Source organism: Gordonia sp. NPDC003504 (genome assembly GCF_053587995.1).
This window is the reverse complement of the sequence record NZ_JBSFPC010000009.1, coordinates 173,015-218,387: the sequence shown is the minus strand read 5'-3', so window position 1 is coordinate 218,387 and position 45,373 is coordinate 173,015. Positions and strand designations below refer to the sequence as shown.

Sequence of the window (45,373 nt, the reverse complement as noted above, 5' to 3'; positions counted from 1 at the left end):
AGAGAGACAAAAGAACCTGACCAAAAAAATCCAAAAAACTGGCAAAAAACAAACTCACAAACACCACCCCACAACACGCAGGGCAGCATCAAAAACAAAAATTTGTTCACTACCATTCAAAAAAATGGCACCAAACAATCCACCAACACACTATCGAGTTCTCAAAGAACACACACCCACCAACACCACCCACACAGGGCGAACACCGATGAGCCAGTTCTATTTCCAGAATTGCCACCCGCGCTCGGGCAACTTTTCCAGGCTACCAGCCATGTTCCGCGGGCGCAAGTCGCGCCTGCCGGCTTCCGGCTACATCCCAGAGTACGACTCCCCTCACGTAGAGGGAAGACACTGAACACCCCCCGATTCCTTGTCGGCCCCGGGGGAGTTGCTCTCTGCGGTGCAACAAGAAAGTTACACAGACGCGAACAACACGTCAAATCAGCTGGTCAGAGGGAGATTGTCGCACCGGCGAAGCTCTTCTTGCCGCGCCGAATCACCAACCACCGGCCATGCAACGCATCGCCGGCACCCGGGCGCCAGTCGGCATCGGTGATCTTGGTGTTGTTCACGTAGGCGCCACCCTCGCCGATGGCACGTCGAGCTGCCTTATTGCTGTCGGACAAACCGGTATCCACCAGGAGCTCGACCATCGTCGGCGCCGAATCCGTGTACTCGGCGATCGTGGTCTCTCCGAGAGCGGCGGCCAGCGTTGCCTCGTCGAGTTCATGCAGGTCGCCGCGTCCGAACAATGCCTGACTCGCAAGCTCAACGGCGGCGGTGTTGGCCGATCCATGGATGAGCGTGGTCATCTCGGCGGCAAGCCGCTTCTGCGCGAGGCGTAGATGCGGCGTGTCGACGGTCGCCTGCTCGAGCTCGGCGATCTCGTCCCGGGTGAGGAACGTGAACCACCTCAGGTACCGCACCACATCGGCATCCGCGGTGTTCACGAAGTACTGGTACCAGGCATAAGGACTGGTCAGCTCCGGATTAAGCCACAGGCTTCCACCACCGGTGGACTTGCCGAACTTCTTGCCGTCCGATGACGTCACCAACGGCACCGTCATGGCATGCACCGAATCACCGTCGACTCGCCGGACCAGGTCGACCCCGCCGATGATGTTGCCCCACTGATCCGACCCACCGATTTGCAACGTACAACCGTGACGACGGTGCAGCTCGAGAAAGTCATTGGACTGCAACAGGATGTAGCTGAATTCGGCATAGCTGATGCCGTCGCTCTCCAACCGGCGCTTGACGGTTTCCCGAGCGAGCATCACGTTGACCGAAAAGTGCTTGCCGAGGTCGCGGAGGAAGTCGATAACGGTCATCTCGGCGGTCCAGTCGAGATTGTTGACCAGTACGGCGCTGTTGGCCGAATCGTCGATAGTGACGAAACGCCGCAGCTGGCCACCGATCCGGTCCGCCCATCCACGCACGACATCGGCGGAGTTCATCGTCCGCTCGCCGACGTCCCGCGGGTCGCCGATCATCCCGGTCGCACCGCCGGCGAGGACCAGCGGGCGGTGCCCGGCGAGCTGAAACCGCCGCAGAGTCAGCAACGGCACGAGATGCCCGGCGTGCAGGCTCGACGCGGTCGGATCAAAGCCCGCATACAGCGTCACCGGTCCGGCCGACAACACCGACCTGAGTTCCTCCAGATCGGTGGACTGCGCGATGAGCCCGCGCCACTGCAGTTCGTCGATGATGTCGGTGGTCACCGCGGGCGTCTGCGACTTCTCAGCACTCACGACGTCGATCTTGTCACCCGCACCGAGGCCGACCGCATCGGGCATCGACGATGTCACGACCCGGCGGTGAGTCGGTTGTGCTCGGCGTCGTCGACGGACCGTGCCTCGTCGGCCAGCATGACCGGGATGCCGTCCGCATCGATGTGATAGGCGACCCGTAGACGAGGGTTGTAGAGATCGTCTCCCGCGTCGAGCAACGGTCCGTGATCCTGTGGGCAGACCAGCCGTTCCCGCACGATCGGGTTGATCGCCTCCGCACGCGACATCCTGTGTGAGTCCTCTCGTCTTGCCTCGGCACCGTTGGACGGGCGCCATCGGTCACCGTCAATCATGCCCCCGCGGTCGCCGAGACCTCGGCACCGGCACCCGCACCGGCCCGGTCATCGTCCCGGCGTCCCCACGGAACCTTGGCGGCCGCCGACCTCGTGTATCTGCGGTACCGGCCATCATCGTCGCGATACCAGACCTTGGGCCCGGGCCGCGGAACCCCCGCGCGTCGAAGCTCGTTGCTCAGCGGACGATACGAATCGGACACGGGAATGTCGTCCACGACGTGGATCAGGTGCGGCCGACTCTCCGCAGGCAGAGCGCCCAATGCCACGCGCAACTGCGTCACGGTGAGCGAGTCGGCCCGGGCATCGTCTCGCAAGGTGACCGCAGCCACTGCGAGGCCGTTCTCCACTTCGCCGACCCCGTAGGCGACAACCTGGTCGACGGCCTCCATCCGAGACAGTGCCTGCTCGATGGGCGGCAGGTAGACGACACCGTCGGAGCTGCGCACCCTGGCGTCGGTCGACCCCATGAACCACATGTCGTCGTCGGCGTCGCGGTAGAACAGGTGACCCGACACCTCCCAGCGGTCCCGCGATGCGAAGACGTCCCGCAACACGGTTGCCGAGGTGTCCAGGCGGGATGGGGTGCGCGCCAACAGAAGTCCCACCTCGCCGACCTCCGCGCGCCGGACGAAGCCGTTCCCGCCAACCGCGAGGCGACGATGGTCGAGGTCGATCGCGGCGATCTGCACCGGGTTGGTCTCGGGGAGTGCGCGGCCCATCGATCCGATCTTGTCGCCGGACACATTGGCCAGGATCGCCGATCCGTCCGCCGTCGCGAAGAACTCGAGAACGCGGGCTCGCGGGAAACTCGAGAGCACGTCCTTCCAGAGTCCGGTGGGCATTCCCGAACCCATGAGCAGGCGTATCGGGTTGTGTTCGTTGATGTGGAAGTCCGGTGATCGCACGATTTCGCGCATCATCGTCCAGGTGTAGGACACCACCGTGACGCCGTACCGGCGGACCTCGGTGCTGAACGTCTCCGCATCGATGCCATTGGACAGCGCGATGCGTGAGCGGCCGACGACGGTCGCGCCGAGGGTGGTCAGCAGGCCGGACGCATGGTGCAGTGGCGGTAGGCAGTAGACGGTGTCGCGGTCGGTCAATCCGGCCGCCGACGCGGCGCCGAATGCCGACATCGCGAACCGGTGGTTGGTGATCGGCCACACCGCCAGATTGCCCTGGGCGCGGGTGAACAGAATGAATGCGAGATCGCCGGCGAGTCCAGGATCGGGGCGGTACCAGGCGGGTACCGGCACCGATTCCGGATCGATCTGCTCCATGTCGATCACCTGTCGACCGTCGGCACCGTCGATGACTCGTGAGTCGCCGCTACCGCCACCGAGCACCAGGACGCGCTCGGCATGGTCGGCGACGATGTCGACGTGGTGCGGATCGGAGATCACCACGATGCAGTCGGTCAGGCGGAGCATCTCGGGGATGTCACCGTCGGCCGACAACAGCACCGCGACCGCCCCCAGCCGCGACAGTGCCGCGACCACGACGAGTGCGCTCGGGCGTGTGGCCATCAGGACGCCGACGTGTTGGCCCGGACGGATACCGCATGAGATGAGTCCGGCGACCACGTTGTCGATGCGGGTGTTGACCTGCGCGTGTGTCAGCACGCGGTTCTCGAAGAGGAACAGTTCCTTGCCGGCACCTCGTTTGGTGTTCTCCGACATCAATTTTCCGAGCGAGATCTGGGTGCCCGGCTGGATCTGACCGAGGCGGAACAAGCGTGGCACCGTCCGTACGGACTCCTGCGCCACCGCGAGCGACGAGCGCTGGAACGTCGTCGCCAATTCGACGATGTCGCGCGACAGACCCGCCCCGGCGTCGGCGACCGCACCGAGCCCGTGCGTGAGCCGCGACGCCAGGCTCACGCCGCTGCCATGACCGGGTTCGCCGAGCACCATCGGCTCGATGCGATCGGGTTGTTCACGCAGTCCGGACTGCCACTCGATCCATTCCGCGGTGATCGGCCACGTCTGCGCTCCAGCCGTGCTACCGACGACGAGCCCGAAATGTCCTACCGGAACCCGGGATTCATAGACCCGTGAGTCCGGAGCGGCCCGCACGATGCCCCGGACCGCGGCCGGCTGCCCGATGTCATCGGCTTCCCCGACGAATGCCAAAGTGGGACAGGTGATCTCAGACAGCGTGACCACCTCTCCGTTGATCACGAAGCCACCCGAGACCATCCGGTTGTGCACCACGAATTGGCGCAGCAACTCCGCGATCGCCGGTCCGGACCACGCCACCCATCCGTCGGACTCGAGGAATCGGCGCTGGTCCTCCCGGGGCAGCAGCGCGTCCCGGTCGTGCAGTTGGCGCAGGAAGTCGATGCGGCTTCGTGCCGTCTTGACCGGATCGAGCATCTGAAATCCCAAGCGCGCCAACCACCCCGGCACCCAGAGGTTGCCGACCACGCGATCGGCGAGGATCTCCGCGCCGGGGACGACCAACCCGGCCGGCAGCCCCAACGGCAGGGCGGCCAGCACGTCGACCGGACTCCCGAACGTGATCAGACTGGCCAGGCCACGCGACCGCCGAAACGCGGCCGTCTGGTAGGCGAACATCCCGCCCTGCGAGTAGCCGGCGAGGTGGACGTCCTTACCGGTCGACTCGATGATCTGATCGATCGCTCGGCTGACGGCCACCACGTGGTCGGCGAGGTTGCGCTCCATCCCGCCCTCTTCGGAGTCTGGCGAGCCGAAGTCGATGACCCAGGGGGTAATGCCGTGTCGATGCAGGATGGATACCGCACCATTGCGCTCGGTGACGTCATAGACGTTGGCGGACACCATCATCGGTGGAATCAACACCACGTTGGGGCCGCCGGTGTCGTCGGGGAAGTATTTGCGGAGCCGGAACATCTTCTCGGTCTCCACGACCGCGAACGGTGCCGGCAGCGTGCCCGTCTCCAGGCCGCCCAGCCGCAGGACCTCGAGTCCGTTCTGCGCTGTCGCGACCACCCTTCCGACCATCGCGCCGACATCCGGCAGTCCGCCGATACCGACCATGTCTTCGGCCTCCCCTCATTCGGAGGTACCCGCACGTGCGTCAGGTGTGCCGTGTCCCCCGATCAGGCATCACCAGGGCACCATCACAGACACCGCCCACCAGTGTGGCCCTCACTCTACTCGACCGCGTGTGGACAAACGCGGATTATCACTGGAGGGTGCGCCCCGCCCAGTCGGCACGTTGCCGGGCCACCACATCGCCCAGCACACCCAGCTGTCGACGGACCTGGTCGGAGGCGGTGCCGCCGTGCGCGTCGCGGGATTCGATGGAACCCCGCACCGACAAGACTTCGCGGACGTCGGGCGTCAACGCGGGATCGATGGCGGCGAACGCCGCGTCGTCGAGACCATCGAGACCCACTCCCCGACTCTCCGCCTCACGCACACACGCCCCGGCGAGCTCATGCGCGACACGGAACGGCACACCTTGTCGCACCAGCCATTCGGCGATGTCGGTGGCCAAGGTGAACCCGGCGGGTGCAAGCTCGGCCATGCGGTCTTCGTGGAACTCGAGTGTGGCGACGAGCCCGGTGATCGCGGGCAACAGTAGTTCGAGCTGCGCGACCGCGTCGAAGACCGGTTCCTTGTCCTCCTGGAGGTCACGGTTGTAGGCCAAGGGCTGGGCCTTGAGTGTGGCCATCAGTCCGGTCAGGTCCCCGATCAGGCGCCCGGCCTTACCGCGGGCGAGTTCGGCGACGTCCGGATTCTTCTTCTGCGGCATGATCGAGCTGCCCGTCGACCACGCATCGGCCAGCGTGACGTAACCGAATTCCGGTGTGCTCCAGAGGATGACCTCTTCGGCCAGGCGGGAGAGGTCGACGGCGATCATCGCGAAGACGAAGGCCGCCTCGGCGGCAAAGTCACGCGAGGAGGTGGCGTCGATCGAGTTCTCGGCGGGGGCGTCGAACCCCAACTCGATGGCGATGGCGCCCGGGTCCAGTCCCAGCGACGATCCGGCCAGTGCGCCGGAACCGTACGGGGACACCGCAGTTCGACGATCGGCGTCGGCGAGTCGGTCGACATCGCGGATCAGCGGTTGGGCATGGGCCAGCAGATGGTGGGCCAGCAGCACCGGCTGGGCGGCCTGCAGGTGCGTCTTGCCGGGCATCACCGCATCCGGGTGCGCGATCGCCTGCCCCATCAGGGCTTCGACCACATCGAGCACGCCGGTTGCCACCCGCGTCATGGCGTCACGGACCCACATCCGAAACAGCGTCGCCACCTGGTCATTTCGCGACCGCCCGGCCCGCAACCGACCGCCGAGTTCCGGGCCGACACGCTCGATCAGTCCTCGTTCGAGGGCTCCGTGCACGTCCTCGTCGGTGGGTGCCGGACCGAAGGAACCGTCGGCGACGTCGGCGGCCAACCGATCGAGGCCGTCGAGCATCGCGGCCAGATCGTCGTCACCGAGCAGTCCGGCGGTGTTCAGCACCCGGGCGTGTGCCTTGGACGCCCGGATGTCGAAAGGCGCCAGCACCCAGTCGAATTGGGTGGACTTGCTCAGCGCCGCCATCGCCGCGGCCGGGCCGTCGGCGAAGCGACCGCCCCAGAGCGACCCTTCGTTGGTGCCGCCGGCTCCGGTGTCACTCACCGATCAGGTCCCGTCGCGCCGCGATCTTGGACGACAGTCCGTGCAGTTCGACGAACCCGCGGGCGTTGGACTGGTCGAAGCTGTCGCCCTCGTCGTAGGTGGCGAGGTTGAAGTCATAGAGCGATTCGGGGCTGCGACGTCCGTTGACGGCGATGTGCCCGCCGTGCAGAGTGAGCCGGATGTCGCCGGTGACGTGCTCCTGGGTGGAGTCGACAAAGGCGTCCAGGGAGCGCTTCAGCGGCGAGAACCACAGTCCGTCGTAGACGAGCTCGGCCCACTTCTGGTCGGTACGCCGCTTGTAGCGACCCAGTTCACGTTCAAGGGTGACGTGCTCGAGTTCCTCGTGCGCGGTGATGAGCACCATCGCGCCGGGCGCCTCGTACACCTCACGGCTCTTGATGCCGACGAGCCGGTCCTCGACGACGTCGAGACGACCCACGCCCTGGGCGCCGGCGCGTCGATTGAGTTCCTCGATGGCATCGAGCACGCTCACCGGGCGGCCGTCGATCGCGATCGGGCGTCCCTTGTCGAAGGAGATGATCACTTCGTCGGGCGACTGCCAGTTGATGGTCGGGTCGTCGGTGTAGGAGTAGACGTCCTTGGTCGGCGCATTCCAGAGGTCCTCGAGGAATCCAGTCTCGACCGCGCGGCCCCACACGTTCTGGTCGATCGAGAACGGGGACTTCTTGGTCACGTTGATCGGGATGGCGTTCTCCTCGGCGAAGGCGATCGCCTTCTCACGGGTCCACGCGTAGTCGCGGACCGGCGCGATGACCTCGAGTTCTGGTGCCAGCGAGGCGAATCCGACCTCGAAGCGCACCTGATCGTTGCCCTTGCCGGTGCAGCCGTGGGCCACGACCGTGCCGCCGTGGTCACGCGCGGCGGTCACCAGATGCTTGGCGATCAGCGGCCGCGACAGGGCCGAGACCAGCGGGTACCGGTCCATGTAGAGGGCGTTGGAGGTGATGGCGGGCAGGCAGTAGTCGTCGGCGAACTCATTGCGGGCATCGACGAGCACCGCCTCGACGGCGCCACAGTCGATGGCACGCTGGCGCACGACCTCCATGTCCTCGCCGCCCTGCCCGAGATCGAGCGCGACGGCGACGACCTCCTTGCCGGTCTCCTTGGCGATCCAGCTGATGGCGACCGAGGTATCCAGTCCGCCTGAGTATGCGAGTACGACGCGATCGGCCATGGTGATGTGAGCTCCTGTTTCGTGGGTGCGCGTCCGTCGTCGGACGCGATGTATGTGGTCTTCGGGTGCGGAGGTGGGGTCTGGTGGTTTCGGGAGTTGGGTCAGCCGATCACACGAGACCCTCGATTCGTCGGGCGAGTTCGGCGCCGTCGATGGGGTCGCGGGCGCAGACGAAGATCGTGTCGTCGCCGGCGATCGTGCCGACGACGTCGGGCAGGCTGGCGCGGTCGATCGCGCTGGCGAGGTAGTGCGCAGCGCCCGGTGGGGTCCGCAGCACCGCCAGGTTGCCGCTGCTGTCGGTCGAGACGAGCAACTCCGACAGGAGCCGCGCGAGACGGTCGGTGCCGCCGAACACCCCGCGCAAGGGCGATCCGTCCTCGGGCACCACGTACACGCCGACGCCGCCGTCGGCCGCGCGGAGTTTGACCGCTCCGAGCTCGTCGAGGTCGCGGGAGATCGTCGCCTGGGTGGCGTCGATGCCCTGCGCGGAGAGCAGCTGCTGCAGTTCGGACTGACTGCGCACCTGATTCTTCGCGAGGATCTCGACGATCAGCGCGTGCCGGCCCGCCCGGGTGGACGCCAGCCGGGTCACCGGGTGGTGTTCGCTGGAGGCCGTCACGATCGCTCCAACAGCCAGATGAGCAGCGCCTTCTGGGCGTGCAACCGATTCTCCGCCTCGTCGAACACGACGCTGGCCGGGCCGTCGATGACCTCGTCGGTGATCTCGTCGCCGCGGTGCGCGGGCAGGCAGTGCAGCACGATCGCCTCGGGGTCGGCGACGGCGAGGAGTTCGGAGTTGATCTGATACGGCAGGAAGGGCGCCTTGCGGTCCTTACCGTCGTCCTCCTGCCCCATCGAGACCCAGGTGTCGGTGACGAGCACGTCGGCGCCGGTGGACGCCCGCTGCGGATCACCGATCACGCTGATGGAGCCGCCGGTGACGTTGGCACGCTTCTCGGTGTCGGCGATCACCTGCGGGTCGGGTTCGAAGCCGAGCGGCGAACTGATCGTGACGTGCATTCCGGCGGTGACGCCGCCCAGAGCCAGCGAGTGCGCCATGTTGTTGGCGCCGTCACCGAGGTAGGTCATCTTCAGCCCGGCGGTGCGGCCCTTGCGCTCGATGATGGTCTGCAGGTCGGCCAGCACCTGGCAGGGGTGGAAGGTGTCCGACAGTGCGTTGATCACCGGGACGGTCGCGGTGGCGGCCATCTCCTCGAGACGTTCGTGTCCGAAGGTCCGCCACACGACGGCCTCGACAAATCGAGACAACACCCGACCGGTATCCGCGAGGGACTCGTCGCGGCCCAGTTGGGTGGTCCGGCCGTCGACGACGACGGCGTGTCCACCGAGCTGCGCGACGCCCATCTCGAAGGAGAACCGGGTGCGGGTGGAGTTCTTGTCGAAAATGACGCCGACCCCGCGCGGTCCTTCCAGCGGCCGGAAGGCGTACGGGTTGGCCTTCACCTCGGCGGCGATCGCCAGGATCTGCGCCTGCTCGTCGGGTGTCACGTCGTCATCGCGCAGGAAGTGCCGGGTCACGACTGCTCCTTCCGGTCGGCGGCGGCCGCCGCGGTGTCCAGGAAACCGGGCAGGGCGGCGACGAAATCGGCGCCCTGCTGTTCGGTGAGAATCAGCGGTGGAGCCAGTCGCAGCACGTCGGGTGCCGGCGCGTTGATGAGGTATCCACCGTCCCGGGCCGCCGCCTCGGTGCCGGCGGCCAGCGGCGCGTTGAGCACGATTCCGAGCAGCAGTCCCGCACCCCGCACGTGCGAGATCTGCGGATGGCCCAGATCCTCGATGCCGGTGGCAATCGATTTCCCGACGGCCGCAACGTGATCGACGAGACCCTGCTTCTCGATCTCACCCAGGACCGCGAGCGCGGCGGCGGCCGAGACGGGATTGCCTCCGAACGTGGTGCCGTGCTGGCCGGGAGTGAACAACTCGGCTGCCGGACCGGTGGCCACGCACGCACCGATCGGCAACCCGCCGCCGAGCCCTTTCGCCAAGGTCATCACGTCCGGCACCACACCCACCTGCTGATGTGCAAAGAAGGTTCCGGTGCGGGCGATCCCGGTCTGCACCTCGTCGAGGATCAGCAAGGCCCCGTGTTCCGCGGTGATCCGGCGGGCGTGCGCGAGGTAATCGGCGGGGGGAACCACCACGCCCGCCTCCCCCAGGATCGGCTCGAGAATGACCGCCGCGGTCTGTTCGCCGACGGCCGCCTTGAGTGCCGCGACGTCGCCGTAGGGCACGAAGTCGACCCCCGGGGGCATCGGCTCGAACGGTTCGCGTTTGGCGGGTTGCCCGGTCATCGCCAGGGCGCCCATGGTCCGGCCGTGAAATGCCTTCTCGGCGGCGATGATCTGCCGACGGCCGGTGCGGCGCGCGAGCTTGAACGCGGCCTCGTTGGCCTCGGTGCCCGAGTTGCAGAAGAACACCCGGCCCGGATGCCCGAACCTGTCGAGCAGGGCTTCGGCGAGTTCGACCACCCGCTCGTTCACATAGAGGTTGGAGACATGCCCGAGCGTCTGCAACTGCGTCGACACCGCGTCGATGATGGCCGGGTGGGCGTGGCCGAGTGCGTTGACCGCGATACCACCCAGCAAGTCGAGGTAGCGCCGGCCGTCGGCGTCCCACACGTAGGCGCCCTCACCCCGTTCGAGTGTGATCGGCGGGGTGCCGTAGTTGTTCATCAACGCCGAGGTCCAGCGCTGCTGCCATGGGGTGGTCATGAGTGCTCGGCCTTCGTTCCGGTTTGGGTGAGAGTTGCTGTGGGAGAATCGGAGTCGACGTCACCGGGCACAACGGTGGTGCCCGCGGAGCTCGATGTGAGCAGTTCCGCGAGGACCGCGTGGGGTACCCGCCCGTCGATGACGTGGGCGCGGCTCACCCCACCGGCGACGGCCCGCAGGCAGGCCTCCATCTTGGGAACCATGCCCGAATCCAGGCTTGGCAGGAGTCGCGTCAGGGCGTCGGTGCCGATCTGCGAGACCAGCGACGAACGGTCCGGCCAGTCGGTGTAGAGCCCCTCGACGTCGGTGAGCATCACCAGTCGCGACGCGCCGAGAGCCTCGGCGAGGGCGCCGGCGGCGGTGTCGGCGTTGATGTTGTGGACCACGCCGTCGCGATCGGGTGCGATCGTGGAGACCACGGGAATCCGGCCGGCCGCAACGAGATCGAGTACAGCCGAGGTGTTCACCGAGGTGATGTCACCGACCAGACCGATGTCGGTGGCCACACCCTCGACGAGGACGCTGCGGCGGGTCGCGGTGAACAGGTGCGCGTCCTCACCGGTCAACCCCACCGCATACGGACCGTGTGCGTTGATCAGTCCGACCAGTTCACGCCCGACCTGACCGAAGAGCACCATCCGGGCGACATCCATCACCTCGGGTGTGGTGACGCGGAAGCCGCCCCGGAATTCGCCGGACAGACCCAATCGGGAGAGCATCGCCGAGATCTGCGGCCCCCCACCGTGAACGACCACCGGATGCATACCGCACGCGCGGAGGAACACCATGTCGGCGGCGAAGGCGCGTTTGAGATCCTCGTCGACCATCGCGTTGCCGCCGTACTTGACGACGACGGTCGCGCCGGCCAGCGCCTGCAGGGCCGGAAGAGCCTCTGCCAACACGGTCGCCTTGTCGATGGCCGGCAGGTCGGAGTGATCGATCCCGTTGTCGCTCATGAGGAGTACGCCGAGTTCTCTTCGACGTAGGCGTGCGAGAGGTCGGTGGTGCGGATGGTGGCACTCGCCTCACCGAGCCCCAGTTCGATCCGGACGTTGACATCGACAGCCGACAGATCGACGTCGCGTGCACCCTCGGCACCGGTTCCGTCGACACACACCGCATGTCCGTTGAACGACACCGAGATACGGTCCGGCTCGATCGGGACCGGCGCGATGCCGACGGCCGCCAGTACCCGGCCCCAGTTGGGATCGGAACCGAACAGTGCGGTCTTCACCAGCGAATCCCGGGCGACGACCCGGGCAATGGTGATCGCGTCGTCCTCAGTGCGCGCCCCGGCGACCGTGATCAGGATCCGCTTGGTGACGCCCTCGGCGTCGGCCATGAGTTGTGCCGCAAGATCATCGCAGACGGCCAGGACGGCGGCATCGAGGTCGTCCTGCTCGACCGGGATCTGGCTGGCACCCGAACTGAGCAGTAGCACAGTGTCATTCGTCGAGGTCGAACCATCGATGTCGAGTCGGTCGAACGTTGCTGCGGTGGCGCGCCGCAGTGCGGTGTCGAGTTGTTCGGCGCTGGCGCGGGCATCGGTGGTGAGCACGCACAGCATCGTCGCCAGCGACGGCGCCATCATGCCGGCGCCCTTGGCCATCCCACCGACGTTCCACCCCTGCGGATGATGCAGCGCAGCCTGTTTGGGCACCGTGTCGGTGGTCATGATGGCGTAAGCGGCGTCGGTTCCGCCGGAGAGCCCACCACCCATCTCGTGGACGATCTCGGTGACCCCGGCGAGGACCTTGTCCATGGGCAGGCGATCACCGATGAGGCCGGTCGAGCAGACCGCAACCTCGACCGCACCGGTATCGGTACCCCAGTTGCTCAAGGCGTCGGCCACGGCCTCGGCGGTGGCATGGGTGTCCTGGAAACCGCCCGGACCCGTACATGCGTTCGCTCCACCGGAATTGAGGATCACCGCGCGCAGACGTCCGGTGGTCAGTACCTGCTGCGACCACAACACCGGTGCGGCCTTCACCTGATTGCGGGTGAAAACTCCCGCGGCGGAGTAGTCGGGGCCCTCGTTGAACACGAGCGCGAGATCGGCCTTGCCCGACGCCTTGATCCCGGCCGCGATACCGGCGGCCCGGAAGCCGAGCGGCGCGGTGACCCCCTGTTCACGCAGCAACCGCGGGCCTTCGATCGGTGCTCCCCCGACGATCCGGTCGTCCGATGTGGTCACGGTGCCACCCCCACGGTGCTCAGCCCTTCTGCCTCATCCCAGCCCAACGCCAGGTTCATCGATTGCACGGCGGCGCCGCCGGTGCCCTTGGTCAGGTTGTCCACCGCACCCACGGCGACGAGCGTGCCCGCCCGTTCGTCGACCGTCACGGCCAGCTGAACCGCATTGGAGCCGATCACCGAACCGGTCGTCGGCAACGATCCGGCGGGCAGGACGTGGATGAAATGTTCGTCGGTGTAAGCCTTGTCGTACGCGGCACGGACCTCGTCGGCGCTCGCGCCCGTGCGGGCGGTGCAGGTGGCGAGGATGCCGCGGGACATCGGTACGAGGACGGGGGTGAAGGACACGCTGACCGGGATGTCCGCGGCCGCCGACAAGGCCTGAGCGATCTCCGGGGTGTGCCGATGGACTCCGCCGACGCCGTAGGCCCGGGCCGATCCGATGACCTCGGAGGCCAGCAGGTCGACCTTCGGCGCACGGCCGGCGCCGGAGGTTCCGCTCACCGCGACGACGGTGACGGCCGGTTCGATCAGTCCCGCGGCCACGGCGGGCAGCAGCGACAGGATCGAGATCGTCGGATAGCAGCCGGGCACCGCGATACGACTTGCGTCGCGCAGCACCTCCCGGTTGCCCGGGAGCTCCGGCAGACCGTACGGCCAGGTACCGGCGTGATCGCCGCCGTAGTACGTCGTCCAGTCGGCCGGGTCACGCAGCCGGAAATCGGCACCGCAGTCGATGACCAGGGTGGTCGGCGGCAGTGCGTCGGCGATCGCCGCGGAGGTGCCATGCGGCAACCCGAGGAACACCACGTCGTGTCCGGCGAGGATCTCCGGGGTGGTCTCCTCGAGCACCCGATCGGCCAACGGAAGCAGGTGTGGATGCTGTGAGCCGAGCGTGCTGCCCGCGTTGCCGCCGGCGGTCAACGCGCCGATCTCGAGGTCCCGGGAATGCAGTCGGGGATGTCCGCACAGCAGGCGCAGGATCTCCCCGCCCGCGTAGCCACTCGCACCGGCGACCGCCACCTTGATCGTCATGCAATCATTATGCATGACGCTGCAAATCAATTCACCAGGGGTAGGGGCGCCTCAGCGCAAGCGCGCTCCCACCTGATCGCCGGCGTTCTCCACCGCGGCGAGTTTGGCTGCGTTGGCCTCGTCTTCGGTGAGCGTACGGTCCTGCGCACGGAATCGCAGGGCGAAGGTCAGCGACTTGTGACCCTCGCCGACCTGGCTGCCGGTGAAGACATCGAAGAGTTCGATGGACTCGAGCAGATCTCCGGCACCGGACCGGAGCGCCTCGGCGACCACCCCGGCCGGAACATCGGCGGCCACGACGACCGCGACGTCCTGCAGTACCGCCGGGAACACACTGACGCGAGGTGCCGGAAGTACCACGCCCAGCGGGAGGGCATCGACGTCGACCTCGACCGCACAGGTCCGCTTGGGCAGTCCGGAGCGTTCGAGTACGGCCGGATGGAGTTCACCGGCGAAGCCGACGGTCACGCCGTCAACGGTGAGCCGAGCGCAGCGGCCCGGATGCCATGGGCGCTCATCGGCTGCGGACAGGTCGACGGTCACGCCCGCGGCACGGCCGACGGCACGGGCGGCCTCGAACGCGTCAAGGTAGTCGGCCGGACGACCCGGACCCCATGGTCCGGCCGGATCACGCTGACCCACCAGCACTGCGGCGACGTGCAGCGGCTGAAGCGGGAGGGAGGCGTCGAGTGCGGCGATCTCCTCCTCGGTCGGGCGTCGCGTCACATCGAGCGCGCCGACCGGGGCGACATGGTCACCGGCGATGACGACCTGACCCACGGTGAACAATGCCAGATCCCGCTGCCCGCGGGCGATGTTGCGTCCGGCCATCTCCAGCAACCCCGGCAACAAGGTGGTATTCAGCTCGGGCCGGTCTGCCTCGAGCGGATTGAGCACCTTCACCGTCTTGCGACGCTCGTCGTCGGCGGGCAGATCCCACACATCGAACACACCGGCCGGCATGAACGGGTAAGGCAACACCTCGACGTAGCCGTCGAGGGCCAGGGTGCGACCGATACTGCGACGACGCTGCTGTTGCGGCGTCAGGCCGGTCCCGGCAGCCGGCGCGCGCGGCGGGATGGCCGGGATGTCCTCCAGACCCTGGAGACGCAGCACCTCCTCCACGAGATCCGCGCGTTGACGCAGGTCCGGTCGCCAGGAGGGCGGCGTCACCGAGAGCCGATCGGTGCCGGTGACGACGCAACCGACCTCGGTCAGCCGGGCCTCGGTGGTGCCCACCGGATACGGGATGCCCGCGGTGCGGTCGGGTTCGTCGGCGGCGATGTCGATCGGCGCGGGCGCGGGGATGTCCACGCGGGCCTCCGACAACGGTCCGGCAACCCGACCGCCGGCGAGGTCGACGATGAGCGATGCACCGCGGTCGGACGCGACGACGGTGACCTCCGGATCGACCGACCGCTCGAAGCGCTTGGTGGCCTCCGAGGTCAGCTTGTGGCGTTTGCCGGTACGGAACACCCGAACCGGATCGAAGGTGGCCGATTCCAGTAGCACCCGGGTGGTCTCGGGACCCACCTCGGTGGCCTCTCCACCCATGAGTCCGGCCAGCGCGATGGGACCACTGTCGTCGGCGATGACGACATCCTCCGGATCGAGCTCACGCACGACGCCGTCGAGGGTGGTCAGCTTCTCCCCCGCGACAGCGTTGCGGACGGTGATCGTGCCGGTGAGTTTGTCGGCGTCGAACGCGTGCAGCGGTTGTCCGAGTTCGAGCATCACGTAGTTGGTGACGTCGACGATTGCCGAGATCGGTCGCACACCGGCGACCATGAGTCGTTTCTGTACCCACCACGGTGACACCGAGCGGGCGTCCACGCCGGTGAGCAGGCGCGCGGTGTAGCGGGTGGCCTGCGACGCCGCATCGATCGCCACCGGCCAGGGCTCGTCGTCGCCGGCCGCGAGCGGCTCGCCGGGGAGTCCGACGTCGACGAACGGCACCGAGAAGGCGCCGGCGAGTTCGCGACCGAGTCCACGGATGGAGAAGGCGTAGCCGCGGTCGGGGGTGACGTTGACGTCGATGGCGGCGTCGTCGAGGCCGAGGACCTCACGCGCGTCGGCACCGGGCTCGGCGGTGCCGGGGGCGAGGACGAGGATGCCCGCATGGTCGGTGCCGATACCCATCTCGGAAACCGAACAGATCATCCCGTCGGAGGTGTGTCCGTAGGTCTTGCGCGCGGTGATCTCGAACGGACCCGGCAGCACGGTTCCGGGCAATGCCGCGACGATCAGGTCACCTTCGGCGAAATTCCGTGCACCACAGATGATCCCGCGTGGCTCGGCCTCACCGACCTCGACCATGCAGTAGCGGATGGGTTTCTTGAACTCGGTCAGTTCGGTGATCGTCTGCACCCGGCCGATCACCAGCGGTCCGGTGATCTCCGGGAACGGATCGATGTCCTCGATCTCGAATCCGACGCGGACGAAGCCTGCGTCGATCTGCTCGGTGGTCGCCGACCAGGTCGGGTCGCCGGCGCGAAGCACCTCGGTGTACCAGGACTGTGGGGCACGCACGTCAGTCAGCTGCTTTCATCGATCGTTGGGCGGTGGGAGAAGCGGCTCAGGCCGCAGGGCCGAACGGGAGGGAGAAACGGATGTCCCCCTCGACCATGTCCCGCATGTCGGAGATGTCGTTACGGAACTGCAGGGTGCGTTCGAGGCCCATGCCGAACGCGAAGCCGGAGTAGACGTCAGGGTCGATTCCGCTGGCGCGCAACACATTCGGGTTCACCATGCCGCAGCCACCCCATTCGACCCAGCCGGGCCCGCCCTTCTTGCCGGGGAACCACACGTCGACCTCGGCCGACGGCTCGGTGAACGGGAAGTAGCTCGCGCGCATGCGGGTGGTGGTTTCGGGGCCGAACAGGGCCCGCGCGAACACCTCCAGGGTGCCGCGCAGATTGGCGAGGGTGAGGCCTTTGTCGACGGCGAGCCCCTCGATCTGGTGGAACACCGGCGTGTGGGTGGCGTCGAGTTCGTCGGTGCGGAAGGTGCGTCCCGGGCACGCCACGTAGATCGGCACCTCGCGGTTGAGCATCGAGCGCACCTGGACCGGCGAGGTGTGGGTGCGCAGCACCTGACGGGATCCCTCGGGTGCGATGTAGAAGGTGTCCTGCATCGACCGGGCCGGATGATCCGGAAGGAAGTTGAGGGCGTCGAAATTGTAATGCTCGGTCTCGACCTCCGGGCCTTCGGCGATCTCCCACCCCATACCGACAAACACGTCGGCCACCTGCTCGGCGATCACCGTGATCGGGTGGCGGGCACCGGCGGGGCGACGCCGCGACGGCAGGGTGACATCCACCGACTCGGCGACGAGGACCGCGGTGTCACGCTCGGCCTCCAGGACGACGATCCGGGCGTCGAGTGCGGAGCTCACGCGACCGCGCACCTCGTTGACGAGCTTGCCCGCGGCCGATCGCTGATCCTTGGGGAGGCTGCCCAGCGCGCGCCGGGCGAGTGCAATCGCCGACCGATCTCCGAGATGAGCGGTCTTGGCCGCCGCGATCGCATCGAGGTCCGCGGCCGCATCAAACGCAGCGATCGCTGATGCGGCCGCGTCATCGAGCTCGTGCTGCTCGGGAAAACGGAGATCGGTGGTCGGTTGCTCGGACTTTCCCTGCTCTTTGCCGGAAGGTGCCACGGCTGGCGGACTCCTCGTATCGCGTGTCGGACAGACTCCTCGATCGCTTGCGTACGGGCGAAACACACCGTCAGCGGCTGCGATGATTCCCTTCGAGGGTAGTCGACCCGCCGATCGGGACGACCTGCAGGGATCCGCTCAGGAGATCGGCGCGAACTCGCGAGGGGAACGCAGGATCGCGAGCGAGCGCGCACCGATTGCCGCCGCCACCGCCACCGCGATCCAGTACCACCCGATGAGAATGCCGTCGTGGGCGAGCAGCAATAGTGACGCGGCGACGACCACGAGGCACAGCAGCATCGCGAGATCACGACCGGCCGACGCCGAGCGTTCCAGGGTGGCATCCCACCACGGCAGCCGCCGGTTCTCCAGCGGGCTGAGCACGGCGGTCACCACGATCATGAGAGTCACCAACACCACGGTCTCGGCGATGATCGTCGGCACGAACGTCGGGCTCGACGGATCACGCTCCAGACCCAACGCGATCCCCCCGGCGATGATCGCGGCCAGCACCGGAAGGTGCCACAGGTACAGCGTCATCGCTCCCCGATTGCCCATGGCGACCCACCACCACAGTCGCGGTCGCATGGTCAACCGCGCCAACGGTCCGCGAAGAGCGGTGACCAGGGCACCCAGAGTGACCGCATGACCGGCGAGCAGCAGCGTCGGCGGGCTCATATTAGACAGATGCTGCCCCGGCACCGTCACCATCGACAGTTCATAGGGTCCGACGGCGACGAGGACGATGTCGGCGAGGAACGCGATCGCCGCGACCACGACGGCCCAGCGACTCGTCACCAGTCGCTTGGCGTAGGTGACGCCGAAGATGGCCGGCAACATCCACACGATCAGAAAGTTCAGGTACCCCAGCCACGCGGGACCGACGGTGAGCCGCACGGCGTCGACCGTCCCGATCGCGGCCAGACAGCAGGCGACCGCCACGATCAGATGCCGAGTGGTCGTGATCTGTTGCAGCAGTGGCACCACCGCGAGCACGAGCAGGTAGGCACCGAGGAACCACAGGAGTTGGACCGACAATCCCGCCGTCACCCCGGCGGCGGCGTCGAGCCCGGCCAGTTGCAGGATCGCGACCGTCGAGCCCGCGAACGCCAGGTACCAGACAAGCGGGCGCAGCAGCCGTTGCGCACGTCCGAGAAGCCACTGCCCCGGCGTCGTACCGGATCGCCACCCGTACGTCGCGGCCGCAGCACCGGCGAAAAAGAACAGCGGCATTATCTGCAGCACCCAGGTGAGTGCTTGCAGGACCGGCACCGCAGCGAGGGTGTTGCCCAGCGAGATCCGGCCGGCGTCGGTGACGACGGTCAGCATCAAGGAGTGTCCGACGATCACCACGACGAGGGAGACGATCCGGACCAGATCGACGACGCGGTCACGGCCGGCCGAGAGTCGGTCGAGGTCACTCGCGTCGGGCATCTGCCGGGAGATGTTCGTACTGTTCACCCGGTCGATTCTCGGCACACCGTAGCCGCACGGCATGAGTGATTACACGCATTTCAGCGCAGTTGCCGCGCGCCCGCGATGGCCGTCAGGACGGGTGACGCGCCTGGATCCGTGCACCCTCGTAGAGGCAGATCGACGCGGCCGCAGCAAGATTCAGACTCTCCGCGCGGCCCCGGATTGGGATGAAGACCCGTTGGTCGGCGAGCGTCGCGACGTCGTCGGGCAGGCCGTGCGCCTCGTTGCCGAACAGCCAGGCCACCGCACCACGCAGCACCTCGGCTGCGTCGTCGAGGGCGAGTTCACCGTCGGCGGCCGTCGCGAGCAAGACAATCCCCTTGTCCTGCAATGCTTTCAGTGTCCCGGCGATGTCTCGATGCCGCACGACGGGTAGGTGGAAGACGCTTCCGGCGCTGGCGCGAACGCACTTGCCGTTATGTGGGTCGACGGCGTCGCCGAGCAGGAGCACGGCGTCGGCACCCATGGCATCAGCAGTGCGGATCAACGTCCCAGCGTTGCCCGGCTCACGGGGTTCGACGGCGACCGCGAGCAGTCGGGGCGCGCCGGCGAGCACGTCGTCGAGATCGGCGTCGAGGAGCCTGGACACGGCGAAGATGCCCGGCGGCGTGGTGGTCTCCGACAGCTTCTGTGCGGCGCGTTCGGTCAACCCGGCGGTCGGGATTCCGGCGCCGCGAGCGCGAATCAGGATGTCGGAGAATCGGTCCTCGTCGGAATCGCGCACCAGGATCTGATCTGCTCGATCGGTGTCGAGCGCAGCGACAACCGCATTGGCACCCTCCACGAGGAATCGCTGCTCGGCGCGACGCACCGCGGAACGATGCAACTTGGCATACGACACGACCCGCGAGGATCGTTCGGACAGGATCTCCATCAGAGTCGTCCGTCGATCTCTCGCGGGTCGGTGTCGGTTGCGCGGTGGCTGATCAGGCAGCCGGCGCGTTGACGTCGGCGGGCAGCGCCTTGCGAGCAACTTCGACGAGACCGGTGAAGGCCTCCGGGTCGGTCACGGCGATGTCGGCGAGCACCTTGCGGTCCACCTCGACACCAGCTGCCTTGAGGCCCTGGATGAAGCGGTTGTAGGTGATGTCGTTGGCGCGGGCCGCGGCGTTGATGCGCGCGATCCACAGCTTGCGGAACTCACCCTTGCGGGCGCGACGGTCCCGGTAGGCGTAGGTCAGCGAGTGGAGCTGCTGCTCCTTGGCCTTGCGGTACAGGCGCGAACGCTGTCCGCGGTAACCCTTGGATGCCTCCAGGGTTGAACGACGCTTCTTCTGGGCGTTGACGGCCCTTTTTACGCGTGCCATTGGTCAATCCTCTTCTTCGGTAGTGGTCTGGGCGCAGCGTCAGCGGTTCAGCAGGCGCTTGATGCGCGGCGCATCGTTCTCGCTCACGACGGTGGTGCCGTCGAGGCGACGCGTACGACGCGAGGACTTGTGCTCCAGCAGGTGGCGACGGTTGGCCTTCTGGCGCACGATCTTGCCGCTGCCGGTCACCTTGAAACGCTTCGCGGTGCCCTTGTGGGTCTTGCTCTTTGGCATGTCTTTCCTTCATTCGAGCGAGCGGGAGCCACCCGCGTCGGCGGGTGTGCTCACGTTCGCAGTGGTCTGGCCGTCGCCGGCCTGCGGACGCGGCCGGCGATCGGTATCGACTAGCTCGCGGCGTCGGGTGCGGCGGCGTCCTTGGCTTCCCGGGCGGGACGCTGGGACTGCTGCTGCGCCTTGACGCGGGTCTTCGCACCCTTGTGGGGGGCGAGGACCATCGTCATGTTCCGTCCGTCCTGCTTGGCCGAGGTCTCGATGAACCCGTAGTCGGCGACGTCGTTGCCGAGTCGCTGCAGGAGCCGGAATCCGAGTTCGGGGCGTGACTGCTCACGACCGCGGAACATGATGGTGACCTTCACCTTGGACCCGTCCTTCAGGAACCGGATGACGTGACCCTTCTTGGTCTCGTAATCGTGGTCGTCGATCTTCGGGCGGAGCTTCTGCTCCTTGATGACGGTCATCTGCTGATTGCGACGCGCCTCGCGCTGTTTCTGAGCGGCTTCGTACTTGAACTTGCCGTAGTCCATGATCTTGCACACCGGCGGACGGGCGTCGGGTGCGACCTCGACCAGATCCAGATCGGCCTCGTAGGCCAGGCGGAGCGCATCTTCAACACGCACGATGCCCACCTGCTCCGAATTCGGTCCGACGAGTCGGACCTCCGGGACGCGGATGCGCTCGTTGATGCGGGTCTCAGTGCTGATGGGGCCTCCTTGATAATTCCGAATAGGTCGGCCGCCGCGGGTGTGTCGGGCGCAGGAGGAATTCGCCTCAGCAAAAAGCCCCGCTCGCGATCCTCACGGATCGTCGGCAGGGCTCCATCACCGACCGGTCCACCGATGACAGCATCGGACGATTACATTCACGCTCAACGCGCGGTGAAACCGCTGGACCGGACCGTACAACTGCGTCTGTCAGAATCGCTTCTGCGGGATCGCGTCGTAGCGGTGGGAGCCGAACTCCACTTGCTACCCCGGCGTACCAGGGCGGTCGTGCTATGGAAGTCTAACAGTCATGACCGGAAATACCTATTCGCCCTCCGACGACGCCGCTGGTAGCGGGGTTGTCGACGAGAATCCAGGTGACGGCCGGACCGCCGAGAACACTTCCAATGCCATCGACGAGAACGTCCGCGACCTGGCCGATATTCCGGCGATCGAGGTGATCACCAAGGCCGCGTTCATGCTGATGAGCGCGGCTGCGGAGAAGTTGGGTGCCGGTGGGTCCGACGTCGACCTCGACGAGGCGCGGCGCCTGATCACCGCGCTCGCCGGGCTCGTCGACGCGGCGAAGCCGGACCTCGGCATCCATGCCGCACCGGTCCGGGAAGCCCTCAAGCAACTGCAGCTCGCCTTTCGCGATGCGAGCGCCTACCCGGATGAGCCGGGTGAGGGCCCCGGTGAGAAGTACACCGGCCCGGTGCGTGATCGGCGGCGGTAGCTCTCACCGGTGTGAGCGGACCGGCAATTCGGCCACGGCATATGCGCCGGGTGCGACGCCGGCGGCGGCAAGTTCGGTTCCGAGTTCCGAGATGATCGCCGAACAACCCGGCGGTACGGATGTAGCCCTCGCCCGTCGGGCGCGCCAGTCTGACATTGGGGTCGATGACGCTGCAATCGTGCGAGTTGCACTTCCCTCGTGACATCTGCGCCGCCGCCCGACGTGGGAACCTACGCTGGTCGCATGACCGCACCCGAGGACCCCACTCCGACCGAGCCCACATCTCCGGTCGATGACGTGATCGACGCGGAGATCGTGAGTCCGCCGGCCGCTCCGTCGACTCCGCCGCTCCCCGATCCGGACTACTCCGAAGCCGGCGTTCCATCGTTCGACTTCGTGCGCGACAAGATCGAGAATCGCATCGCCACGGCGATCGGTTCACAGGAGTTGGCCGAGTCCACGCCTGAGGGTCAGCAGGTCGACGAGATGATGCGCGAGCGCGATGAGGCGGCCAAGAAACGCCTGGAGGAGATCCGCAGGTCGATGGGGAGCTCCGGCACCTGAACCCCCGTTGGGTGGGCCGCTCAGGCGAACTGACCGAGGGAGTCGCGCGGGAATCACCTGCACTGGGTACGGCCTGGTTGCGTCGAACAGCTGATCGCCGACCACCGTTGCCGACTCGTGGTAGCGGTCCTCACGGAGTTCGTACACCGTCAGCGCCACCCGTTCGGGGTCGATGACCCAGTAACTGGGGACTCTGAGCCGTTCGTACGCCGCCTTCTTCGTGTTGAGGTGGTGTAGCGCGGTGCTCGGTGATGCCACCTCGACCACGAGAACCGGGGCCGCGGGCAGGTCTCGATCGGTGGACTCCTCGACCCGGCCCACCAGAACGTCGGACCGCAACTCGACACTGTCGCCGGCGCGAACCGCGAACGGTGCCGTCATGACGGCCAATCTGCGCGGGCATACGGCATCGAGCACGCCGGCGAGTTTGACGACGATCTGCTGGTGCCGAATCCCAGTGCGGGGGTCACGATCAAGACCCCGTCAATGAGTTCGTACCGGTGACCGTCATCGGGCATCCTCTCCAGATCGCGCACCGTCAACAGACGCGAACCGGGAATGGGGAAACCGTCACGAGTGGTCGTCGCGCTGTCCATGGTGCACATCCTCGGCCGCACCGGTCGGAGAACCACACGCCTCCGGCAACCTCGTGCGCCTGTCAGCCCGCGGAGGCGACCCGTTCGTCGGCGAGGATCTCGGCTAGGAACTTGCCGGTATGGCTCTCCGGGGTGTCCGCTATGTCCTCGGGCGTTCCCTCGGCGACCACCGTGCCACCACCGACGCCCCCTTCGGGACCCATGTCGATGACCCAGTCCGCGGTCTTGATGACGTCGAGGTTGTGCTCGATGACGATGACCGTGTTGCCCTTGTCGACAAGTCCGTTGATCACATCGAGAAGTTTCTTGATGTCCTCGAAATGCAGACCGGTCGTCGGCTCGTCAAGGATGTACACCGTCCGGCCAGAGGATCGTTTCTGCAGTTCGGCCGACAGTTTGACGCGCTGCGCCTCACCGCCGGACAACGTCGGCGCAGGCTGCCCGAGCCGGACATAACCGAGTCCGACGTCGACGAGTGTCCTGAGGTAGCGGTGAATCGAGGTGACGGGTTCGAAGAACTCGCAGGCCTCCTCGATTGGCATGTCGAGGACCTCGGAGATCGTCTTGCCCTTGTAGTGCACCTCGAGGGTTTCTCGGTTGTAGCGGGCACCGTGGCACACCTCGCACGGCACGTACACGTCCGGCAGGAAGTTCATCTCGATCTTGATGGTGCCCTCACCGGTGCACGCCTCACACCGACCGCCCTTGACGTTGAACGAGAATCGGCCGGGCTGGTAACCACGCACCTTGGCCTCGGTCGTGGCGGCGAACAGCGTGCGGATCTTGTCGAACACCCCGGTGTAGGTGGCCGGATTGGAACGCGGTGTCCGTCCGATCGGCGACTGGTCGACCTGGACCAGCTTGTCCAGATTCCCGAGCCCGTTCACCCGCGTGTGACGGCCCGGAACCTGACGTGCGCCGTTGAGCTTGTTGGCCAGCACCGTGGCGAGGATGTCGTTGACCAGCGTCGACTTGCCCGAGCCGGACACCCCGGTGACCGCGGTCAGCACACCGAGCGGGAATGACACGTCGATGCCGCGGAGGTTGTGCTCACGCGCACCGACAACGGTGAGCTGCCGATTCTTGGTGATCGGCCGTCGAATGGCCGGCACCGGCAGGGTGTCCCGCCCGGCCAGGTAGTTACCGGTCAGCGACTTGCGGTTCTTGAGCAGGTCCTTGTAACTGCCGGAGTGCACCACCTGACCGCCATGTTCACCGGCCCGTGGGCCGATGTCGACAATCCAGTCGGCCGAGCGGATCGTGTCCTCGTCGTGCTCGACGACGATGAGGGTGTTCCCCAGATCGCGCAGCCGGGTCAGGGTGTCGATGAGTCGGCGGTTGTCGCGCTGATGCAGACCGATCGACGGTTCGTCGAGCACGTAGAGGACGCCGGCAAGGCCGGAGCCGATCTGCGTGGCCAGCCGGATGCGTTGTGCCTCACCGCCCGACAGCGAGCCCGCGGCCCGGGCCAGCGACAGGTAGTCAAGTCCGACGTCGAGCAGGAAACGGATGCGGGCCTGCACCTCCTTCAGCACCCGGCCGGCGATCGCCTTCTGGCGTTCATCGAGGGCCAGACCGTCGAGGTACACCGCGCAGTCGGCCACCGACAGCGCGCACACCTGGGCGATCGACATCTCACCCGCGGTCGGGTGGTCGAGAGTCACCGAGAGGATCTCCGGGCGCAGTCGGGCTCCCTCGCAGACCGGACAGGGCACGTCCCGCATGTACCCCTCATAGCGTTCCTTCATCTGCTCGGACTCGGTCTGGTCCATCCGGCGGTTGAGGAAGGCCATCACGCCTTCGAACTCGGTGTAGTACGAGCGCGTCCGGCCGTAGCGGTTACGGAACTTCACGTGCACCTGATGGTCGCTGCCGTTGAGCAGCGCGTTGCGCGCCTTCGCGGGCAACTTCTTCCACGGCGTGTCCATGTCGAAGTTCATCTGATCGGCAAGACCACTGATCAGACGCACGAAGTAGTCGGCGTTGTGACCCGACGACCACGGGGCGATCGCACCGTCGGTCAGCGACAGGTCCGGATCGGGGACGACGAGATCCTCGTCGATCTCCTTGCGGATGCCGAGGCCATCGCATTCCGGGCAGGCGCCATAGGGCGAGTTGAAGGAGAACGACCGCGGCTCGAGGTCGTCGATGGCGATCGGGTGCCCGTTGGGGCACGCCATCCGCTCGGAGAACCGCCGTTCACGATGCGGGTCGTCCTCTTCCAGATCGACGAAGTCGAGCACGATGATCCCGTCGGCGAGCCGCAATGCGGTCTCCACCGAGTCCGTCAGTCGCTGCTTGGCACTCGGCTTGACCGCCAGGCGGTCGACGACCACCTCGATGTCGTGCTTCTCCTGCTTCTTCAGCTTCGGCGGATCGGACAGTTGATGCACCACGCCGTCCACACGCGCACGGGAGAAGCCCTGCGTTTGCAGTTCGGCGAACAGATCGACGAATTCCCCCTTGCGGGTGCGGACGACCGGCGCGAGCACCTGGAATCGGGTGCCCTCCGACATCTCGAGGACCTGATCGACGATCTGCTGCGGCGTCTGCTTGGCGATCTCGGCACCACACACCGGGCAGTGCGCCTTCCCTGCGCGCGCGTAGAGCAGACGCAGATAGTCGTACACCTCGGTGATGGTGCCGACCGTCGAGCGTGGGTTGCGGTTGGTGGACTTCTGATCGATCGACACCGCGGGTGAGAGTCCCTCGATGAAGTCGACGTCGGGCTTGTCCATCTGGCCCAGGAACTGGCGGGCGTAGGCCGAGAGCGACTCGACGTACCGACGCTGTCCCTCGGCGAAGATCGTGTCGAACGCGAGGGACGACTTCCCCGACCCGGACAGACCGGTGAAAACGATCAGACTGTCACGCGGGAGGTCCACGTCGACTCCGCGCAAATTGTGCTCACGCGCTCCGCGGACGATCAGGCGATCAACCACTACATTCCTATCTACGAACTCGGCTGTCGGGGCTTGCGGCACCCCGCGCGGATCACCGTAGCGAGGGCCACCGACAATCCGGTGAGAAACAAGCTTCTGCGGCGCCGAACCCATCAGCGCACCGGCATCCCACGATACGCGGCATCGTCGACCTGCTCCGATGTCGATCCCTGCGACGCCGCCGGATCACGCAGCCGTCGGGGCTACGCTTGGTTTTCATGTCCTCAGCCGAGATCACCATCACCGACAACTACACCGGCGACCTGTCCGAATCGGGTCCACAGCGACGAACCCTGTCCAACGCCACGATCGTCAAGGTGTCGGTCGGTCCGATGGACAACAACGCCTACATCGTCACCTCAACCGCCACCGGCGACCAGCTCATCATCGACGCCGCCAACGACGCCGACACCATCCTGGCGGTCCTCGCCCAGTTGGGTGGTACGCCGAAGCTCATCGTCACCACCCATCGACACTTCGACCACTGGCAGGCACTCGAACAGGTCGCCGCCGCCACCGGTGCACCGACCGCGGCCGGACGCTTCGATGCCGACGAGTTACCCATCACCCCCGATCTCCTCGTCGACGACGGCGACGTTCTCACGGTCAGCGACCTCACCTTCACCGCAATCCATCTGGTGGGTCATACCCCGGGCTCGATCGCGTTGGCACTCACCGATCCCGCCGATGGTGTCGTCCATCTCTTCACCGGCGACTCACTCTTTCCCGGTGGCGTCGGAAAAACTTGGGAGCCAGGTGATTTCGATCGCCTCATCGACGATGTCTCGACGAAGATCTTCGATCGTTTCCCCGACTCCACCGTGGTCTATCCGGGGCACGGCAAGGACACCACCCTGGGTACCGAACGCCCCGCGCTGCCGGAGTGGCGCGAGCGCGGCTGGTGAGACCCGGTTCCTCCAACAGGGGTGGAGCATCGGCACGGCACTCGCCCCCGGGCTCGAGCCGGCCCGGCCACCCGCGCGGACGGAACCGCTGACATGCTCGGCCGTCGGCGGCGCGGACGCGGCGGGGCGACCACACGAACCACCGGACCGCGCACCGACGGGTAGCCTCGATAAGGCGCCGGATCGACATCGTCCACTCCAACAGCCGGGTGTCCGAGTGCCGCGGTTCCGGTTCCACCAGCAGACCGAACGAAGGGCAGTATCACCGATGATTCTTCGCCGTATCGCACGTCCCATGCTCGCCACCGTCTTCTTCGCCTCGGGTATCGACGCCGTGCGCAAACCGGCCGGACGCGCCGAGATGGCCGGCGACTTCATCGAGAGTTCGCTCAACGCACTGCCGCCCAACGTCTCCGCCACTCTCCCCAGTGATCCGGCGACGCTCGTCCGGATCAACGGCGCCATCCAGGTGGGTGGCGCCGCACTGCTGGCCACCGGAAAGTTCCCTCGTGTGGCCGCCATCGCGCTCGCGGGTTCGCTGGTACCGACGACGTTCGCGGGTCACCCGTTCTGGCAGGAAACCGATCCCGCCAAGCGGGCCGCGCAACGCACCCAGTTCTTCAAGAACATCAGCCTGACCGGTGGCCTGCTGATCGCCGCCGCCGACACCGAGGGCAAGCCGTCGCTGGCCTGGCGCGGCAAGCGCAAGGCCAATGCGGCCGGCGCCGCCGTGAGCGCAGCTCTGCCGTTCGGCGCCAAAGCCGGTACCTCGGCCTGGGATTCGTTCGTCGAACGCACACACGACGGCGCCACCGCTCTCGGTGAGAAGTCCGAGGACGTGGCCGAGAAGGTGCGTGATCGCGCGCCGGAACTCGCCGAGGTCGCCCGCGAGCGATCGGTGGAGTTCGCCGACCTGCTCCGTGACCGCGCACCGGAGCTGGCCGAGCTGGCGCGCGAGCGATCGACCGAGTGGGCGGAGCTGATCAGCGAACGCGCACCCGAACTGGCCGAAGCCGCCCGCGACCGATCGACCGAGTGGGCCGAGCTCATCAGCGAACGCTCCGCCGAGGTTGCCGATCGGCTCGGCGAGAAGGCACCGGAGTTGGCCGAATCGGCGCGGTCCCTGGCCGCCACCGCTCAGGAGAAGGCTCAGGAGACGGCCGACGCCGGTCGTCGGCGCTGGCGGAAGGCCGCGTCCTGACGCTGCACGACACCCGGCCCGCCCCGGTCACCCCGTCCGACTTCGCCCCCCACCTGTATCCGTGGTGCGAGGACGGTGCCGTCTCCGGGGTCGGTGATCGTCGATCGCCGATCCCGGGGACAGCGATGGTCGTGGCCGTCGGGTCGAACGCGTCACCCGCAGTACTGTCCCGGAAGTTCGCTCGGGCCGGCCTCGACCCGACCGGTCTGAGTCGTCGCATTCTCCCGGTGCGGATCGAGGGAATGACGGTCTCTCATTCGGCGCATGTCGCCCGGGGCGGGTATATTCCCGCGACGCCCTATCGCAGTGCCGGCGGCGGCGTCGATACCTCGGCGGCCTGGCTGACCGCATCCGAACTGGCCGCCCTCGACCAGACCGAACCCAACTATCAACGAATGACAGTGAATTCCCACAGCTTTCCCCTCTACGTCGCGTCGGAACCGCTGACGCTTTCGTTCCACATCTACGTGTCCCGGCACGGCGTTCTCGGCTCCTCGCCCGACACCCCGATTCCGTTCGGGCCCCAGCGCAGCGTGCTGGCCTGGTTGTCCGACCGACTCGGTGCGCCATGGTTGGCCGGCCCTGCCGCCGACGTGTGCGACGTGCTCGGCAATCCGACGCGGGCAGCGAGTATCACGGACCAGATGCGCACGCGCGGACTCCGTTTCCCCGCGGGCGTGAGCGGCCACGGAGTGCCGTCGCGGTGAGTACGTCGTCTTCCATCCAGACCGGCGACGACGCGCACACCGTGGAGGAGCAGGCACATCTCGACCTCGTCTACGCCCGCCTCGACCGCATGCGGGCCAACACCGAGCGTCGCCTCTCGGCAACGTTGCGCGAGTCCGACGGCACACCGCAGGCTGCGTCCGAACGCGAATCCTACGAGCGCATGTACGTCGACGACCTGGCCAAATTCGATGCGGCCGAACACAATCTGTACTTCGGCAGATTGGATCTCGACGATGGGGAGACCCGCCGGATCGGTCGGATCGGCGTCCTCGACGACGACGCCGCCGACACCACCCTGCTGTTGGACTGGCGCGCCCCACTGTCCCGACCGTTCTATCTCGCGACACCCGCGGCACCCGAGGATGTGGCCCGCCGCAGGCACATTCGCACGCGCAATCGCCGGGTCCGCGCGGTCAACGACGAGGTGCTGACCGCAGGTGAGGCGATCGCCGACGACTTCGGACACGGCGATGTGGTCAACGAGTCGGCGCTCGTCGCAGCCATGAACACCGCCCGGACCGGCGAGATGACCGACATCGTGGAGACGATCCAACGTGAACAGGATCTGATCATCCGGTCCACGCATCGCGGCGTGACCGTGATCCAGGGCGGGCCGGGTACCGGCAAGACCGCCGTCGCGCTGCACCGAGCCGCCTACCTGCTCTACACCCACCGTGAGATCCTCTCCCGCAGCGGCATTCTCATCGTCGGCCCGAACAACGACTTCCTCGACTACATCGGACAGGTGCTGCCGTCGCTCGGTGAATCGGGTGTCCTGCTGGCCACCATCGGCGAGCTGTTCCCCGGCGTGCACGCCACCGCCGACGAACCCCGCACAACGCGTGAGGTCAAGGGCAGACTCGGCATGATCGACGTCCTGAAACGGGCGGTTCGAGCTCGGGAGTCGTTGCCCCGCACACCGATTCCCGTGTTCTTCGACGGCTATCGGATCGAGGTCGACGCCGACCTCATCAAGGCCGCACGCGGCAAGGCGAGGTCGTCGCGCCGCGCACACAATCAAGCGCAGTCGGTGTTCCTGCGCACCGCGCTCAACGGACTCGCCGAACGACATGCCCGGGCCATCGGTTCGAGTCTGCTCGACGGATCGCAACTCCTCAGCGCCGGCGACATCGCCGACATCCGCACCGACATGTCCCGAGATCCCGACATCCGCGCCGTGTTGCTCGAATTCTGGCCGACGCTGACGCCCCAGGATGTGCTGCGAGACCTGTTCGCCGACACGAATTCTCTGCGAAAGTGCACTCCGGGATGGTCGGACGCCGACCGCGCGACGCTGTATCGGGCGGCTGCCGCCGACGACTCGACGCTCACACCCGCCGACGTGCCGCTGCTCGACGAACTCGCCGAACTGATCGGCTACGGAACCGCGGAGGCCGAGGCGGAGGAGCGCGCCCACTGGCGTCGGCAACTCGCCGAGGCGCAGGACGCGCTCGACATCCTGACCGGTTCGGCCCCACAGGACCTCGAGGATGAACTCGATCCCGAGATCCTGATGGCCTACGACCTCATCGACGCCGAGCAGCTCGCCGCCCGTCAGACCCAGACCAACCGGGCGACCACCGCCGAACGCGCATACGGCGACCGCACCTGGACCTTCGGTCACGTGATCGTCGACGAGGCGCAGGAACTCTCGGCGATGGCGTGGCGAATGGTGATGCGCCGCATCCCGAATCGGTGGATGACCATCATCGGCGATACCGCCCAGACCGGCGATCTCGCCGGTACCACCTCGTGGGACGAGGTGTTGACACCCTATGTCGCAAAGCGTTGGCAGTTGCGCGAACTCACCGTCAACTACCGGACCCCGGCCGAGATCATGACCTATGCCGCCCGGGTACTGCGGCACGTGAACCCGGAGATGTCGGCGCCGACATCACTGCGCTCCAACGGAATTGCGCCGACCGCCGTGCCCATCGACGCCGATCATCTGGTCGCGGCCGTTGTGGCGACGGCCACGCGGGCCGACCTGACCGGCCTGACCGGCATCGTCGTACCCGATACCCTCAGCGTCGCTGTCGCCGACGCTCTCGCCGATCGTCCCGAGGCGGACAGGCCTCGAGTGCACACCGTCACCACCTGCAAAGGCCTCGAGTTCGACACCACCGTGGTCGTCGAGCCCGGCGAGCTGATCGCTCAGTCCCCCCGGGGGCACAGTGACCTCTATGTGGCGCTCACCCGCAGCACGCAACGGCTCATCGTGGTGCATGCCGGTGAGCTACCCGAGGAACTGTCGGATCTGCCCACCGAGTGAGTCTCGGCGGGCAGATCGTCCGCGCGCCCTATGTGGTGTGAACGATCAGGACGTCGGAGGTGGACTTACGGGCGGCGTCGGCCGGGACCGATCCCAGCAGTCGACCGGCGATGGAGTTCAGTCCGCGGTTCCCGACCACCAGTAGATCGGCCTGGACATCGGTGACCAGCTGAAGCAATGCGTCTACCGGTGCTCCCTTGACCGCACGCTGGATGACCTGCGTGGCACCGGCAGAGGTGGCGCGCTCCTTGGCGCGGCGCAAGATCTCCTCGGTCGGCGACGATCCGGTCACCTGGTACGCCTCATCCTTGAGGACGTCGGCGACTTCACCCGCGGACCGCTCGTTCGGGAAATACGCGCATGCGATCACCAGCTTGGCGTTCGCACCTGCAATGGCCCCCGCACGATCGACCGCGGCCATCGACGACTCAGAGCCATCGGTTCCGACGACAACCGTGGTATACGCGCTCATCCCTACCTCCACCTCGTGTTCGGCACCGCCCGTATGGGCGAGCACATGCATCCCCCACACTCTAGGGAGCCCTGGATCAGCAGGCTAGTGTGACGCCCGGTGTTTTGTCCCGCGATCGCGGCAGCAGTCACGAGATCCCGGCCGCATCCATTCCGCGGAGCTCCTTTTTCAGGTCCGCGATCTCGTCGCGCAGTCGACCCGCCAGCTCGAACTGCAAATCGCGGGCGGCGGACATCATCTGCTCGGTCAGCTGCGCCACCAGATCGGCCAGTTCGGCACGTGGCATCGACGAGACGTCGCGCTTCTCGATCACCCCGGCGCTCGCCGCCTTGGACACCTCACCCTGGGCACGTCGTCCGCGGCTGGCACTGCGCCCCGATCCGACCACGCCCGCCGAGGTGTCCTCGGCCTCCCGGTACACCTGATCGAGGATGTCGGCGATCTTCTTGCGCAACGGTTTCGGATCGATTCCGTGCTCGGTGTTGTAGGCGACCTGCTTTTCGCGGCGACGTTCGGTCTCGTCGATGGCATTGCGCATCGAGTCGGTGATCTTGTCGGCGTACATGTGCACCTCACCGGACACATTGCGCGCGGCGCGGCCGATGGTCTGGATCAGCGACGTCGTCGACCGCAGGAAGCCTTCCTTGTCCGCGTCGAGGATCGCCACCAGCGACACCTCGGGCAGATCGAGCCCCTCTCGCAGCAGATTGATACCGACGAGCACGTCGAAATCACCGGATCGTAGCTGCCGAAGCAATTCGACACGCCGCAATGTGTCGACCTCGGAGTGCAGGTATCGAACGCGGATGCCGAGTTCGAGGAGGTAGTCGGTGAGATCCTCGGCCATCTTCTTGGTCAGGGTGGTCACCAGTACCCGCTCGTCGCGTTCGGTCCGTTCGCGGATCTCGTGGACGAGGTCGTCGATCTGCCCCTTGGTGGGTTTCACCACGATCTCCGGATCGACCAGGCCGGTCGGGCGGATCACCTGCTCGACGAACTCGCCGTTGGACTGCCCGAGTTCGTACGGTCCGGGCGTCGCCGACAGGTAGACGGTTTGACCGATACGGTCGACGAACTCATCCCAGGTGAGCGGGCGGTTGTCGACTGCCGACGGCAGCCGGAAGCCGTATTCGACGAGGTTGCGTTTGCGCGACATGTCGCCCTCGTACATACCGCCGATCTGCGGGACGGTCACGTGTGACTCGTCGATGACCAGCAGGAAGTCCTCCGGGAAGTAGTCGATCAGCGTCGCCGGCGCGCTGCCGGCCGGTCGGCCGTCGATGTGGCGCGAGTAGTTCTCGATCCCCGAGCAGAAACCGACCTGACGCATCATCTCCAGGTCGTAGGTGGTGCGCATACGCAGCCGTTGCGCCTCGAGCAGCTTGCCCTTGCCCTCCAGGTCGGACAGGCGTGACTCGAGTTCCTCTTCGATACTCGTCATCGCCTTCTCCATCCGGTCCGGGCCGGCGACGTAGTGCGTCGCGGGAAAGATCCGCAGCGAATCAACCTGTCGCACAACATCTCCGGTCAACGGATGCAGGTAGTACAGCGCCTCGACCTCGTCGCCGAAGAACTCGATGCGCACGGCGAGCTCCTCGTAGGAGGGGATGATTTCGACCGTGTCACCGCGGACGCGGAAGGTGCCGCGACTGAAGGCGACGTCGTTGCGGGCGTACTGCACGTCGACGAGCAGCCGCAGCAGTGCGTCGCGGTCGACCTCGTCGCCGACGTTCACCTCGACGGAACGGTCGAGGTAGGACTGCGGGGTGCCCAGACCGTAGATGCACGACACCGATGCGACCACGACGACGTCCCGCCGGGACAGCAGATTGGACGTCGCCGAGTGACGAAGCCGCTCCACGTCGTCGTTGATCGACGAGTCCTTCTCGATGTAGGTGTCGGTCTGCGCGATGTATGCCTCGGGTTGGTAGTAGTCGTAGTACGAGACGAAATACTCGACCGCGTTGTTCGGTAGCATCTCCCGCAGTTCGTTGGCCAGTTGCGCGGCGAGGGTCTTGTTGGGCGCCATCACCAGGGTGGGTCGCTGCACCCGCTCGATGAGCCACGCCGTGGTCGCCGATTTGCCGGTTCCGGTGGCGCCGAGCAGGACGATGTCCTTCTCCCCTGCCGTGATGCGTTTCTCCAGGTCATCGATGGCCGCCGGCTGGTCACCCGCAGGCTCGTACTCACTGACCACCGTGAAGTGGCCCTCGGTCCGCTCGACCTCACCGATCGGGCGGTACTCCGAGTGCGCGATCACCGGACGTTCTGCTGCAAAGGCCATGACACCAGGGTAAACGCGACCTATGACATCGATGTTCCGCGCTGTCGGCGCAGGCGGGCCGTAAGGTCTCAGACATGCCCACAGAGGTCGACGTGCACCCACCGAAACGCGAGATCTTCGATGTCGCAGCGATGACGAACACCGACAACAAGGGGTTCGTCCGACGGGTCGACGCGTACCGGCCCACCGACGTGGGTCTGTACATGGCCCGTCCCACCCCCGGCCATCCCCGATTCTCCTACCTCGAATCCTGGCTGCTTCCGACTCTGGGCCTGCGCGCGAACATCTTCCATTTCGACGAGGGGTTTCGCGATGGCCAACACCTCTACCTCGACGTCGGCCGGTTCGGCGGCCCGGACGACGCCGGTTGCTGGCACGCCGAGGACTGGTATCTCGATCTCGTCGACGTGCCGGGCACACCGTTGCACCTCGTCGACATCGACGAGGTGTTCGCCGCGCACGACGCCGGATTGCTCCCGCTCGCCGATGCCGTTACCGCGGTCGACATCGCGACGCGCGCACTGGTGGGCGCCGCCGACCACGGACACGACGTCCAGGCGTGGCTCGACGATGTGACCGGGACGCGGATGACGTGGCGGGATCGGCCATGACGGCGCCACAGCGGGTGACCCGACGCACGGTGATCGCCGCTGCGCCCGACCGCGTGTGGGAACGTGTCGCGAGTATGGACGGCATCAACGCCGAACTGATGCCCTACCTGCGGATGGTCCTGCCGCGGCGGCACCGCGGGAAGACGATCGCCGACGTCGAACCCGGTGTGCGGATCGGAAAGGTCTGGCTTCTCTACGGTGGTTTCTTACCCCTGGACTACGACGACCTGACCATCGCCGAACTCCGGCCGGGGATCGGATTTCGGGAACGCTCATCGATGCTCACGATGACGTCGTGGCGGCACGATCGCACACTCACGCCGATCTCACCGTCCTCTCCCGACTCACCGGAGGCCACGGAGGTACTCGACGAGGTCGCGTTTCTTCCGCGCCTGCCACTGCGTCGCTGTCGCCGGTGTTGCGGTGGTTCGTCGGCCATCTGTTCCGGCACCGGCACGCGCGTCTGTCCGCACAGTTCGCCTGACGCGTTCGGCGACCTCGGGATCCGCTATCCCTCGGCGACCAGCACCCGTGCGGGCCTGCCGGGGTCCGACGACGCATATGTATCCGGTGCGGTGCGGGCAAATCCCCCCGGCGGGAGGAGGGACTCGAGTTCCGCCGCCGCCGCGGCGTCACGTGCGGAGATGGTGAGTTCCGTGGGTGCATCGTCGGTTGCCGGGGCGCTCACCACGACGGCCGTCGCCTTGTCCCCACAGATCGCCCACAACCGGTTGGTGATGCGAGCGCCGAGCGAATCGGGATTCGGTTCGGCCGCAATCAGTCTCGGATCCGGCTCGGCAGCACGCCGGTGGCGCACATTGGCCTCGAACGGAACCAGACGCTGATCCCACAACGCCGCCGACGCGCCCGCCAGGTCGCCGGGGGTGCCGGAGTTGTCCAACCAGACATCGGCCACCGCGCGACGCTGCTCGTCGGTTGCCTGCGCGGCGATGCGTGCGCGGGCATCGGCCTCGGGAAGGCCTCGCTGGGTGGTCAGCCGGTGAATCCGCAGCTCTTCGTCGGCGCCGACGATGATGACCAGATGAAAGAACGGCGCCCCATGGTTCTCCACCAGTAGCGGGATGTCCTGGATGACGATGGCGTCGTCGGGGGCGGCCTCGAGCAGTTCCTGGGTGCGCGCCCCGATGAGCGGGTGCGTGATGGAGTTGAGCGTGGTGCGGCTCTCATCGTCGACGAATGCCTTGGCCGCCAACGCGGCTCGGTCAAGGGTGCCGTCGTCGGCGAGAATGCCCTCGCCGAACGCCTCGACGAGGGCCGCGAGGCCGGGAGTCCCCGGCTCGACGACCTCTCGGGCGATCTTGTCCGCGTCGATGTGGTAGCCACCCCGCTCGATCAGTGTGGTGGCGACGGTCGATTTGCCGGCGCCGATGCCGCCGGTCAGCCCTACTCGGATCACGACTCCCAGTGTGGCAAACGGCCACGAAGTACCGGTCACGCGACCCGCGGGTGAAGATCGTCACACGTTGAGACATACTCGGACCAGCGTCTCTTCGAGGGGGTGCCTCGACACGGGGCCGACGGGCGAAGGAGGAGCGAGACCATGTCGTGCTGCATCGTGGTTGCCGTACTGCTCGGTGTCGGGGCCCGGTTCATGCCGTGGACGGAGGCACGCGACGACGGCGGGTTCGCACCGACGGCATCGCGGAGCGGACCCGGCGACGCCGGCGAGCGCCCGGTCTTCCGCGACCCGTTCGATGTCATCGTCGGTCGGCACACCGAACCGTCGGCACCGCCGCGTCTGCGGTCGGCTGTTCCGACGATGCTGCAGGCCGCGGCGTTGGGGTGCGCACTGTATCTGCCGTTCAGCGTGGCGTTGATGGCTCTCGGTATTGCCGAGGGCTCCGCGGCTCGGTGGTCATGGCTCACCCAGAGCCTGCTTCTGGCTGCCGCGACCGTGGCCGCGATCGGACTGTCGGCGGCGATCGGGCGCCGGACGTCGCGCCTGCGCGGGCCACTGGCGACGGGTATCTCCGCCACCACAATCGGCGCCACCCTGCTGCTGTTCCTGCAACTCGACCTGCACCTGGTCGGCCTCTTCCGTCTGACCTCGACGATCGCGACGATCGCCCTCCCGGCGATCCTGGCGACCGCATGCCTCGCGGGAATCGTCATCGCCCTGGCGGCCCGGGTGGCCGCCCCGACACGACCGGAGCGTCTTGCATGACCAACTCGACCATCGCGCAGCACACCACGGCCACCGACGTCGTCGAGTCGTCACCCGAGGACCTCGCCGCGCTGCGCTACCTCCTCGATATCGCGCTGCAGCCGGTCGATGACTTCACCGGCCTCACCCGGCTGGAACAGATCGGCGGCAGTGCGCTGCGCTACCAGTTGAGCTACGCGGGCTACTCGCTGTCGATGGCGCAGTTCACCCGGACCCCCGCCTTCGGCGGGTATCTCGCCGAGGCGCAGGCGAATCTGATCCGCAAGATGTGCGACAAACGAGTCTGGGGTTACTGGGCGTCGGAGCAGTTGGCCGGCTACGGCCGATGGAATCCCGACCCCATGGTGTTCGGGAACGTGATGTACACCGGCTTCTTCGCGGCCATGCTCGCCTTCTACGAGACCGTGAACGACGCACACGAGTTCGACGATCACGGCAGTCTCCGACTGCAGTGGAACGCGCGAAAGTCGTACCGCTACAGCTACACCGCGATTGCGCACGCGATCGAGCGGAACATGCGCCGGAGCCCGCACACGATGTATCCGTGTGAGCCGCATCTGATCTACCCGATGTGCAACGCGGTCGCCATGGTCGGTCTGCGTGGCTACGACCGCCTGCACGGCACGGATCTGACCGCCGATCTGCCGGACAAAATGCGCCTGTCGATGAGCGAGAACCACTATCGCCGACGCGACGGCCGTTTCGTCTTCGGACGGGGCCCACTGGGATTGGTGTTCCCACCGATGGTCGCCAACGACGCCGTGATGACCTATTGGCTCAACGGACTCATGCCCGACCTGGCCGAACAGACCTGGGACACGTTGCGTCGCAACCGGATACTGCACCGCAAGAAGCGCATCACCCTGCGGACGACCCCGGTGGATCACCTCGACGTGGGCTCATATCGCAGAGGCGACGGCTGGGCCTGGGTCAATCTGCTGATCGCCGCTCGCGAAATGGGCGACACCGAGGTCGCCACCGCCATCGCCGACAAGATCGACTCCGACATCGGCTACGACCGATCACCCACCGGCGCAGCAAAATTGGCGAAGGTCTCGACCTGGGTGAACTGCGCCCACGTACTCGGCCGGATGTCGGGCCCGGGGCGCATGCGAGCCCTTGCGACGGGCGACGTTCCGGACGCATGGCGAACCGGACCGCGACTGGCCACCGCCGCGTACCCGGAGGTTCTCGTCGCGAAGGCGGTCACCGACGGCGACGCCCTGGAACTCGTCCTCCGGCCGGGTTCCGGACCACGACGAGTCGCCCTCCGACTCGACCGCTTGAATCCGGGCACGCGTTATTCGGTGACCGGGGCGGTCGATCCCGACGTTCTCGCACGCGCCGACGGCACGGCATTGCTCGACGTGGATCTGCGGAACCGCTCCGAGGTTCACGTCCGCCCCCTCGTCTGACCGGACACGGGGCTCCTCCGACGGACCACACCACCGGCACACCTGCGGCGCGACGGTATCGGCTCCGACGAGATGACGATGTACGGTGCACGTCACTTGCCAGTCAATTCCTTCCTGGTTAATATCTTCCATGGAAGTAGTCATCTCGACAGATACTTCCGTCATACGAGAAATCAGCAGGAGAGGTGAAGGACATGAAGGCATGGGTGGCAACAGCCATCGGCGGACCCGAAGTACTCGAACTCCAGGACCTGCCCACCCGCACGGCAGGTCCCGACGAGGTCCGGATCGCGGTCCGCGCGTTCGGAATCAACGCCGCCGAGCGATACCGTCGGCTCGGTGTGATGGGACCGCTCGACGGAACGGTGGTGCCCGGGATCGAGGCCGTCGGCGAGATCATCGACGACCCGGCGGGGGTGTTCGCGCCGGGGACCGCGGTGGCCACCATCATGGGCGGACTCCAGTTCGACCGCACCGGCAGTTACGCCGAAGAGGTGGTCGTCCTGCGCAGCAACGTGGTGGCCCTGCCCGAGACATCGCTGTCGTGGGGAGATCTGGCGGCGCTCCCGCAGTCGTACCTCACCGCATGGGGCGCGGTGTCGCGGCGACTGCGGATCTCGGCGGGCGAGACCCTCGTGGTGCGCGGTGGCACGGCTGCACTCGGACTGAGTACGATCGCGTATGCGACGCATGTGGTCGGAGCACGGGTGATCGCCACCGTCCGTGACGAATCCACGATCCCGGACGTCCAGCGGTTCGGAGCCCGGCACGTCGTGGTGGAGGGCGATGCCATCGCCGATCGGGTCATCGAGGCGGCCGGAGGTGCCGTCGACGGAGTACTCGACGTGATCGGTGGACCCGGCATCGTCGACAGCACCGCCATGGTGCGCCCGTTCCGCGAAGTCGCGGTCGTGGGCCTTCTTGCCGGCCCGCCGGTCCTCGACGACGTCAACATCATGACCGACCTCGGTCCGGCGGTGGCCGTGGCGTTCTTCCCCAGTCAGCTCGTCGGGACTCCCGCGCTACCGATCACGGAGAGCCGCTCGCCGACATCATCGCCGGCGTCGAATCCGGTCGCATTCCGTCCCAGGTCGCCTACCGATTCGGTTTCGGCGACGTCCGCACCATCCACGCGATGCTCGACGGCGAACGGAAGCCGGGCAAGATCGTGGTGACGATGTAGCCATCGCCCGACACAAGATGACCAACTCGACAGGACCCAGCATGACAAACACTCCATCGAGTCCCCGTCCACCACTCGTCACCAGCTCGGACGGCCTCACCCGGCTACGTCTACTCGTAGAGGTCGAGTCGCGGCTCTGGCGGCAGGTCGACGATGCCCTTGCCGCCCGACAACTCCCACGACTCGCCTACGTGGAGACGATCACCGTCGTCGCGCGTGGGCACGACATCCGGCCGGGCGACATCGCGACCACGCTGGCCATCACCACCGGTGCCGCCAGCAAGATCGTCGACGGCCTGGTTCGTGACGGACTCCTCGAACGAGTCAGCAACCCCACAGACAGGCGCAGCCACACCCTCACACTCACCGCACGCGGTGTCGAGATCTATCACGAGGCTCGTGCGGTGGTCCATGAGGTGGTCGACACGACGTGGCCCCCGGGTTCCGAGATCGATGCCCTGCTCACCCAGATGCGGATCGCGCTGGTGGACTCGTCGGCTCGCCACGACGGACGCTGACAACCGAAAGGAGATCGACGATGCGTGCTGCCTGGTACGACGAGCGTGGTCCCGCCGCCGACGTACTGCACGTCGGCGAATTGCCCGTACCCGATCCGGGACCGGGTGAGGTCCGAATCCGGTTGTCCTACTCAGGAATCAGCCCTGGCGATGTCAAGAAGCGATCCGGCTGGCAGAACTCGCCGATGCCGTACCCGCGGGTCATCCCGCATAGCGACGGTTCCGGAATCGTCGACGCACTCGGGGACGGCGTCGGCAGCGTGAGTGTCGGCTCACCTGTGTGGGTGTACGGCGCCCAGTCCTATCGACCGTTCGGCACCGCCGCCGAGTTCACCGTTGTCCCTGCCGATCTCGCGGTGCCGCTACCGGACGGCTCAGACGCCGGAGTCCTCCGCCAGGCCGCAGTGCTGGGCATCACCGGTATCACCGGCTATCGCTCGGTCTTTGCCGATGGACCCGTGGACGGGCTGGCCGTTCTCGTGCACGGCGCCGCGGGCGGCGTCGGATCGGTCGCCACCCAGATGGCGGCGCGCGGCGGTGCCACCGTCATCGCGGTGGTGCGGAATCCTGAGCAGCGTTCGACCGCAACGCAATTGGGGGCACACCACGCACTGATGTACTCCGATCCCGACCTGTCCGCCCGGATACGTGACATTGCTCCCGACGGGGCGCACCGCATCGCCGACGTCGACTTCGCACGTCACATCGACCTCGATGCCCGATGTCGTCGCCGTCGGCGGCACCATCAGCGCCTACTACAGCAGCGCCGACCGGCCCGAGATCCCGTATTGGAAACTCGGATTCGCCGATACCACCCTTCGACTCCTGGGCAGTGACGATTTTGCACCGGAGGTCAAACATGCTGCCGCGCTCGAGCTCACCGCGGCGTTGGTCGACGGGTCACTCACCATCGGGGTCTCCGACGAACTCACCCTCGACGCCATCGTGCAAGCCCATCAGACGGTCGAGAACGGGAGTCCGGCCGGTCGAGTGGTGTTGGCGCTGAACTGACTCCGAGGAATCGGCGTGGCCCGTACGATCCGCGAGCAGTCTCGCCGCCTCAGCCGGTCACGCCCGTCAACTCAATGGTCGCCTGCGGCAACTGCGCCTGATCCTTCTGCTTCCCGTCGGCGAGATCGAACGCGGTGATCGTCTTCGCATTCGGGTCGCTGACATAGGCCACCCCGTTCTGCACGACCATGTTCGGCATCGGTGACTGCCATTCATCGGGTTCGGTCCAGGCGCCGATCGCCGGAATGGACCTGATCTCGGCGCCGGTGTTCACGTCGAAGACGTGGATCGCGCCGTCGGTGCCGAGGAGTACCGCCTCACCGTTGGGGCCCCGTTCCAGCGACCGGAAGCTGTAGCTGGTGGCGATCGGCACGATCCGGATCGTGCCGTTGCGGGTGTCGGTCAGCGAGAACTGTTGCGGGCGCTCGAGTTCGGCGTCCTGCTCCTTCTTGTAGTCGCCGAACGAGATCGGCGACGATTCGTCACCGGCCTGGTTGCCGATGCGGCCGTATGCATCGGGGCTCTGCACCTTCTGAATCTCGTTGCCGCGCACGATCAGGATGCCGTCCTCGCAGCCGAAGGTGAGTACTCCGTCGGCGGCGCCGGATTCGCCGTGAATGCCGGGGCATTGGTCGTTACGGGCGATCTCCTGGCGGTCACCATCCAGAATGGCGATCCCGCTGCGCTCGTCCTCATTGCCGACCGACACGACGAGCGTGTTGTCTGCGCGCGCCACCGCGACACCGTGGTGGGGTTCGGGCACGGTATGGCTCGTCGATTCGGCTCTCCCCTCGGCGAGCGCATCGGGGTCGACGATGTCGACTTCGCCGGTGCCGTCGGAGAACAACGTGATCCGCCCGTCGTGCGGCACGACGTGGCCGGGCTTTGTGCCACCGAATCGCATGTCCGTCATGGCCGGCGTGGCCGTGTAGGAGTGTCCGTGGTCGCCATGGGATTCCGTCCAGGTACCCATGTCCAGCACCTGGAATCCGTCGCTCGTGGACACGAACACGTTGCGGCCGTTGCCGGCCGAGTTGAGTCGGGTGAAGCCCTCGACCGGGATGTCGGCGACCTGGTCGAGCGAGTTCGCGTCGAGGATCAACACACCCCCGTCATACGACAGCGCGAGTCGCGGTGTCGCACTGTCCTGTTCGGTGGCCACCGGCGACGACGCCGCGGGCGAGGTGTCCTCGGAGGAGGAAGAGTCCGTTCCGCAGGCGACCAGCGCGAACGAGGCCACCGATGCCAGGGCAATGATCTTGGTCGGAATTGTCGGTTTCGCATACACAACGGACAGTCAACCCGGTAATGAAAATTATTGTCAAAAGACAATGTGTCCGATGTCCCGGTAAGACAGAACTCCCCGGCCCAAACCCGGGCCGGGGAGTTCAGTTGACTTACGTCAGGGCGCGATCAGGCGTTGCCCGACAGCTTCTCGCGAAGCGCGGCGAGCTGCTCGTCGCTGGCGAGCGAACCACCGGCCGACGACGAGGACGAGGACGACGACGAGGTCGACGCGCTACGGCTCTCCGATGCCGACGAGTAGTCCGACGGGGCCTTCTCAGCCTCGGCCGCGGCTGCGGCGAACTTCTCGATCTGGGCGGTGTGCATCTTGTGGCGACGCTCGGCCTCGGCGTACCGGGCCTCCCATGCCTCACGCTGCTTCTCGAAGCCTTCGAGCCATTCGTTGGTCTCGGCGTCGAAGCCCTCGGGGAAGATGTAGTTGCCCTGCTCGTCGTAGCTGTCGGCCATGCCGTACTTCGACGGGTCGAACTCCTCGGTGTAATCCTCGTTGGCCTGCTTGAGGCTCAGCGAGATCCGGCGACGCTCGAGGTCGATGTCGATGACCTTGACCATCGCGTCGTCGCCGACGGCGACAACCTGGTCCGGGACCTCGACGTGGCGCTCGGCCAGCTCGGAGATGTGCACCAGGCCCTCGATGCCCTCGTCGACGCGGACGAACGCACCGAACGGCACCAGCTTGGTGACCTTGCCCGGAACGATCTGACCGATCGCGTGGGTACGGGCGAACTGACGCCACGGATCTTCCTGAGTCGCCTTGAGCGACAACGAGACCCGCTCACGGTCGAGATCGACGTCGAGAACCTCGACGGTGACCTCGTCACCGACGGTGACGACCTCGGACGGATGATCGATGTGCTTCCAGGACAGCTCGGAGACGTGCACCAGACCGTCGACGCCGCCGAGATCGACGAACGCACCGAAGTTGACGATCGAGGAGACGACGCCCTTGCGGACCTGTCCCTTCTGCAGCTGGTGCAGGAACTCGCTGCGGACCTCGGACTGGGTCTGCTCGAGCCACGCGCGGCGCGAGAGCACCACGTTGTTGCGGTTCTTGTCGAGCTCGATGATCTTGGCCTCGATCTCCTTGCCGATGTACGGCTGCAGATCGCGCACGCGACGCATCTCCACCAGCGATGCCGGGAGGAAGCCACGCAGGCCGATGTCGAGGATCAGGCCGCCCTTGACGACCTCGATGACGGTGCCCTTGACGGCCTCGTCCTTCTCCTTGAGCTCCTCGATCGTGCCCCAGGCGCGCTCGTACTGTGCGCGCTTCTTGGACAGGATCAGCCGACCCTCTTTGTCTTCCTTGGTCAGAACCAGGGCCTCGACCTCGTCGCCGACGTTGACGACCTCATTGGGGTCGACGTCGTGCTTGATCGAGAGTTCGCGTGAGGGGATCACGCCTTCGGTCTTGTAACCGATGTCGAGCAGAACCTCGTCGCGGTCGACCTTGACGATGGTGCCTTCGACGATGTCGCCGTCGTTGAAGTACTTGATCGTGGAGTCGATGGCGGCGAGAAAGTCCTCAGCCGAGCCGATGTCGTTGACGGCTACTTGCGGCGAGGTGATGGTGGAGGACGGCATATTGGTGAGTTGCTCCGGACAGGTATGTAGTAGGTACAGTTTTGGTCGTGCTTGGGGGGCGTGCCCTCACCTGAGGGCAGACGCAACCGCGCGAGATACAGCACACGCGCGTCGATAAGGGTACTCCAGCGGCGTTGTGCTGGGCAAATGCCCTCCGGAGCGCCCGAGGCGTCAGGTCTCCCGAGCGACGACGAGAGGTGCAACGGTGGCGCACTCGGTGGAATTCCTCCTCGACGACACCTCTGACCAGCGAATCCGGCACCAATGGGCCGCCCTGGCCGACGCCGGACTACCCAACCAGGCCTCGATCCGGTCGTCGACCAACCGCCCACACGTCACCGCCATCGCCGCCGGTCACATCGCCTCCGGCATCGACGCAGCACTGTCCACGGTCGCGATGCGGCTGCCGTTTCCGGCGTCGCTCGGCGGCATCGTGGTCTTCGGCGACGGACACCGACGCGTCGTCGCCCGCCTGGTGGTGCCGACGACGGAACTTCTGTCGATGCACTCGGCGATCGTCCGCCTCGGGTCCGAGCACGCGACGTCGGACGGGCATGAGTCCGGACTGTTCGACCACTGCCGGCCGGGCCACTGGACGCCGCACGTGACGTTGGCCCGTCGCGTCGAGGTCGAGGCGATCCCCGATGTCCTGCGGGTACTCGGGACGGTCGCGGCGCCGCCGGACGCACCGACGACGATCACCGCGCTGCGCCGCTGGGATCCCGACACGGTCTCCGAGCACATCGTCGGCGGCCGGGCCTGCTGAGTCGGTTGCCCTGCTGAGTCGTATATCGATCGGACAAAACGGTCGACTATCGGTGGCGGCAAGCGGACCCTGGGACCATGACCGACCCCAGTCCCCTCGATGCGCCTGCCGCCGACAGCCTCGCGATGGCCGACGCCGACTCCGTCGCCGAACGACTCTTCGTCGACGCCCTGCACGTCTCGGAGTTCATGAGCGTGTACATCGGGGAACGGATGGGCTGGTACGCCGATCTCGCCGACCACGGCCCGACGACGTCAGCCGATCTGGCACAACGCACCGGCACCGATCCGCGCTACGCCCGCGAGTGGCTGGAGATGCAGGCCGCCTACGAGCTGGTGAGCGTCGACCTCGGGACCACCCCGCCGCGATTCGCCCTGTCGCCGGGCGCAGCGGAAGTCCTGCTCGACCGGCACAGTCTCGCCTATCTCGGGGAACTGCCCCGGATCTTCGCCGCCGCCTTCGGCCGCCTCCCCGAACTCCTCGACGCCTACCGCGGCGGTGGCGGCGTCAGCTGGCATCGGTTCGGCGCCGACGCACGCGAGTGCCAGTCGGCGTTGAACCGTCCCTGGTTCGAGCGCGCGCTGGCGCCGGCGTTGGCGTCAGTCCCCGAGGTGGACCGGCGGCTGCGCCGCCCGGGTGCCCGGGTCGCCGACATCGGATGCGGTTTCGGGTGGTCCACGATCGCCCTCGCGGCCGCCTACCCCGAGAGCACCCTCGTCGGACTCGACGTCGACGAGAAATCGGTGGACGCGGCCCGCGGCAATGCCGACGAGGCCGGGATGGCCGCACGGGTTCGCTTCGAGGTCGCCGACGCCGCGACCCTCGCCGGCGGCGAGCCCTTCGATCTGGCCTTCGCCTTC

General features: G+C 66.7%; 39 protein-coding genes and 1 pseudogene (1 of these 40 only partly in view). 15 read left to right on the top strand and 25 right to left on the bottom strand.

Annotated elements, in window-relative coordinates; translation table 11 throughout:
• Positions 1 to 355 (top strand): hypothetical protein (locus ACWDPV_RS17560; RefSeq protein WP_449744009.1); only part of this gene is annotated, 355 nt, incomplete at its 5' end.
• Between the two features lie 94 nt (positions 356 to 449).
• Here the strand turns inward: ACWDPV_RS17560 and tyrS are convergent.
• From tyrS to infC, 18 genes are all read right to left on the bottom strand, one after another.
• Entirely contained in the window at positions 450 to 1,808 is a 1,359-nt protein-coding gene (gene tyrS / locus ACWDPV_RS17555; RefSeq protein ID WP_449744008.1) for a tyrosine--tRNA ligase, read from the bottom strand.
• Positions 1,805 to 2,017 carry a Trm112 family protein gene (locus ACWDPV_RS17550; protein WP_348807477.1) on the bottom strand — a complete coding sequence of 71 codons (213 nt, stop codon included), beginning with the start codon at positions 2,015 to 2,017 and terminating at the stop codon, positions 1,805 to 1,807. Before ACWDPV_RS17550 ends, tyrS begins: the two co-directional genes overlap by 4 nt.
• Positions 2,018 to 2,079: 62 nt before the next feature.
• Positions 2,080 to 5,106: an AMP-binding protein gene (locus tag ACWDPV_RS17545; protein ID WP_449744007.1), complete on the bottom strand. Its 3,027-nt coding sequence runs from the start codon at positions 5,104 to 5,106 to the stop codon at positions 2,080 to 2,082.
• Positions 5,107 to 5,254: 148 nt separating this feature from the next.
• Positions 5,255 to 6,697, bottom strand: a complete 1,443-nt coding sequence (gene argH, locus ACWDPV_RS17540; protein WP_449744006.1) for an argininosuccinate lyase — start codon at positions 6,695 to 6,697, stop codon at positions 5,255 to 5,257.
• A complete protein-coding gene (locus ACWDPV_RS17535; RefSeq protein WP_449744005.1) occupies positions 6,690 to 7,892 on the bottom strand; it encodes an argininosuccinate synthase in 1,203 nt (400 codons plus the stop codon). Before ACWDPV_RS17535 ends, argH begins: the two co-directional genes overlap by 8 nt.
• A gap of 109 nt (positions 7,893 to 8,001) precedes the next feature.
• On the bottom strand, positions 8,002 to 8,511 hold the full coding sequence (locus ACWDPV_RS17530; RefSeq protein WP_348807483.1) for an arginine repressor: 510 nt from the start codon (positions 8,509 to 8,511) through the stop codon (positions 8,002 to 8,004).
• On the bottom strand, positions 8,508 to 9,431 hold the full coding sequence (gene argF, locus ACWDPV_RS17525) for an ornithine carbamoyltransferase (RefSeq protein ID WP_449744004.1): 924 nt from the start codon (positions 9,429 to 9,431) through the stop codon (positions 8,508 to 8,510). The genes ACWDPV_RS17530 and argF overlap by 4 nt, the downstream gene beginning before the upstream one ends.
• On the bottom strand, positions 9,428 to 10,624 hold the full coding sequence (locus ACWDPV_RS17520) for an acetylornithine transaminase (RefSeq protein WP_449744003.1): 1,197 nt from the start codon (positions 10,622 to 10,624) through the stop codon (positions 9,428 to 9,430). The genes argF and ACWDPV_RS17520 overlap by 4 nt, the downstream gene beginning before the upstream one ends.
• The gene (gene argB, locus ACWDPV_RS17515) at positions 10,621 to 11,580 is read right to left on the bottom strand and encodes an acetylglutamate kinase (protein WP_449744002.1); all 960 of its coding nucleotides are present in this window, start codon (positions 11,578 to 11,580) and stop codon (positions 10,621 to 10,623) included. Before argB ends, ACWDPV_RS17520 begins: the two co-directional genes overlap by 4 nt.
• Positions 11,577 to 12,818, bottom strand: coding sequence for a bifunctional glutamate N-acetyltransferase/amino-acid acetyltransferase ArgJ (gene argJ / locus ACWDPV_RS17510; protein WP_449744001.1), 1,242 nt, complete (start codon positions 12,816 to 12,818; stop codon positions 11,577 to 11,579). The genes argB and argJ overlap by 4 nt, the downstream gene beginning before the upstream one ends.
• Entirely contained in the window at positions 12,815 to 13,852 is a 1,038-nt protein-coding gene (gene argC, locus ACWDPV_RS17505) for an N-acetyl-gamma-glutamyl-phosphate reductase (RefSeq protein WP_449744000.1), read from the bottom strand. The genes argJ and argC overlap by 4 nt, the downstream gene beginning before the upstream one ends.
• Positions 13,853 to 13,903: 51 nt before the next feature.
• Complete coding sequence (pheT, locus tag ACWDPV_RS17500; protein ID WP_449743999.1) at positions 13,904 to 16,381, bottom strand: phenylalanine--tRNA ligase subunit beta; 2,478 nt, start codon at positions 16,379 to 16,381, stop codon at positions 13,904 to 13,906.
• Between the two features lie 46 nt (positions 16,382 to 16,427).
• Positions 16,428 to 17,510, bottom strand: coding sequence for a phenylalanine--tRNA ligase subunit alpha (gene pheS, locus ACWDPV_RS17495; RefSeq protein WP_348807490.1), 1,083 nt, complete (start codon positions 17,508 to 17,510; stop codon positions 16,428 to 16,430).
• 138 nt (positions 17,511 to 17,648) lie between these two features.
• Positions 17,649 to 18,971 (bottom strand): acyltransferase family protein, encoded by a 1,323-nt coding sequence (locus tag ACWDPV_RS17490; protein ID WP_348807491.1) that lies wholly within the window; start codon positions 18,969 to 18,971, stop codon positions 17,649 to 17,651.
• 85 nt (positions 18,972 to 19,056) lie between these two features.
• A complete protein-coding gene (locus ACWDPV_RS17485) occupies positions 19,057 to 19,860 on the bottom strand; it encodes a TrmH family RNA methyltransferase (protein WP_348807492.1) in 804 nt (267 codons plus the stop codon).
• Positions 19,861 to 19,912: 52 nt separating this feature from the next.
• Entirely contained in the window at positions 19,913 to 20,293 is a 381-nt protein-coding gene (gene rplT / locus ACWDPV_RS17480) for a 50S ribosomal protein L20 (RefSeq protein WP_238423314.1), read from the bottom strand.
• A gap of 39 nt (positions 20,294 to 20,332) precedes the next feature.
• Entirely contained in the window at positions 20,333 to 20,527 is a 195-nt protein-coding gene (gene rpmI, locus ACWDPV_RS17475; protein ID WP_012834577.1) for a 50S ribosomal protein L35, read from the bottom strand.
• Positions 20,528 to 20,637: 110 nt separating this feature from the next.
• Entirely contained in the window at positions 20,638 to 21,258 is a 621-nt protein-coding gene (infC, locus tag ACWDPV_RS17470) for a translation initiation factor IF-3 (protein ID WP_348810013.1), read from the bottom strand.
• Between the two features lie 286 nt (positions 21,259 to 21,544).
• Between infC and ACWDPV_RS17465 the strand changes: the two genes are divergently transcribed.
• Both ACWDPV_RS17465 and ACWDPV_RS17460 read left to right on the top strand, forming a co-directional pair.
• Complete coding sequence (locus tag ACWDPV_RS17465; RefSeq protein ID WP_449743998.1) at positions 21,545 to 21,970, top strand: DUF1844 domain-containing protein; 426 nt, start codon at positions 21,545 to 21,547, stop codon at positions 21,968 to 21,970.
• Positions 21,971 to 22,213: 243 nt separating this feature from the next.
• The gene (locus ACWDPV_RS17460; protein WP_348807494.1) at positions 22,214 to 22,534 is read left to right on the top strand and encodes a PspA domain-containing protein; all 321 of its coding nucleotides are present in this window, start codon (positions 22,214 to 22,216) and stop codon (positions 22,532 to 22,534) included.
• Positions 22,535 to 22,672: 138 nt separating this feature from the next.
• On the opposite strand, the pseudogene ACWDPV_RS17455 reads toward ACWDPV_RS17460, so the two are convergent.
• Together ACWDPV_RS17455 and uvrA are read right to left on the bottom strand one after the other, a co-directional pair.
• Positions 22,673 to 22,951 (bottom strand): annotated as a pseudogene (locus tag ACWDPV_RS17455) (Uma2 family endonuclease); the annotation flags it as partial.
• A 241-nt stretch (positions 22,952 to 23,192) separates the two neighbouring features.
• Complete coding sequence (gene uvrA / locus ACWDPV_RS17450; protein ID WP_449743997.1) at positions 23,193 to 26,072, bottom strand: excinuclease ABC subunit UvrA; 2,880 nt, start codon at positions 26,070 to 26,072, stop codon at positions 23,193 to 23,195.
• Positions 26,073 to 26,290: 218 nt separating this feature from the next.
• On the opposite strand from uvrA, the gene ACWDPV_RS17445 reads away from it, so the two are divergent.
• The 4 genes from ACWDPV_RS17445 to ACWDPV_RS17430 all read left to right on the top strand — a co-directional run bounded on the left by ACWDPV_RS17445 (position 26,291) and on the right by ACWDPV_RS17430 (position 31,179).
• Positions 26,291 to 26,977, top strand: coding sequence for an MBL fold metallo-hydrolase (locus ACWDPV_RS17445; RefSeq protein ID WP_449743996.1), 687 nt, complete (start codon positions 26,291 to 26,293; stop codon positions 26,975 to 26,977).
• Between the two features lie 268 nt (positions 26,978 to 27,245).
• Positions 27,246 to 28,178: a DoxX family membrane protein gene (locus ACWDPV_RS17440; protein ID WP_348809993.1), complete on the top strand. Its 933-nt coding sequence runs from the start codon at positions 27,246 to 27,248 to the stop codon at positions 28,176 to 28,178.
• 242 nt (positions 28,179 to 28,420) lie between these two features.
• Positions 28,421 to 28,885 carry a hypothetical protein gene (locus ACWDPV_RS17435; RefSeq protein WP_348807498.1) on the top strand — a complete coding sequence of 155 codons (465 nt, stop codon included), beginning with the start codon at positions 28,421 to 28,423 and terminating at the stop codon, positions 28,883 to 28,885.
• Positions 28,882 to 31,179, top strand: coding sequence for a HelD family protein (locus ACWDPV_RS17430; RefSeq protein ID WP_348807499.1), 2,298 nt, complete (start codon positions 28,882 to 28,884; stop codon positions 31,177 to 31,179). The genes ACWDPV_RS17435 and ACWDPV_RS17430 overlap by 4 nt, the downstream gene beginning before the upstream one ends.
• Before the next feature lie 28 nt (positions 31,180 to 31,207).
• Here the strand turns inward: ACWDPV_RS17430 and ACWDPV_RS17425 are convergent, their stop codons facing one another.
• The gene (locus tag ACWDPV_RS17425; RefSeq protein ID WP_348807500.1) at positions 31,208 to 31,651 is read right to left on the bottom strand and encodes a universal stress protein; all 444 of its coding nucleotides are present in this window, start codon (positions 31,649 to 31,651) and stop codon (positions 31,208 to 31,210) included.
• Positions 31,652 to 31,778: 127 nt separating this feature from the next.
• Positions 31,779 to 33,935 (bottom strand): excinuclease ABC subunit UvrB, encoded by a 2,157-nt coding sequence (uvrB, locus tag ACWDPV_RS17420; RefSeq protein ID WP_348807501.1) that lies wholly within the window; start codon positions 33,933 to 33,935, stop codon positions 31,779 to 31,781.
• 74 nt (positions 33,936 to 34,009) lie between these two features.
• Between uvrB and ACWDPV_RS17415 the strand changes: the two genes are divergently transcribed.
• Entirely contained in the window at positions 34,010 to 34,546 is a 537-nt protein-coding gene (locus tag ACWDPV_RS17415; RefSeq protein ID WP_449743995.1) for a DUF402 domain-containing protein, read from the top strand.
• A 508-nt stretch (positions 34,547 to 35,054) separates the two neighbouring features.
• Here ACWDPV_RS17415 and coaE read toward each other — a convergent pair.
• Positions 35,055 to 35,963, bottom strand: a complete 909-nt coding sequence (coaE, locus tag ACWDPV_RS17410; RefSeq protein ID WP_348807504.1) for a dephospho-CoA kinase — start codon at positions 35,961 to 35,963, stop codon at positions 35,055 to 35,057.
• A 144-nt stretch (positions 35,964 to 36,107) separates the two neighbouring features.
• Here coaE and ACWDPV_RS17405 point away from each other — a divergent pair, with 144 nt between their 5' ends.
• The 5 genes from ACWDPV_RS17405 to ACWDPV_RS17385 all read left to right on the top strand — a co-directional run bounded on the left by ACWDPV_RS17405 (position 36,108) and on the right by ACWDPV_RS17385 (position 40,683).
• Entirely contained in the window at positions 36,108 to 36,731 is a 624-nt protein-coding gene (locus ACWDPV_RS17405; RefSeq protein ID WP_449743994.1) for a hypothetical protein, read from the top strand.
• Positions 36,728 to 38,146 (top strand): linalool dehydratase/isomerase domain-containing protein, encoded by a 1,419-nt coding sequence (locus ACWDPV_RS17400; protein WP_449743993.1) that lies wholly within the window; start codon positions 36,728 to 36,730, stop codon positions 38,144 to 38,146. Before ACWDPV_RS17405 ends, ACWDPV_RS17400 begins: the two co-directional genes overlap by 4 nt.
• 194 nt (positions 38,147 to 38,340) lie before the next feature.
• Positions 38,341 to 39,321 (top strand): zinc-binding dehydrogenase, encoded by a 981-nt coding sequence (locus ACWDPV_RS17395; RefSeq protein ID WP_449743992.1) that lies wholly within the window; start codon positions 38,341 to 38,343, stop codon positions 39,319 to 39,321.
• Between the two features lie 49 nt (positions 39,322 to 39,370).
• Positions 39,371 to 39,847, top strand: coding sequence for a MarR family winged helix-turn-helix transcriptional regulator (locus tag ACWDPV_RS17390; protein ID WP_449743991.1), 477 nt, complete (start codon positions 39,371 to 39,373; stop codon positions 39,845 to 39,847).
• A gap of 20 nt (positions 39,848 to 39,867) precedes the next feature.
• The gene (locus ACWDPV_RS17385; protein ID WP_449743990.1) at positions 39,868 to 40,683 is read left to right on the top strand and encodes an NADPH:quinone reductase; all 816 of its coding nucleotides are present in this window, start codon (positions 39,868 to 39,870) and stop codon (positions 40,681 to 40,683) included.
• Between the two features lie 224 nt (positions 40,684 to 40,907).
• Here ACWDPV_RS17385 and aztD read toward each other — a convergent pair whose 3' ends face one another.
• Positions 40,908 to 42,146, bottom strand: coding sequence for a zinc metallochaperone AztD (gene aztD, locus ACWDPV_RS17380; protein ID WP_449743989.1), 1,239 nt, complete (start codon positions 42,144 to 42,146; stop codon positions 40,908 to 40,910).
• Positions 42,147 to 42,271: 125 nt separating this feature from the next.
• Entirely contained in the window at positions 42,272 to 43,747 is a 1,476-nt protein-coding gene (gene rpsA, locus ACWDPV_RS17375) for a 30S ribosomal protein S1 (protein WP_348807507.1), read from the bottom strand.
• Positions 43,748 to 43,952: 205 nt separating this feature from the next.
• On the opposite strand from rpsA, the gene ACWDPV_RS17370 reads away from it, so the two are divergent.
• Together ACWDPV_RS17370 and ACWDPV_RS17365 are read left to right on the top strand one after the other, a co-directional pair.
• Complete coding sequence (locus ACWDPV_RS17370) at positions 43,953 to 44,513, top strand: 2'-5' RNA ligase family protein (protein WP_449743988.1); 561 nt, start codon at positions 43,953 to 43,955, stop codon at positions 44,511 to 44,513.
• A 77-nt stretch (positions 44,514 to 44,590) separates the two neighbouring features.
• A protein-coding gene (locus tag ACWDPV_RS17365) for a class I SAM-dependent methyltransferase (RefSeq protein ID WP_449743987.1) crosses the window boundary here: on the top strand, positions 44,591 to 45,373 show its 5' portion. Its footprint extends 327 nt past the window's final position; only the first 783 of its 1,110 coding nucleotides appear in the window; it begins with the start codon at positions 44,591 to 44,593; the stop codon falls past the right edge of the window.

Excerpts from the sequence above, each read along its gene's own strand:
- ACWDPV_RS17400 (WP_449743993.1), top strand. The coding sequence starts at position 36,728 with ATGACCAACTCGACCATCGCGCAGCACACCACGGCCACCGACGTCGTC.
- ACWDPV_RS17535 (WP_449744005.1), bottom strand. The coding sequence starts at position 7,892 with ATGGCCGATCGCGTCGTACTCGCATACTCAGGCGGACTGGATACCTCG.
- ACWDPV_RS17445 (WP_449743996.1), top strand. The coding sequence starts at position 26,291 with ATGTCCTCAGCCGAGATCACCATCACCGACAACTACACCGGCGACCTG.
- ACWDPV_RS17415 (WP_449743995.1), top strand. The coding sequence starts at position 34,010 with ATGCCCACAGAGGTCGACGTGCACCCACCGAAACGCGAGATCTTCGAT.
- uvrB (WP_348807501.1), bottom strand. The coding sequence starts at position 33,935 with ATGGCCTTTGCAGCAGAACGTCCGGTGATCGCGCACTCGGAGTACCGC.
- argB (WP_449744002.1), bottom strand. The coding sequence starts at position 11,580 with ATGAGCGACAACGGGATCGATCACTCCGACCTGCCGGCCATCGACAAG.
- ACWDPV_RS17550 (WP_348807477.1), bottom strand. The coding sequence starts at position 2,017 with ATGTCGCGTGCGGAGGCGATCAACCCGATCGTGCGGGAACGGCTGGTC.
- ACWDPV_RS17405 (WP_449743994.1), top strand. The coding sequence starts at position 36,108 with ATGTCGTGCTGCATCGTGGTTGCCGTACTGCTCGGTGTCGGGGCCCGG.
- ACWDPV_RS17395 (WP_449743992.1), top strand. The coding sequence starts at position 38,341 with ATGAAGGCATGGGTGGCAACAGCCATCGGCGGACCCGAAGTACTCGAA.
- rpsA (WP_348807507.1), bottom strand. The coding sequence starts at position 43,747 with ATGCCGTCCTCCACCATCACCTCGCCGCAAGTAGCCGTCAACGACATC.
- rpmI (WP_012834577.1), bottom strand. The coding sequence starts at position 20,527 with ATGCCAAAGAGCAAGACCCACAAGGGCACCGCGAAGCGTTTCAAGGTG.
- ACWDPV_RS17465 (WP_449743998.1), top strand. The coding sequence starts at position 21,545 with ATGACCGGAAATACCTATTCGCCCTCCGACGACGCCGCTGGTAGCGGG.
- ACWDPV_RS17545 (WP_449744007.1), bottom strand. The coding sequence starts at position 5,106 with ATGGTCGGTATCGGCGGACTGCCGGATGTCGGCGCGATGGTCGGAAGG.
- ACWDPV_RS17390 (WP_449743991.1), top strand. The coding sequence starts at position 39,371 with ATGACAAACACTCCATCGAGTCCCCGTCCACCACTCGTCACCAGCTCG.
- ACWDPV_RS17520 (WP_449744003.1), bottom strand. The coding sequence starts at position 10,624 with ATGACCACCCCATGGCAGCAGCGCTGGACCTCGGCGTTGATGAACAAC.
- rplT (WP_238423314.1), bottom strand. The coding sequence starts at position 20,293 with ATGGCACGCGTAAAAAGGGCCGTCAACGCCCAGAAGAAGCGTCGTTCA.
- ACWDPV_RS17460 (WP_348807494.1), top strand. The coding sequence starts at position 22,214 with ATGACCGCACCCGAGGACCCCACTCCGACCGAGCCCACATCTCCGGTC.
- ACWDPV_RS17440 (WP_348809993.1), top strand. The coding sequence starts at position 27,246 with ATGATTCTTCGCCGTATCGCACGTCCCATGCTCGCCACCGTCTTCTTC.
- ACWDPV_RS17385 (WP_449743990.1), top strand. The coding sequence starts at position 39,868 with ATGCGTGCTGCCTGGTACGACGAGCGTGGTCCCGCCGCCGACGTACTG.
- argC (WP_449744000.1), bottom strand. The coding sequence starts at position 13,852 with ATGACGATCAAGGTGGCGGTCGCCGGTGCGAGTGGCTACGCGGGCGGG.
- ACWDPV_RS17485 (WP_348807492.1), bottom strand. The coding sequence starts at position 19,860 with ATGGAGATCCTGTCCGAACGATCCTCGCGGGTCGTGTCGTATGCCAAG.
- ACWDPV_RS17425 (WP_348807500.1), bottom strand. The coding sequence starts at position 31,651 with ATGAGCGCGTATACCACGGTTGTCGTCGGAACCGATGGCTCTGAGTCG.
- ACWDPV_RS17435 (WP_348807498.1), top strand. The coding sequence starts at position 28,421 with ATGACGGTCTCTCATTCGGCGCATGTCGCCCGGGGCGGGTATATTCCC.